The sequence below is a fragment of the Mycolicibacterium austroafricanum genome, from assembly GCF_000612725.1.
GTDB lineage: Bacteria > Actinomycetota > Actinomycetes > Mycobacteriales > Mycobacteriaceae > Mycobacterium > Mycobacterium austroafricanum.
Window position 1 is genome coordinate 612093 of sequence record NZ_HG964454.1, and the last position, 57671, is coordinate 669763.

Here is a 57671-nt window from a genome sequence, read left to right on the forward strand (position 1 = left end):
ACTGCCGCGTGGGCAGGCTCACCGCGACCGGACGGTTCACGTTTGCGCTCGAAAAGTCGGGAACCACAAGCTCGTTGGCGATCAAGGAGATCCGATCGTCGCGGATGGCCACCTTGGCTCCCACCAGAACCACCACGTCGTCGGCGATCTCGGCACCGAACATCGAGTAGGTCTGAGGGAAGAACAGCACCTCGATGCCGCCGGTGAGGTCCTCGATCTGCGCCGACGCCCAGGGCAGGCCGTTCTTGTTGACCCGGCGGTTGACCGAGGCCAGGATCCCGCCGACACGGACCTGGGTGTCGTTGGCCACGTCCCCGTCGAGGATCGCCGGGATCTGGGTATCGACCTGCGCGGCGAGCAGATGCGCGACCCCGTTGAGGGGGTGGCCCGACACGTACAGGCCGAGCATCTCCCGTTCCAGGGCGAGCTTGTGCTTGTCCTCCCACTCCTCGTCGGGCACCTTGATGGTGAACGCGGAGTCTCCGGCGTCCGCGCCGGAACCATCTGCGCCGCCGAACAGATCGAACTGGCCCATCGCCTCGGCCTTCTTGGTGCCGAGCACCGAGTCGACCGCGTCGGTGTGCACCAGGAACAGGCCCTTGCGCGGGTGGCCGAGGGAGTCGAACGCCCCTGCCTTGACCAGCGACTCCGTCACCTTCTTGTTGCAGGCGGCGATGTCGATCTTGTTGAGGTAGTCGGAGAAGTCGGCGAATTTGCCCTTCTCCTTGCGGGTCGCAACCAGCGAGGACACCACGTTGGCGCCGACGTTGCGCACCGCGCCGAGACCGAACCGGATGTCATCGCCCACCGAGGCGAAGTTCTGCACCGACTCGTTGACGTCGGGCGGCAGCACCGTGATGCCGAGGCGCCGGCAGTCAGCCAGATACACCGCGGCCTTGTCCTTGTCGTCACCGACCGAGGTGAGCAGACCAGCCATGTACTCGGCCGGGTAGTTGGCCTTCAGGTAGGCCGTCCAGTACGACACCAGGCCGTAGCCGGCGGCATGCGACTTGTTGAACGCGTACCCGGCGAACGGAAGAATGGTGTCCCACAACGCTTTCACGGCCTTCTCGGAGAAGCCGTTGGCCGTCATGCCCTCCTTGAAGCCCTGGTACTCGGCTTCGAGTACCTCGAGCTTCTTCTTGCCCATGGCCTTGCGCAGCGCATCGGCCTTGCCCATCGAGTACGAGGCGACCTTCTGGGCGATGAACATGATCTGCTCTTGGTAGACGATCAGGCCGTAGGTCTCGCTGAGGATGTCCTTGAGCGGCTCTTCGAGTTCGGGGTGGATCGGTTTGATGGCCTGGCGGCCGTTCTTGCGGTCGGCGTAGTCGTTGTGGGCGTTCATGCCCATCGGACCCGGACGGTACAGCGCCAGCACCGCGACGATGTCGTTGAACTCGGTGGGCTGCATGCGACGCAGCAGGTCGCGCATCGGCCCGCCGTCGAGCTGGAAAACACCCAGCGTGTCCCCGCGGCCGAGGAGTTCGTAGGCCTTGGGGTCGTCGAGCGTCAACGACTCCAGATCCACGTCGATGCCACGGTTGGCCTTGATGTTCTCGATGCAGTCACCGATGATCGTCAGGTTCCGCAGCCCGAGGAAGTCCATCTTCAGCAGGCCGATGGCCTCGCACGACGGGTAGTCCCAGCCGGTGATCACCGCGCCGTCCTGCGGGCGCTTCCACAGCGGGATCGCGTCGATGAGCGGTTCCGAGCTCATGATCACCGCGCAGGCGTGCACACCGGCGTTGCGGACCAGGCCCTCCAGACCGCGGGCGGTCTCGTAGATGGTGCGCACATCGGGGTCGGTGTCGATCAGGGCGCGGACCTCGGCGGCCTCTTTGTAGCGCTCGTGGGTGGGGTCGGTGATACCCGACACCGGGATGTCCTTGGCCATGATCGGCGGCGGCAGCGCCTTGGTGATTCGGTCGGCGATCGCGAAGCCGGGCTGGCCGTAGTGCACACGCGCCGAATCCTTCAGCGCCGCTTTGGTTTTGATGGTGCCGAAGGTGATGACCTGGGCCACCCGGTCGCTACCCCACTTGTTGGCGGCGTACCGCAGCATCTCGCCCCGGCGACGGTCGTCGAAGTCGATGTCGATGTCGGGAGCCGACGGACGTTCCGGGTTGAGGAACCGCTCGAACAGCAGACCGTGCGGGATCGGGTCGATGTTGGTGATGCCCATCGCGTAGGCCACCAGCGATCCGGCCGCCGAACCACGGCCGGGGCCGACGCGGATCCCGACGGAGCGGGCGTAGTTGATGAGGTCGGCGACGATCAGAAAGTAGGCCGGGAAGCCCTTGTCGCAGATGACCTTGATCTCGTACTGGGCGCGGTCGATGTACTCCTGCGGTACGGGCGCACCGTGGAAGCGCCGCTCCTGCAGACCCGCCATGACCTCATGCGTGAGCCACGAGCCCTGGTCGTGGCCCTCGGGCACCGGGAAGATCGGCATCCGGTCCTTCGGTGTCCACACGTCGGCGTAGGACTGGACCCGTTCGGCGATCAGCAGCGTCGAATCACACGCGCCCGGCACCTGACCGTCCCACAGCGCCCGCATCTCGGCGGCCGACTTCAGGAAGTAGCCGTCACCGTCGAATTTGAATCGGTTGGGGTCCGACAGCGTCTTGCCGGTCTGGATGCACAGCAACGCCTCGTGGTTCTGCGCGGCGTCGCGGGTGACGTAGTGGCAGTCGTTGGTGGCCAACGGCGGGATGCCGAGCTTCTGTCCGATGTCGAGCAGGCCCTCGCGGACACGGCGCTCGATGTCGAGGCCATGGTCCATCAGCTCGAGGAAGAAGTTCTCCGGTCCGAAGATCTCCCGCCATCTGGCGGCGGCCTCAAGCGCCTCGCGGTCATGGCCGAGCCGCAACCGGGTCTGCACCTCACCGGACGGGCACCCGGTGGTGGCGATGATGCCCTCGGCGTGCTCGGCGATGATCTCGGCGTCCATCCGCGCCCACTTGCCGAGCTGCCCCTCGAACGACGCCAGCGACGACAGTTTGAACAGGTTGCGCAGGCCGGTCGCGTTCTCGGCGACCATCGTCATGTGCGTGTACGAGCCGCTGCCGGACACGTCGTCGGACTTCTGGCTGGGGTCACCCCAGAGCACGCGCTTGGTCTCGAAGCGTGAAGCCGGCGCGATGTAGGCCTCGATGCCGATGATGGGCTTGATCCCGGCGTCGGTGGCGGCGTTGTAGAACTCGCTGGCGCCGAACATGTTTCCGTGGTCGGTCATGCCGATGGCGGGCATCTCCAGCCGCTGCGCCTCGGCCAGCATCGGCTTCACCTTGGCGGCGCCGTCGAGCATCGAGTACTCGGTGTGGTTGTGGAGATGCACGAATGACCCGCTCATAGGGGAGCCAGTCTATGACCGCCCACCGACAGCGCGCGGCGTGTCGTGCTGCGTGTCTCGTCTTCTTCGAATCAGGCGTCGACGGATGCCGGCTCCGGCGTGTCCAGCAACCCGAAACCGACCATTCGGAGCAATTGCCTGGCAATCTCCGGGGCACCGTCGGCCCCGGAGATGAAGCCAGCGTGGAACACAAGCCCCCAGAACAGCGCGCCGAGCAGGTCGGCCACCGCATGCGCGTCGGTGTCGAAGGCCAACTCGCCGCGCCGCACCGCATCCACGACCACGGCGTCGAAGAACGCGTGCACCGTGGAGACCACCGCGGCCGCGGCCTCGTGCCGGAGGACTCCCCTGTGGTCGACGCGCGCGGTGACGACCAGTCCCATCAGAGCCGGCTCGGCGCCGCCGAGTCGGTGCATCTCCGCGATGAACACTTCTAATTGCCTAAGTAAGGATCCCGCGAGCGTCGCCTCGGCCGCGCATCTGGCCACCTCCGCGCGGACGTCGGCGAGCAGCACCTCGTAGAGCTGCTCCCGAGTGGCGAAATAGTAGTGCAGGGTCGGCCTGCTCACCCCGGCCCGCAGCGCGATCTGCTGGAACGTGGCCGCGCGATATCCGTGTTCGGCGATGACGTCGCGGGCCGCACACAGGATTGTCCGCCGCGTCTGGTCGGAGTTGGCCCCGACCGGACGCCCGGGTCTGCGAACCGCGGGCACGATGAGGGCCTCGAATTCCACGAGCAAACGCTATGGCATAGCTACCGGCCGGTCAACATGTGCTCGCGCAAAGGTCAGGCCGGACAGGGCCGGGCGGCACGCCGCTGGACGCGCGCGCGACGCAGCGCGTCGCCGGTGAACACCAGCAGCGCCAACCAGATCAGGGCGAACCCCAGCCACCTCATCGGAGGCATCGGCTCGCCGCCGACGAGCACTCCCCACGACAGCTGCATTGCCGGGTTCACGTAGAACAGCAGGCCCAAGCTGACCATCGCCAGCCGTTGCGCGGCCGCGGCGAAGAGCAGCAGCGGAAGCGCGGTCAGCACGCCCGACAGGATCAGCAGCGCGATGTGCGAGGCGCCGTGTCCGGTGAGTGTGCCCCCACCGGACGCCTGTAGGGCCACCAGGTAGCCGATCGCGAACGGGGTCGCGATCGCCGCCTCGATGCCGACACTGACCCGCGGATCGGTGCGTACCACCTTCTTGACCGCGCCGTACAGGCCGAACGACAGCGCCAGGCCCAGGCCCACCACAGGCGGCTGCCCCAACTGCACCGTCAGGATCACCACCGCGGCCACGGCGATCGCCAAGGCGGTGAACTGCCACCGATTGAGCTTCTCCCGGAAGACCAGCATCCCGAGCGCGATCGACACCAGCGGGTTGATGAAGTAGCCGAGTGCGGCATCCACCACATGCCCGTTGTTCACCGCATACACGAAGATCAGCCAGTTGGCCGAGATCAGTGCGGCCGCCGCGACCAGAAGCAGCCAGGTGCGCCGGTCGATCGCCTTGATGTCGCCGAGCCTGCGCACCGCCGCGACCACGACGACCATCATCGCGAAGCTCCAGATGACGCGGTGCGCGAGTATCTCGACCGCCCCTGCCGGTTTCAGCAGCGGGAAGAAAGCCGGAAACAGCCCCCACATCACGTAGGCACCGGCCCCGTAGAGCAGACCCGACCTCACCGGTCGTGCTGACGCAGAACGTCCAGTGCGTGCTGCAGATCGGCCGGGTACGGGCTGGTGATCTCGATGCGCCGCCCGTCGGCCGGGTGGACGAACGCCAACGACCGGGCGTGCAGCCATTGCCGTTCCAGCCCAAGCTTTTTCGCCAGCGTGGGATCCGCACCGTAGGTGAGGTCGCCGCAGCACGGGTGATGAAGGGCGGCGAAATGGACCCGGATCTGGTGGGTGCGGCCGGTTTCGAGCTCGATGTCGAGCAGGCTCGCCGCCTGGTGCGCCTCGAGCGTGTCGTAGTGCGTGACGCTGTGCCGACCGCCCTCGACGACCGCGAACTTCCAGTCATGGCCGCGATGGCGGCCGATCGGGGCGTCGATGGTGCCGCTGGACGGATCCGGGTGGCCCTGGACGAGCGCGTGGTAGCGCTTCTCGACGGTGCGCTGCTTGAAGGCGCGTTTGAGCGCGGTGTACGCCCGCTCCGACAGTGCCACCACCATGACTCCGGAGGTGCCGACGTCGAGGCGGTGCACGATGCCCTGACGCTCGTGGATCCCCGACGTGCTGATCCGGAAGCCCGCCGCCGCCAGGCCACCGAGCACCGTCGGACCATGCCAGCCGACGGTGGCATGCGCCGCGACACCCGGCGGCTTGTCGACGGCGACGATGTCCTCGTCGGAGTACAGGATCCCCATTCCCTCGATGTCGACCGGGGTGTTCTCCACCGGGGCGGGCGCCTCGGGCAGGCGGACCTCCAGCCAGGCACCCGCAGTCAGCTTGTCCGACTTGGCCGCCCTGGCCCCGTCGAGTTCGACACCACCCTCCTCGGCGATGGCGGCGGCAGCGGTGCGCGAGAGCCCGAGCAGCCGAGCAAGCCCGGCGTCCACCCGCATCCCCGCCAGGCCCTCCGGCACGGGCATCGACCGTGTCGTCATCCGTTCTCGGAATCTTCGCCGCCGTCCGGCCGGCGCCTCCCGACGGAATCCTCGCCGCCGTCCGGCTGGCGCCTCCCGACGGAATCCTCGCCGCCGTCCGGCTGGCGCCTCCCGACGGAATCGAAATCGAATCCGAACAACGACAGCACAACCAACAGGATCGCCCCGCCGACCACGGACGGGTCCGCCACGTTGAACACCGGCCACCAGCCGATGGACAGGAAGTCGACGACGTGCCCGCGCAGCGGGCCCGGTGAACGGAAGAAGCGGTCCACGAGGTTGCCCATCGCACCGCCGAGGATCAACCCGAGGCCGAGCGCCCACCAGGGCGACACCAACCGGCGGCCCATCCAGATGATGCCGAGGACGACGCCGGTGGCCACCAACGTCAGCACCCACGTATAGCCGGTGGCCATCGAGAACGCCGCACCCGAGTTGCGCACCAGCGTCCAGGTCACGGTGTCGCCGATGATCGACACCGGCTGCCCCGGCGTCAGCAGCCTGACCGCGAGCACCTTGGTGACGATGTCGAGGACGAGCACCACCCCTGCGACTGTCAACAACAGGCGGAGCCGACGCGGCGGGGAGGGCTGCGCCGGCTCGTCACCGGCGGCCTTGCCCTCACCGGTCACGGGCTCGACCGGGCTCGACGATTCGTCTGTCACGCCTACATCATCGCAAAGAGCCGGTGCGCGACAATTCCACCCATGGATCGCCTCGTCGTCATCGCCACCGGCGGCACCATCGCGACGAGCACAGGCACCGACGGGGTGAAGCGACCCGCCCGCTCGGGCACGGAGCTGACCGAGGGCCTCGACGTCGAGGTCGTCGACGCACTGGCGGTGGACAGCTCGATGCTCACCCCTCCCGACTGGGACCGGATCGGGGCCGCGGTCCTGGCCGCGGCCACCTCCGGCGCGAGCGGCATCGTCGTCACCCACGGCACCGACACCATGGAAGAGACCGCGCTGTGGCTGGAGCTCACCTATGACGGTGAGGTCCCGGTGGTGTTGACAGGCGCGCAGCGCAGCGCCGACGCCGACGACGCCGACGGGCCCGCCAACCTGCGGGACGCGCTTGCCGTCGCCGCCCGCCCCGAATCCCGCGGCCTCGGCGTCGTCGTGAGCTTCGCCGGCGCGGTGTTCGAGGCGCTGGGGCTGAACAAGGTGGCCACCTCGGACCTGCAGAGCTTCACCGGACGCGTCGTGGACGGGGGCAGGCGCAGGCCCTATCTCGGTGCGCTGCGCGCCGCGGACGCCCCACGGGTCGACATCGTCGCCGCGTATCCGGGCGCCGACACCGCAGCGCTGGATGCCTGCGTCGCCGCGGGCGCAAGGGGCATCGTGCTGGAGGGCCTCGGATCGGGCAACGCCGGGGCCGCGCTGATCGCCGGGGTACGCAGGCATTGCCGCGACGGCGTCGCGGTGGCGGTGTCGACCCGGGTGGCCGGCGGCCGGGTCAGCGCCGGTTACGGTCCCGGCCGCGAACTGGTCGACGGCGGCGCGTTCGTGGTCCCCCGGCTGCGGCCACCGCAGGCGCGGGTGTTGTTGATGGCGGCGCTGGCCGCCGGCGCGGCACCGGGGCAGGTGTTCGCGCGCTGGGGCTGACCTGACGGCTACGGCGTGTTCTGGTGACGCGCCATCTCCTCGACGAAATCCGGCCAGTCCAGGCTGTCCACCGGGTTCGCCCGCGTGAGTGCGGGATCGTCGGCGCGGAAGGTGCGCGCGGGGCCCGGCCCGGTGCCGCGGGTCTCGAAGCGCACGGTCATGACGCCGTGGCCGGCACCCTGCACCCACCCGTGTCCGTGGTCGGTGTGTGCGACGTCGTCGCCCACCCGCCAGGCGGGCGCTGTCGCGGCGACGTCGGCGAGCGTGACCGGCGCGGCGTCGTCGGAGGTTTGCTCGACAGTCTCCAGATCCGGAAACAGTGGCTCCTGCTGCACCTGGGACAGCCCCGAAAAGCCCACGCCGACAAGGCGAACGGGTCCGATCTCGACCGGATCCAGCAGCAGCCTGCGTGCGGTGCCGATGAGCGTCGTCGCCTCGGTGGTGGCGTACGGCAGCGTCGCCGAGCGGGTCAGCGTGCTCATGTCGGACCGTTTGAGTTTGACGGTCACGGTGCGCGCTCCCCTGCCGTCCTTGGTGAGCCGTTTGTGGGCGTGGTCGCCGATCGGCCCGATCGCCTCGCGAAGCTGGGCGATCGTGGTCAGGTCCTGCGCGAACGTGGATTCGGCGCTGATCTGTTTGGCCGGCGCGTTCTCGGCGACCGGCCGGTCGTCGACGCCGCGGGCGAGCCGGTGCAGCGCCGGGCCGACGGTGGCGCCGAGGATGTTGGCGACCTCCGCCTCCGACAGTGCGGCCAGCGCCCCGATGGTCTCGATACCGAGCCGGTGCAGCCTGTCCTCGGCGACCGGGCCGATGCCCCAGAGCCTCCGCACCGGAAGCCCGGCCAGCAGGGTCGCCTCCTCGTCGCGGTCGATCACCCGGATACCGTCGGGCTTGGCCAACCCAGACGCGATCTTGGCGACCTGCTTCCCCGACCCGGCTCCCACCGATGCGACCAGGCCCGTCACGGCAAGCACCCTGGACCGCAACTCGGCGCAGAACGCCTCGACCTCCGGTTCGGCGGCACCCGCCAGATCCGTCGGCTCGCCGAACGCCTCGTCGAACGACAACTGCTCGAGCACCGGCACCAGCGTGCGCACCGTCTCGAACACCCGTCGACTTGCGGTGCCGTACACGACTCCGCGTGGCGGCAGCACCACCGCTGCGGCGCCGACCAGCCGTTTCGCCTGCAGCATCGGCATTGCCGACCGGGCACCGAAGACCCGCGACTCGTAGCTGGCGCCGGCCACCACACCGCGTCCGCCGACGCCGCCCACCAGAACCGGCCGCCCGCGCAGCGTCGGACGGGTCAGCTGCTCCACGGATGCGAAGAACGCATCCATGTCCAGGTGCAGGACCCATCGCGTCGCCACATCCCGAAATGCTAGGCGCTAGCGTTGCCGGTGTGTCTGATGTCCCGATCCGCGACGAGTCGATCCGCCTAGGTCAGTTCCTCAAGCTCGCGAATCTGATCGATACCGGCGCCGACGCCAAATCGGTGATCGCCGACGGTTTGGTCACCGTCAACGGGGAGGTCGAGCTTCGGAGGGGGAGGCAGCTGCACCCCGGCGATGTCGTCGTGGCCGTCGGGCGCAGCGCCCGCGTCACCGCGGGGTGAGCCGGGCCAACCCACACCGCGAGAGTGCTCCCACGGTTGTGCCTACCACGGAAGCACGACCCTCAGTGCACGCTCGGCGCCACAACACGTTCTAGACGCACCGGGTAGCCACGTCCCACTCTTCCGACAAAGACGTTCGGGTCGTCGGTCGCCTGCACTACTCCACTTTGTGCGTCGAGCCCGTCATCCGGCTCGACCTTGAGCTTGAGGTTCAGTTCAGGGTTGATCGTCAATTCAAGCGCGAGTACCTCATTGGCAATCAAGTCCTTCAGACCTTCCTGCCAACCCTCAGGAAGCTCGGATACACCCAACTCAAGGAGAATCCGGTCGCTGATGTCGAGCTCACACTGTCGACGGAACTCCTGGATCTCGCGAATCATGTCGCGGGCCCAGCCCTCGGCCTCCAGCTCGGGCGTGACGGTGCCGTCGAGCACCACCAGCCCGGCCCCGTCGGGAAGCGCCGCCGTCCATTCGGGATCGGCGGCCACCAGCCGCGAGCTGTACTCCTCGGGCTGCAACACGGCCGGGCCGGCGGTGAGTGTGCCGTCCGCATTGACGACGGCCTCCCCCGCCTTGACCGCCTTGATCGCGGCCTGCACGTCCTTGCCGATCCGCGGCCCGGCGACGCGGGCGTTGACCGTCAACTCGAACCGCCCGTGCGCGGCGATGTCGTCGGTGAGCTCGACGGACTTCACGTTGAGCTCGTCGGCGATGAGTTCCCGGTATGGTTCCAGCCTCGTTGGATCCTCAACTGCCACAGTCAATTTCAACAGAGGCAGACGCACCCGCAGCTTTTTGGCCTTACGCAGCGACGATCCCGCGGACGCAACCTCGCGCACCAGGTCCATGTCGGCGACCAGCTGCGGATCGGCCGGCACCGCACCGGCTTCCGGCCAGTCGGTCAGATGCACCGACCGCTCCCCCGTGACGCCGCGCCAGATCACCTCGGTGATCAGCGGCAGCAGCGGGGCGGCCAGCCGGCTGGTCACCTCAAGCACTGTGTGCAGTGTGTCGATCGCGTCGGCGTCCTCTTCCCAGAACCGCGAACGCGACCGCCGCACATACCAGTTCGTCAACGCTTCGGTGAACTGGCGCAGCTGGTCGCACGCCTGCGAGATGTCGCACACGTCCAGCGAAGCCGTCAGGTCGTCACGCAGCACCGCGAGCTTGGCCAGGATGTAGCGGTCCAGCACATGCTCCGAGTCGGTGCGCCAGGTGCCCTTCGACGGGGCGTACAGCGCCAGGAAGGTGTAGGCGTTCCACAGCGGGAGCAGCACCTGCCGCACGCCCTCACGGATGCCCTGCTCGGTGACGATCAGGTTGCCGCCGCGCAGGATCGGCGAGGCCATCAGGAACCACCGCATGGCGTCGGATCCGTCGCGGTCGAACACCTCGGACACGTCCGGGTAGTTGCGCAGCGACTTGCTCATCTTCTGCCCGTCGTTGCCCAGCACGATGCCGTGTGAGACACACGTGCGGAACGCCGGGCGGTCGAACAATGCGGTCGCCAGGATGTGCAGGGTGTAGAACCAGCCTCGGGTCTGGCCGATGTACTCGACGATGAAATCGCCCGGGAAGTGCGAGTCGAACCAGTCCGAGTTCTCGAACGGGTAGTGCACCTGCCCGTACGGCATCGAGCCGGAGTCGAACCACACGTCGAGGACGTCCTCGATGCGGCGCATCGTCGACCTGCCGGTGGGGTCGTCGGGGTTGGGCCGGGTCAGCTCGTCGATGAACGGCCGGTGCAGGTTGTCCGGCCGGACCCCGAAGTCACGTTCGAGTTCGTCGAGGCTGCCGTAGACATCGATGCGCGGGTATGCCGGATCGTCGGACTTCCACACCGGGATCGGCGTGCCCCAGTAGCGGTTTCGCGAGATCGACCAGTCCCGCGCGCCCTGGAGCCACTTGCCGAACTGCCCGTCCTTGACGTGTTCGGGATACCAGGTGATCTCCTGGTTGAGCTCGACCATCCGGTCCCGGAACTGGGTCACCTTGATGAACCACGATGACACGGCCCGGTAGATCAGCGGGTTCCGGCACCGCCAGCAGTGCGGGTAGGAGTGCTCGTAGGTGTCGTGGCGCAGCAGCACCGCACCGTTCGCCTGCGCGGGCCCGCTCTGATTCTTGAGGTCACGGATGATCTGCGGGTTGGCGTCGAACACGTGCTGACCGGCGTAATCGGGCACGGTCGCGTCGAAGCGCCCCTTCGCATCCACCGGCGTGACGGCCTCGATGCCGCCCGCCTGCGCGGTTGCCATGTCGTCCTCGCCGTAGGCGGGCGACATGTGGACCAGTCCGGTACCGTCCTCGGTGCTGACGAACTCACCGGGCAGCACTCGAAAAGCGTTGGGCGAGTCCGTGAAATACGGGAACGGCGGCGCGTAGTGCAGGTCGAGCAACTCGCGTCCGGTGTAGGTGGCGACGACCGTGGGCTCCTCACCGAGCTCGCGGGCATAGGCTCCCAGCCGCGCCTCGGCGAGCACATAGCGCCGGCCGTCGGCCTCCACCACGACGTAGGTGACCTCGGGGTTGACGGCAACGGCCTGGTTGGACGGCAACGTCCAGGGCGTCGTGGTCCAGATCAGCAGATAGGCGCCGACGAGCGGGCCCCCCGACTCCCCTTCTACGCGGAACCCCACCGTGAGCGCAGGGTCCTGCCGGTTCTGGTAGACGTCATCGTCCATCCGGAGTTCGTGGCTGGACAGCGGGGTCTCGTCGTTCCAGCAGTAGGGCAGCACGCGGTTGCCCTCGTAGGCCAGCCCCTTGTCCCACAGCTGCTTGAACACCCAGATCACCGACTCCATGAAACCGATGTCGAGCGTCTTGTAGTCGTTGTCGAAGTCGACCCACCTGGCCTGGCGGGTGACGTACTCGCGCCACTCGTTGGTGTACTTGAGCACCGATGCCCGGCAGGCGTCGTTGAACTTCTCGATGCCCATCTCTTCGATCTGGGCCTTGTCGGTGATGCCGAGCTGGCGCTGCACCTCGAGTTCGGCGGGCAGACCGTGGGTGTCCCACCCGAACCGGCGCTCCACCTTGTAGCCGCGCATCGTTCGGTAGCGCGGCACGATGTCCTTCACGTAGCCGGTGAGCAGGTGACCGTAGTGCGGCAAGCCGTTGGCGAACGGCGGCCCGTCGTAGAAGACGTACTCGGGCGCACCGTCGCGGCGCGCGATGCTGGCGCGGAAGGTGTCGTCGGTGTCCCAGTAGCTGAGCACATCGGCTTCCAGCGCCGGAAACTTCGGTGCGCCGGCGGTGAATTTCGGATATGCGGTCACGGACGTCGTGCTCCTCGTGCCAGGTTCAGTCAGGCACGGGGACGAACGTCGCGCCGGTGCGCGAGCGCCGCGGTACCACCCCGCTTGCGCACCACAGGGGTGCGCCGCTCTTGTCAGGACGATGACGGGCCCACCCGTTCGGTTCTACTGGGCATGGATGCCGACGCACGCCGCAACCCACGCTGTTCTTCCGAAGGCTCCCCGGTGATGGCCGGATCGACGCCGATCAGTCCAGTTTAGCGGGCGCCTTTACAGGGGTGCCGCCGCGTCCGAGGTGATCTCGATGACGGCCAGCGGGAACTGCTCGGCCATCTCTTCGACCGAATACGCATCAAGGCGGGACTCGTCGTACCACCAGTCGATCTGGAGCAGTCCGTCGACACGCTGCACCCGCAGCTCCAGGGGGCGGGTGCAGGGACGGTCGACCACCCCGTTGGCGACGTTCAACAGCACCTCGGACTGCGCCCCCGCCCGAAACGGTGCACCGGCCAGCACGCTGTGCGCGCCCTGCAGCATCTCGGTGGGCCCCATCGGCTGGCCGGCCGCGCAGATCATCGACACCGGCCGGCTCGCCCAGCGGTGACCTCCGGTGACGTCGACGTCGACGGCGCCCTCACCCCGGGTCCTGCCGAAAGTGCGGCCGAGTGCGGCGAGAAGGATCTCCTCGACCCCCACTCCCAGCCATTCCGCGGCGCCATCGAGTTCTTCGGTTAATTCGCTCGATGACCTGGTGCCGAATTTGTGCGACCGGGCGGGCAGTGCGTCGGCCGCGGGGCGGTCGAACACATCCAGGATTTCCGGCACGGAAGGGACGGGCCGCAGCTTGACCTCGTCCGAGATGTATGGGGCGACCATGCAGCTCACCGTACAGCGAATGTCCCATAATTGGGAGAGCGTTCCCAAAACTATGACGGCTATGTCAATTAAGGGCGTGTGAGTTATTTGCCGGGAGAGTCTGCCCAAAGGTGAGATCGCGGTTTAAGGTGGTCAAATGCCACGCACCGACGAGAACGGCAGACAGCTCAAGGCGCTGCTCGACTACCTCCTCGACGGGGAGATCGACGCCAAGGACATCATTGACGCGCTCGGCATTTCCAGCAGCACCTACTACCGGCGAATCAAAGAGGACGATTACCCGTCGGCGGAGGAACTCAGGCTGGTCGCCGACCGCTTCACGCTTAGCTATCCCGACCTGCAGATTCAGTTCGGACTGATGAGCAGGCAGGAGGTGTGGCACTACATCGAGACCAGCAGTCCGGCCCCGTCAGCCGTGTCGACAATGCGCGAGACCACTACAAATGCTCACACTGCCCGTCGGACCCGACTCTCTGATCTGACACCACGGATGGACGCTCCGCCCCTTTAGACCATCTGCACATACAATTTGCTGACCACGTTCTGCTCGAAAGCGATTCACCATGGCACTGGCATCAATCATCGCGATCACTCTGATGTGTATCGGGTGGAGCTTGTGGATTCGCCGCGTCACGTGGTCGTGCCGGTGGGAAGTCGCCGCGACACTGAACATCGCACTCCACGGCGCCGCCGTGTTGCTGATGTCGCCGCTGGCTTCCGAGACGCTGGGGCCTCTGCTTTATTCGCTGACCGGCAAGTGGAACCTCGAGGACTATCTCGGCCACGATTGCTACATCGTGGCCGCCTCGGCCGTGGTCTACAACACCCTGGGCCGACTCGAACAGGACCACGCGTTGCAGCAACGGTTCCGTCAGCACATCGAGCGACCCGCGACGCTGTGCATCCCACTACTGCTGGCCGCCTTCTGGCTCGGCAACGGTGCGTCGATCTACCGTCCTGATTTCTTCGACGTGCCCACCGACTTCTGGCTCAACCTGTACTGGCTGATGCTCTGCGGCATGCTGATCTACCTGCTTCTCTACTGCATCCGGGCGCTGCTGATCCTGCGCACCGACCCACGGTCGCGCCAGGTCGCCAACGTCTACCTCTTCGCGTCCGCGATGGGCATCGGCGCATGCGTGGTGCGGATCACGACCGCGCTGACCCCGCAGCTACAGACCGTCCAGGGCACCACCCTGGTGTGGGTGTTCGCCTGCGCCTGCGGGGCCGGGTTCGCGCTGACCTCGGCGCACTCGTGGCGGAACAAGACGCGGTGGTTCACCCGCGCGAACACATAGCCGTGTGGTCGGGGAGTTCCGTCAGACCGCCGTCGCGGTGAGATCGGTGAAGGGCGCCCCGTACTCGCGCACCGGGCGATAACCGTTCCTGCGGGCCGCTGCGGCGCCGCGTCGGATCAATGCCGCGGTGGCGACGAAACCGGCCTGATCGCTGAGGACGAGCGGGGTGAGCAACCGGTTGTGCACATATCCGAAGGACAGGCCGCTCCGCGGGTCCGCCCAGCCCAGAGAGCCGCCGAGGCCCACGTGACCGAAACCGGGAAGCACCCCGGGGAACGGCAGACCGTGATAGCCGAGATGGAACGACAGCGGCATGACCATGCTGTGGTCCGGCCGCAGGCTGGGCCTTCCGATCAAGGCTGCCGCCGTCTCCCCGGACAGGTACTGGGTTCCGTCGATGCGCCCACCGTTGGCGATCGCTCCGTACATGCGGGCCAGCGCCCGGGCGGTCGCCACGCCGTTTGCCGCCGGGATCTCACCGTCGAGCAGCGGGGTGTCGCCCTGTACGAGGGCCTTCACACCGGGCAGGTAGATCGCACCGAAGCCCGCCGAAAACGGGAGTGCGGCGATCCGGGGCGCCACCAGGTTGAATACCGGGTTCTGCAGCCGGGTCTGCGGGCCGATGATCTGCGCGGCCTCCGTCGGTGCCTGCACCGGCGGCCGGCCGAGATGCAGCCCATCGGTGTTCAGCGGCGCGGCCACCTCGGTGCGGATCAGTTCGCGCATACCCTTGCCGGTTATCGAGCGGGCGAGGCCGGACAGCAGCCAGCCGAAGGTCAGCGCGTGGTAGGCGGGCTTGCCGTACAACCAGCTCCTCGGCGCCGCGGCCAGCCTCTGCTCCATCACCGCATGGTCGAGCAGGTCGGCCTTGCCGGCGCCGTTGAGCTGAGACAACCCCGCCCGGTGCCGCAAGGCGTCCCGGACGGTGATCGCCGACTTGCCGTTGGCGCCGAATTCGCGCCAGTATTCCGCCACCGGGGCGTCGTAATCGACCAGCCCGCGGTCGTGCAACCGGTGGATGACCGTCGCGGTGACCCCCTTGGTCGCGGAGAACACCATGGGACCGGTGTCGGCGGTCCACCGCCGGGTACCTCTGCGGTCGGCCCAGCCGGTCCAGACATCGACGACGGGCTCACCGTCGAGGTACACCGCAAGGGCTCCACCGCCGAGTCGACGCGACGGGAACATCTGCGCGAAGGCCCGCACCGCGAGGGTGAAATTCGGATCGGCAGCGCCCTGTACGCCACGGGGCAGCGCTGCACCGTGCCCGTGTGAGAGCGCCACATCGCGCTCCGGGTTGTTGACGCCCGTCACACATTGAATTTAGCCGGTCCCGCGGCAAACTATCGCGGAGTTACCAATTCGTTAGCGGAGGCCCTCCGGCGGGTGCTCGGCCGCGTCGAGAATCTGCTGCGCAGCAAGCGCCGGCGTCAACAGTCCGTCGCGGACCCGACGCTCCACATCGGCGCGGATCGCACGAACGCCTGGGTGCGACAGCACGCGGTCGAGCACCGTGTCACGCACCATCGACCAGGTCCACTCCACCTGCTGAGTGCGCCGCCGGGCGTCGAACTCACCGGCCTCGGTGAGTACCTCACGGTGCTTGAGGACGGTCTCCCAGAGTTCGGCGAGACCATCGCCGGTCAGCGCGCTCATCGTCAAAACTGGTGGACGCCAGAGGGTTTCACGTGGGTAGATCAACCTGATGGCGCCGGCGAGCTCCCTGGCGGCGGCCTTGGCCTCGACCGCGTGCTCACCGTCGGCCTTGTTGACCACCACGATGTCGGCCAACTCGAGGACGCCCTTCTTGATGCCCTGAAGTTGATCGCCGGTGCGGGCCAGGGTCAGAAACACGAAGGTGTCGACCATGTTGGCAACCGTCACCTCGGACTGCCCGACGCCGACGGTCTCCACCAGGACCACGTCGTAGCCGGCGGCCTCCAGCAACACGATCGTCTCCCGCGTCGCCTTGGCCACGCCGCCCAGGGTGCCCGAGGTCGGCGACGGTCGGATGTAGGCGTCGGGATGCACGGCCAGTTTGGCCATGCGCGTCTTGTCGCCCAGGATCGAACCCCCGGTGCGCGTCGACGACGGATCGACCGCCAGCACCGCCACCCGATGTCCCCGCTCGATCAGGTGCATCCCGAGCGCCTCGATGGTCGTCGACTTGCCCACACCGGGTACCCCGGTGATGCCCACGTGGACGGCGCTGCCGGCTTCCGGCGTGAGTTCCAGCAGCAGTTCCTGGGCCTTCTGCCGATGGTCGGGACGAGTCGACTCGACCAGTGTGATCGCCCTCGCCAGCGCCGAGCGGTCACCACTGCGGAGAGCGGTCGCGAGTTCCTGGACCGGCTGGCTCATCTAGCTCAACGTGTAACCGAGTCGTTCGGCCAGCTTGTTCAGCAGCCCGATCGCGGCGTCGGCGATGACCGTTCCCGGCGGGAAGATCGCGGTCGCCCCTGCCGCGTACAACTCGTCGAAATCGCCGGGCGGAATCACCCCGCCGACCACGATCATGATGTCGGGCCTGCCCACCTCGGCCAGCGCGTCGCGCAGCGCGGGCACCAGCGTCAGGTGACCGGCCGCCAGCGAGGACACCCCGACGACGTGTACGTCGTTGTCGGCGGCCTGCCGCGCGACCTCCTCCGGCGTCGAGAACAGGGAGCCGACGTCGACATCGAAGCCGATGTCGGCGAACGCGGTCGCGATGACCTTCTGCCCCCGGTCGTGCCCGTCCTGACCCATTTTCGCGACCAGGATCCGTGGTCGGCGACCGTCGGCCTCGGCGAACTTCTCGACGAGTTCGGTCGCGCTGCTGACATTGCCGGCCATGCCCACCTCGTCTCGGTACACCCCTGCGATGGTGCGGATCTCGGCCTGGTGCCTGCCGTAGACCTTCTCCAGCGCATCGGAGATCTCACCGACGGTGGCCTTGGCGCGGGCCGCGTCGATCGCAAGGGCCAGCAGGTTGTTGCCCAGCCCGTCCTCCCCTGCCGCACCGGAAGCCGCTGCCGCACGGGTCAACTCGGCCAGCGCCGCCTGGGTCGCCGCGTCATCCCGCTCACTACGCAGCCGCTCCAGCTTGGCGATCTGCTCGGCGCGCACCCGGCTGTTCTCGACCTTGAGCACCTCGATCTCGTGGTCCTCGTCGACCTGGTAGCGGTTCACGCCGATCACGGTCTGCTGACCGGAGTCGATCCGCGCCTGCGTGCGTGCGGCCGCCTCCTCGATGCGCAGCTTCGGGATGCCTGCGTCGATGGCCTGCGCCATGCCGCCGTATTCGGCGATCTCGGCGATGTGCGCCCGCGCCTTCTCGGCGAGCTGATAGGTCAGCGACTCCACGTAGTACGAACCGGCCCACGGATCGATCGGCCGCGTCGTTCCCGACTCCTGCTGCAGCAGCAGCTGGGTGTTGCGGGCGATGCGCGCCGAGAAATCGGTGGGCAGCGCCAGCGCCTCGTCGAGGGCGTTGGTGTGCAGCGACTGGGTGTGCCCCTGGGTGGCGGCCATCGCCTCCACGCAGGTGCGCGCCACGTTGTTGAATGCGTCCTGGGCGGTCAGCGACCAGCCGGAGGTCTGCGAATGGGTGCGCAGCGAAAGCGATTTCGCGCTCTTCGGTTCGAACTGTGACACCAACTCGCTCCACAGCAGCCGGCCCGCGCGCAGTTTGGCGACCTCCATGAAGAAGTTCATCCCGATGCCCCAGAAGAACGACAGCCGCGGCGCGAACTTGTCGATGTCCAGGCCGGCATCCAGGCCCGCCTTGATGTACTCGACCCCGTCGGCCAGCGTGTAGCCCAACTCCAGATCGGCGGTGGCCCCGGCCTCCTGGATGTGGTAGCCGGAGATCGAGATGCTGTTGAACTTCGGCATCTTCGCGCTGGTGTAGCCGAAGATGTCGGAGATGATCCGCATCGACGGCTTCGGCGGATAGATGTAGGTGTTGCGGACCATGAACTCTTTGAGGATGTCGTTCTGAATGGTCCCGGCGAGCTTCTCCGGCGGCACGCCCTGTTCCTCGGCGGCCACCACGTACAGCGCGAGGATCGGCAGCACCGCGCCGTTCATCGTCATCGACACCGACACCGACGAAAGGTCGATGCCGTCGAAGAGCTGGCGCATGTCCAGGATGGAGTCGATCGCCACGCCGGCCATGCCGACGTCGCCGGCCACCCTCGGGTGGTCGGAGTCATAGCCTCGGTGGGTGGCCAGGTCGAACGCCACCGACAGACCCTTCTGCCCCGCGGCCAGGTTGCGCCGGTAGAACGCATTGGACTCTGCGGCCGTCGAGAAACCGGCGTACTGCCGGATGGTCCACGGCTGGTTGACGTACATCGTCGGATAGGGGCCGCGCACGAACGGCGGTTCGCCGGGCAGGCTGTCCAGCGGGTACCCCGCCGCGACGATCGCGTCGCGGTCGGCGCCGATGTAGACCGGCTTGACGTCGATGCCCTCGGGCGTGGCCCAGTCGAGCTGGTCGGTCGTGTAACCGTGAGCGGCCGCAGCCGCGGACACCTGCGCGGTGACATCGGAGGAGGTCGGCGCCGCCGCCGCTGTGTCGCCGTGCAGCGGGACGTCGGCGAAGCTGTCGATCTTCACCGGTTCAATGGCGGTCATGTCATGCCCCCAATCGGGTCAGCAGGTCCGACAGCGCGCTCACCGCGTCGATCTTCGCGGTGAGGTATCCGTCCGGTTTCGAATCAGCTTCTGCGACGGCCTTCTCCGGCCCCGCCAACAGGATGTGACGCACCCCGGCCGCCCGCGCGGCCTCGACAACACCCGAAACCTCGTCGGCGTACCGGGCGTCGGTCCCGCAGATCACGGCGATCTCAGTGGCACCGGACTCGGCGACCGCGGCGGCCACACCGGCGACGTCCAGGGGACCCGGGTTGACAGCCTCGATCCCGCCCGAGGCGAGCAGGTTCGCAGTGAAGGTGGTCCGGATGTTGTGCTCGGCGAGCGGGCCGAGCGGCAACAGCAACGTCTTGGGCCGGGCCCCTGTCTTCTCCAGATAGACGTCCGAACGGTTGCGCAACGCTTCGAAAGCCGCCGCGTACCGCCGCACCTGGGGCAGCGGATCACCCTGCGGCAGCGGCACTTCCCCGAGGTTCGGGAACTCGTTGACACCCGTGACAGACGTGCGCCGGTGCGCGACGTCGTCGGCGCGCCGGGCTGCGACCTCGGCGATCCCGGCGCTGATGTGCTCACGCGCGGCGACGAATCCGCCGTGGGCCTCGATCTCCTGGAACTTCTGCCACGCCTGCCCGGCGAGTTGACCGGTGAGGTCCTCGATGAACCAGGACCCGCCCGACGGGTCGAGCACCCGACCGAGATGGGATTCCTCGAGCAGCAGCAACTGGGTGTTGCGGGCAATGCGCCGCGCGAAACTGCGTGCGGTACCGGGGAATCCGCCGTCGATCGCGACGTCGAACGGATGCACCAGGAGGGTGTCGGCTCCTCCGACACCTGCCGCGAACGCCGCGACGGTGGTCCGAAGCATGTTCACCCAGGGGTCGCGCGCCGTCATCATCGGCAGCGAGGTCGTCGCGTGCAGCGTGGCCGCCCCGGCCGCCGGTTCACCGACCACCTCGGCCACCCGGGCCCAGAGCCGGCGCGCAGCACGAAGTTTGGCGATCGTCATGAACTGGTCATCGTCGGCAGCGAAGCGGAAGCTGATCTGTCTGAGCGTGTCGGCCGTCGACAGCCCCGCATCGGTGAGCAGTCGCAGGTAGGCGACGCCGGCGGCGACGGCGGCGCCGAGCTCCCAGGACGCGCTCGCGCCCAGATTGTGGAATGTCGGGCCGTCCACCGTGATCGTCCGCACGTGGCCGTCGTACGCGACGGCGTCTTCGGCAGTCGCGACCACGTCGGCGAACTCGGGCGCCGGACGGCCCGCCATCGCAGCGGTGAGCGGATCGGCGCCGAGGTCGATCGACAGCCGTGAGCGCTGATCGCCGTCGAGACCGGTCAGCATCGCCAGCAGCGCGTCGGCGGCCGCGCGGTGGGCCGAGCCGTCCCCGGCGGTGTCCACGACCACCGGCACGAGGTCCAGGTAGACCCCGTCGAGCAGGCGCCCGAGATCACCGGGTGCGACCGCCCCCGCCTCGTCGCCGACGCGCAGCACCAGCGCGCTGACGCCCTCGGTCAGGCCCACGAGGATCGCGCCGTTGGCCTCGGCGACAGATCCCGCCTCGGCGGGGAACGCCTCGGCGACCTTCCAGCCGGACTTCACGTCCCGCAGCGCATCACCGCCGCGCACGAACGGCCACCGGCCGGGCAGCGCCGGCTCGGCAAGCTCGTCGGCGCCGGTGTAGAGCGGCCTGATCGGGAAACCGTCGTAGGTCGCCGAATCGAGCAGTCGCTCGGGCTCGGAGGGCAGGTCGGCGGGATCGCGCTTCAAGGACTTCGCCAGAACGCCCGCCACAGCGGAGCGCCATCGGTCCAGATCGGAGTCGATTACTCCTCCGGCAGAGCCGGCGCTGGGTTTCGGCACAGCCATCAGGCTAAATGATGGCCGTCACACCATTGAGCGCTGGTGGCCGACTCAACGGCGTGACGATCCAGCCCGTTCGCCACGGCCCCGTACCCTTGGTAATCGTGAAATCCGTAGTCAGCGCGCTTCGTACCGTGGGCGCCGCGGTCGTCGCCACGCTGAAGACGGCTCCCCGGGGCAGGCTCGCCGCCACTCTGACGGCCATTGTGATTCTCGTCGCAGTTGCGCTGCTGGTGCCGTTGCCGACCGCTCTGCAACTTCGGGACTGGGCCACCTCGGTGGGTTCATGGTTCCCGTTGGCCTTCTTCGCCGCCCACGTCGTGGTGACGGTGTTCCCGTTCCCGCGCACCGCATTCACGTTGGCTGCGGGTCTGCTGTTCGGTCCGGTGCTCGGCATCCCGATCGCGGTGGCCGCGAGCACCGTCAGCGCGGTCGTCGCGCTGCTGCTGGTCCGCGTGGCGGGGTGGCAGGTGAGCCGGCTGGTCGTCCATCCCCGCGTCGACGCCGTCGACAAGCGCCTGCGTGAGCGCGGCTGGCCGGTGGTGCTCGCCACTCGGATGATCCCGGCGGTGCCGTTCTCGGTGCTGAACTATGCGGCGGGCGCTTCGTCGGTGCGCCTGATGCCGTACACGCTGGCCACCGTGGTCGGCGTGCTCCCGGGCACGTCCGCCATCGTGATCCTCGGGGATGCGCTGACCGGTCGGGTCAGCCCGCTGCTTGTGCTGGTGTCCCTGTGCACTGCGGCGGTCGGGGTGGCGGGACTGATCTACGAGATCAGAACGCACCGACGCAGTCAGACGCCCGTCACGACGGTGTGACGTCGGGTCCGCGCACCGTCATCGCACCGAACAGCGCGAGGAACGACGACGCCGCGACCAGGCTGGGACTCCAGTCCCTGGCCCTGACGTGGGAGCCCACCGCGAGCACGAAGTAGACCGTCAGCATGAACGTGGTGAACCGGGCCAGTGCGGGCCGGCGAAACACCGAGAGCAGTCCGACGGCGCTGGCCGCCTTGACGACAGGGATGAGCGGCCGTAGCTCCTCGGCCAGCCCGACGTCATCGAACGTCTTCTTGATCGGCGGGATCGGTCCGACACAGGCCGCGGCGTCGGCGGCCTGGACCGCCGCCAGCACGGCGTAGGTCCGTTTCGATGTCAGCACGCTCATTGGTCGGGGGCCCCGTGCCGCGGTACCGGGGGCTGCTGGGCGTAGTCGGTCGCCGGGGGTTGAGCCTGCTGCGACAGCGGCGGATATTGCCGCGGCGCATCGAGGGTTCCGGCGACGGGGGCACGCGCCTCGGCTTCGGCCTTGGCCACCGCCTGGGCGATCGCGGGATCGGTCTCGGTGGAGAACCAGTCGGCGACCTCATCGGAGTCGTCATCGGGCCGGGCCGACGTCTCGTCGACCGGCGACGGCGTGTACCGGAACACGCCGTCCTCCCCCGGCGCGCCGAGCAGCTTGGTGAATCCCTGTAGCGCGGAACCGAAATCGCTGGGCACCAGCCACACCTTGTTGGCCTCGCCCTTGGCCATCTGAGGCAGCGTCTGCAGGTATTGGTAGGCCAGCATCTCCGGGGTGGGCCTGCCGGCCTTGATCGCCGCGAAAGTCTTCTCGATGGCCTTGGCCTGGCCTTGCGCCTGCAGGTAGGCCGCTGCGCGTTCACCCTGGGCGCGCAGCATCCGCGACTGCCGGTCGGCCTCGGCGGCCAGGATCGCGGCCTGCTTGGCGCCCTCGGCGGCCAGGATCTGCGCCTGCTTCTGCCCCTCGGCCTGTTTGATCGCAGCCTCACGGCTGCCCTCGGCGGTCAGGATCATGGCGCGCTTCTCGCGGTCGGCGCGCATCTGCTTTTCCATCGAGTCCTGGATCGACGGCGGCGGGTCGATGCTGCGCAATTCGACACGGGCCACCCGCAGGCCCCACCTGCCGGTGGCCTCATCGAGCACGCCGCGCAGCTGGCCGTTGATCTGGTCGCGCGAGGTGAGCGTCTGCTCCAACGTCATGCCACCCACCACGTTGCGCAGTGTCGTGGTGGTGAGCTGCTCGACGCCGACGATGTAGTTGCTGATCTGGTAGACCGCGGCCTGCGGATTGGTGACCTGGAAATACACCACGGTGTCGATGTTCACCGTCAGGTTGTCCTCGGTGATCACCGGCTGAGGCGGGAAGGACACCACCCGCTCACGCAGGTCCACGCGGGCGCGGATCCGGTCGATGAACGGCAAGAGCAAGGTCAGCTGGCCGGACACCGTCTTGCTGTAGCGGCCGAGCCGCTCGATGACCGCGGCCTCAGCCTGCGGGATCAGCGCGACGGACTTCGCCACCACGATCACGGCGAACACCACCAGCACGGCCAGCAGGATCAACCCTGCGACGGCACCTTCCACGATCGACTCCTTCCGGGGCCTAACCTCATCCGATCTTGGCGACGACCGCGGTGGCTCCGTCGATGTGGACGACGGTCACGTGATCGCCAGGTTCGAAGACATCGTTCTCGTTGTACGGCCTCGCCGTCCAGACCTCGCCGTCGAGCTTCACCTGGCCTTCATGGATCGCGACGCGATCGAGGACCAACGCGCTCTTGCCCTCCAGCGCCTTCGCCGGCTCGGGAAGTCCCCGTCCCGACATGAGCCGGCGGCGCAGCGCCGGGCGCACGCCGACCAGCAGCAGAACCGATACCAGCAGGAACACGATGCCGTCAGCCCAGATCGGCCAATCGAGCAGAAAGCTGGAACCGGCCGCGGCCAACGCGCCCCCGCTGAGCATGAGCAGGAACAGATCGCCGGTGAGCGCCTCGGCGCCGGCCAGCGCCAGCGCTGCGATCAGCCAGATCAGCGAGACGGGCATGACGCCAGCCTATCGCGCAGCCGACTGGATGAGTCGGTAACAACTACACTGCAGCCATCATGTGGTGCCCGAGTGTTTCGCTATCGATGTGGGCCAACGCCTGGCTGGCAGGCGCCGCCGCGCCCGACGACGTGCTTGACGCGTTATCTCAATGGACGCCAAGGCATTCCGTGACCGCCTACGATTCGGTTGCCGCGGAGCGCACCGGGCTGTCGTGGCCGGACCTGGATGACGCGGCCTCGGTCTCGCTGCTGCAGACGGTACGGACCGCTGCCGGGCCGGGCACGCCGCACCCGTCGATCACGCTCGCGCTGCCGGTTCCCGGTGACGTCCGGGGGCTGCCGCCGGGCACGCAGTTCGGCCGCGACGCGATCGCCGCCGGGGAGGCGGTGATCGTCAACGGCCCGGCCGGCTCGATCGGGCTGGTGCCCGACTTCGAATACCGGGACAGCTTCCCGGATTCGGTGGACGCCGAGGACGAGTTCGAGTTCGAGGCCGAGCTGATGGGATTGTCGTGGACGGTGTACTCGTTCTCGTCGGCGCCGCCGGCCGGGCACTTCGACCTGGGCGAGGCGGAGTACGAGTTGCGCGACGCGGTGCGCTCGGCTGCGGACGCTCTCGGCGCACTGCGTGCGGGCGCGTCCGCCGGTGAGATCGACGACCCCCGCAGTCTCGTCGAGCAGGTGCTCGACTCCACCCGGTTGCACCGCATCCCCGACCACGCGCCGGCGCGGGCGGTCCGGGTGCTGGAGAACGCCGCCCACGTGGACGCCATCATCACCGTGAGTTCGGGATTGATCCCGATCGGGCTGCAGAGTTCCTCGGAGGTTCAGTTGGCCAGTGACGTGTTGCGGCCGTTGAGCACCGTGGTGCGTTCGGCGCGGCTGGCCGCGGTGGACGCGATACTGCACTCGGCCTGGCGGTCCTGACCTACTGCTCATTCGCGGGTGCCCGGGGCGCAGCCTCCAGACCCTCGGCCAATCCTGCAGAGCTGCATCACCATTCGCATATCGATGAGTGCGGCGATCCGCCGACGGGGCCGGGCCTCACAGCGGTGTGCGCCCCGCGGTGATGGTTTTGTGACGCGATCCTGCCATCGAGTTCACACCGGGGTCACGGCGGTGGATGACGCTCGTGCGGATGGAAAAGCGCCTCCGGTGTCACCGCCGAGGCGGGCATCAGTGTCCAGGTCACGGCCTTCCAGGCCGGCCGCCATACCGACCTTCGAGGAGAGCGACGTCATGTCCTACGTGGACCCGCCGCAGTTCGTCACCAAGATGATCGACGCCGGCGAGAACAAGGTTTTCATGTCCGCCCGGGACACGGTGATCCGCGCCTATATGGCCGGCGCCATTCTCGCGCTTGCCGCCGCGTTCGCCGTCACGATCACCGTGCAGACCGGAAATGCGCTGCTCGGCGCGGTGCTCTTCCCGGTCGGTTTCTGCCTGCTGTACCTGATGGGATTCGACCTTCTCACCGGCGTCTTCACGCTGGTGCCACTGGCGTTGCTCGACAAGCGGCGCGGCGTCACAGTCGGCTCGATGCTGCGCAACTGGGGTCTGGTCTTCGTCGGCAATTTTCTCGGGGCGCTGACCGTCGCGGTGATGATCGCCGTCACGCTGACCTACGGGTTCACCGTCGACCCCAACGAGGTCGGGCAGCGACTCGGGGAGATCGGATCCAGCCGCACGGTCGGCTACGCCGAGCACGGCGCGGCGGGCATGCTGACACTGTTCGTCCGCGGTGTGCTGTGCAATTGGATGGTGTCGACCGGTGTTGTCGCGGCGATGATGTCGACTTCGGTGTCCGGCAAGGTCATCACGATGTGGATGCCGATCATGCTGTTCTTCTACATGGGCTTCGAGCACTCGGTGGTGAACATGTTCCTGTTCCCGTCGGGACTGATGCTCGGTGGCGACTTCTCCATCGCGGACTACCTGATCTGGAACGAGATTCCCACCGTGGTCGGCAATCTCGTCGGAGGGCTCGCGTTCGTCGGGCTCACGCTGTACGCCACTCACGCCCGCACCGGCGGGGAATGGAACCGTCCCGCGGGCTCGGAGGACTTCGCCATCCCGGTCAAGGCGAACGCATGACCCGGGAGGACGCCACCGCCGAGATCCTCGCGGCCCGGCTGGCCAGGGGTCTGAGCTGGCAGCAGCTCGCCGAGGCGATCGACAGGCCGCTGGTGTGGACGATCTCGGCGCTATTAGGGCAACACCCGGTGCCGGTGGAGTCCGCAGAGATACTCGTCGAGCTCCTGGGGCTGGACCAGTCGGCGGTACCGGTGCTGGCTGCGGTACCGATGCGGGGCGGCCTGCCGACCGCGGTGCCCACCGACCCGACCATCTACCGGTTCTATGAGGTGCTGCAGGTCTACGGCGGCGCGATCAAAGAGCTCATCCACGAGGAGTTCGGTGACGGCATCATGAGCGCCATCAACTTCAGTGTGGACGTCGAGCGGAAGCCCCATCCCGACGGGGACCGGGTGGTGGTCACGTTCGACGGCAAGTTCCTGCCCTACGCGTGGACAGCCGCCGACGGACGGCGATGACCTCCCGGCCCGCCGGAGTCGCCTAGCCGGAGCAGTCGGGCGTACACAGCGCGCCGTTGACGCTGCTGCCGTAGCCGGGCACCAGGCCACCCCCGACCCTCTGCGGCGGGAGGCCGAGGCGCAGTTCGTCGATGAGGTCGACGACCAGCTTCGCGAAGCGGGGCTGCGCGTTGGGGGTCGACGCCCGCGCCAGGGCGATGCCGGCCTCGGCGGCCTGCTCGGCGAGCTCGTTGTCGAGGTCCCAGACCACCTCGATGTGGTCGGCGACGAAGCCGACCGGGCAGACGATCACCGCGTTGACGCCCCGGGCCGCGAGCACCTCGAGGTGATCCCCGACGTCGGGTTCCAGCCACGGCACCTGGGGCGGGCCGGACCGCGACTGCCAAACCTGGTCGTATTCGGGGTAACCGGCGGCGGCTGCCACCAACGCCGAGGTGTGAGCCACCTGCCGTTCGTAAAGGTCCGGTCCGCACCGGTTCGCGGCCCTCACCGGGATGGAGTGCGCGGTGAACACCAACCGGGCCTGGGCCCGCAGATCCTCGGGAAGGGTGGCTGCCGCATCCCTGATCGCGTCGGCGAACATCTCGATCAGCAGCGGATGGTCGAAGTACTGTCGCAGTTTGACCAACTCCGGCGCCTCGGGACCGGCGGCTGCCCGACCGCGCGCGATGTCCTCCTGGTACTGGGCGCAACCTGAGTAGCCGCCCCACGCCGAGGTGGAGAACACCGCGGCCCGGCGAATCCCGTTGTCCCGCATCGCGGCAACCGTGTCCTCCACGTACGGTTCCCAGTTGCGGTTGCCGAAGTAGACGGGCATCTGCATGCCACGGCGCGCCAACTCGGCTTCGATCGCCACGATCAGGTCACGGTTGATGCCGTTGATCGGCGACACCCCGCCGAAGTGCAGATAGTGCTCGGCGACGGATTCCAATCGCTCCCTGGGTATTCCGCGCCCTCTGGTGACGTTCTCCAGGAACGGCATGACCTGCTCGGGCCCTTCGGGTCCCCCGAACGACAGCAGCAGCAGGGCTTCGACGGACACGGCGCTACTTCACAGCAGCTGGGTGCTGGCGCCGCCGTCGGCGAAGATCACCGTGCCCGTGGTGGCCGGCAGCCAGTCGGACAGCAAAGCGCACACGGTCTTGGCGACCGGGGTGGGATCCTTCATGTTCCAGCCCAGCGGCGCCCGCTGATCCCAGCCCTCCTCGAGGAGCTGCATCTGGGCACCGGCTTCCTCGCCGAGGGCGCCACCCACGATGGCGCTCATCGCCAAGGTTCTGATCGGGCCTGCGGCAACAAGATTGGAGCGCACACCGACCTTGCCCGCCTCGCGTGCCACGAACCGGTTGACCGACTCCAGCGCGCTCTTGGCGACGGTCATCCAGTTGTAGGCCGGCATGGCGCGGGTGGGGTCGAAGTCCATCCCGACGATCCCGCCGCCGGGATTCATGATCGGCAGCACCGCTTTGGCCAGCGAGGCGTAGGAGTACGCGGAGATGTGGATGCCCTTGGCGACGTCCTCGTAGGGCGCGTCGAAGAACGGGTTGATGCCCATCCCGGTCTGGGGCATGAAGCCGATCGAGTGCACCACGCCGTCGAGCTTGTTGCCGTCGCCGATCACCTCGGTGATCCGGTCGGCCAGCGTGTCGAGGTGCTTCTCGTCCTGTACGTCAAGCTCCAGCAGCGGCGGTTTCGAAGGAAGCCGCTCGAGGATGCGCTCGATGAGCCGCAGCCGGTTGAATCCCGTGCAGATCACCTCGGCACCTGCCTCCTGGGCGACCTTGGCGATGTAGAACGCGATCGAGCTGTCCGTGATGATCCCCGTGACGAGGATCCGCTTGCCTTCGAGAATGCCAGTCATGTGAAAGTCCTTGTCTCTGTTAGTGGCGCTGTGCTGCCAGACCTAATGGCCCATCCCCATGCCGCCGTCGACCGGGATCACCGCACCGGCGATGTAGCTCGCGTCCTCGGACGCCAGGAAGCTGACGGCGCCGGCCACCTCGTCGGCGGTGCCGACGCGCTTGGCCGGGATGAACTCCAGTGCTCCCGCCTGGATCCGCTCGTCGAGGGCCCGGGTCATCTCGGTGTCGATATAGCCGGGGGCCACCACGTTCGCTGTGACGTTGGCCTTCGACAGCTCCCGTGAGATCGAACGGGCCATGCCGATCAACCCGGCCTTGGCGGCCGCGTAGTTGGCCTGGTTGCCGATGCCCCACATGCCCGAGACCGATCCGATGAAGATGATCCGGCCGAACCGCTTGCGCTGCATGCTGCGCGAGGCCCGCTGCGCCACCCGGAACGCACCGGTGAGGTTCGCGTTGATGACCTCCTCGAACCGCTCTTCGGTCATCCGCATCAGGAAGGCGTCCTTGGAGATGCCCGCGTTGGACACCAGCACCTCGACCGGACCCTGGTGCTCCTCGACCTCTGCGAAGGCACGATCCACGGCTTCGTTGTCGGTGACGTCGCACTCCACGCCGAACAGGCCCTCGGGGGCGCCGGAGCCGCGGTGGGTGACGGCGACCTTGTGGCCGTCGGCGGCGAGGCGCTGCGCGATCGCCAGGCCGATACCGCGGTTACCACCGGTCACCAGCACCGAACGGGAGACGAAGGCGGGCCGGCCGCCTCCGGTTTCGCCTGCGGTGCCGGCGCTGTTCTCCGTGAGAGTCATGCCCGCCAACTTAGTGGGTGCCACGCATTCTTAAGAAATCGCCTTAACGGAGGGCAGGAGCGCAGCGACCCGGGAACCGACACAGTCAGTTGGGCAGTCGGCGGTTGATCAGCAGTGCACCCAGCGCGGCCAGCGCCAGCACCAGCGAACCGATGCGCAGCCAGCCCACGCTGGCGTCACCCTTGATGGTCTCGTAGCCGATCTGTTCCTGCAGATTGGTGAACACCTGCTTGAGTTGCTCCAGGCTGGACGCGGTGAACGCGTCTCCACCGGAGAGGTCGGCGATCTTCTTGAGCATCTCGTCGTCGACCGGGACGGGCTGACGCTGATCGTTGATCTCGACGTAGCCGTACGGGGTACCGAACGACACCGTGGAGATCGGAACACCCTGATCCTTGGCGGTACGCGCCGCCGTGTAGGCGCCCTTCGGATTGTCGGGGTTGGACGGCACCGTCTCCTTACCGTCGGACATCAGCACGATGCGCGCCGGCGGCGGCTCGTCACCACCGCCGATCACCGCGCCCACCGTGGCCACCGCCTGTAGCGCGGTGAAGATGCCCTCACCGGTGGCGGTGCGGTCGGCCAGCTGCAGCTTGTCGATCGCGGCCTTGGTCGCCTCCCGGTTCGTGGTCGGCGACACCAGCACCGTGGCGGTGCCCGCGTAGGCGATGAGCCCGAGGTTGATGCCCGGGGTCAACTGGTCGGCGAACTGTTTGGCCGCCTCCTGGGCGGCGACCAGCCGGTTGGGGGCGACGTCGGTGGCACGCATCGACTGCGAGACGTCGATGACGAGCATCACCACGGCGCGGTTGCGCGGAATGCGGACGTCGTGGGTCGGGCCGGCCATCGCCACGGTGAACGACATCAGCGACAGGATCAGCAGTACGGCGGGGAGGTGACGCCAGCGGCTGGGCCGCTTCGGCGCCACGCTCTCCAACAGCTCCATGTTCGCGAACCGCAGCATCCGCCGGTGCCGGCCCATCTGCACGATGACGTAGAGCGCGACGAGCCCGAGGACGACGAGGAAGAAGAGGAAGAACCACGGGTGTTCGAAACCCGACAGCGACATCGGTCCGAGCAACGGTAAAGTCATGCGCTACTTATCATTTCGTCGTTACCAGCCATCGTCGGTCATCGTCTGCTTGTCACCGCGCCGCGAGCGCACCGCGGCGCCTGCTCGCGACGAACCGCACCACGTCGGCGATCCAGTCCCGGTCGGTGCGCAGTGTCAACAGCGGGGCATCGCAGCGGCGCAGCGTGCGGGCCACCTCGGCGCGGTGTGCCGCGGCGGCCTTCGCGAAGTCGGTGCGCAGCTGTTCGTCGATGGTGAACTCACGGGTGCGCCCGGTCTCGGTGTCCTGCAGGACGACGTCGCCGACGGCGGGGAGCTCCACATCGCGGGGGTCGATGATCTCGATGCCGAGAACCTCGTGCCTGCCCGCGATTGCGCGCAGCGGACGCATCCAGTTGATGGGCCCCAGGAAGTCGCTGATGATCACCACCATGCCGCGGCGGCGTTCGGGCCTGCGCAGCGCGTCGATCGCGGCGGCGAGGTCGCCGCGCACCCCCACCGGGGCGCGCGGGGTGGTTGCGATGGCCCGCAGCAGCTCCTGCTCGTGCATGCGGCCCGACAGCGCGGGCACCCGGCGCATGGTCTCGCCGTTGGAGATGACCGCGCCGATCCGGTTGCCGCCGCCGCTGTTGAGAAACGCGATCGACGCGGCCGCCGCCACCGCCAGGTCGCGCTTCTCGCAGTTGGCGGTGCCGAAGTCCAGGCTGGCCGAGACGTCGACCACCAGCCACGTCTCCAGCTCCCGGTCGGCGATCATCTGGCGCACGTGCGGATGTGTGGTGCGCGCGGTCACCGACCAGTCCATCCGCCGCACGTCGTCGCCGGGCTGGTAGGCCCGGGACTCCCCCGGTTCGGATCCCGGGCCCGGAAGCAACCCGAGGTGGTCACCGTGGAGCACACCGTCGAGCTTGCGGCGGACCGTCAGCTCCAGCTTGCGCAGCGCCGCCGCCAACGCCGGATCCCGGATCTCCCCGCGCTGCATCGACGGCAGGTCGACGGAGCGACTTGAGCGTGCCACCAGGTCAGCGACCGCTCGCCGCGGCCGCCGCGGCCGGGACTACGGGCGGTACCGAATGACCCTGCTGCGGAATGGCATTCACCTGCGGCAGCGCCACCGTCTGGAGGATACGGTTGACCACCGTCTCGGAGGAGATCTCGTCGGCCAACGCGTCGTAGGTCAGCACCAGGCGGTGCCGCAGCACGTCGGGGATGATCTCGACGACGTCCTGCGGGATGACGTAGTCGCGGCCGCGCACCAGCGCCAGTGCCCGCGATGCGGCGATGATCCCCAGTGAGGCACGAGGAGACGCACCGTACGCGATCCACGCCTTGGCGTCGGGCATGCCGAACTTCTCCGGCTCGCGGGTGGCCGTCACGATCCGCACGACGTAGTCGACCAGCGCGTGGTGGACGAAGTTGTTCGCCGCGACGTCCTGCAACCGCAGCAGGTCGCCGGTGTTGAGGATCGCCTTGGGCTCCGGCGGCTTGACGCCCATCCGGTAGATGATCTCGCGCTCTTCCTCCGGCGTCGGGTAGTCCACGTTGAGCTTGAACAGGAAGCGGTCGCGCTGGGCTTCCGGCAGCTGGTAGACGCCCTCCTGCTCGATCGGGTTCTGCGTCGCCATCACCAGGAACGGGCTGGGCAGCGGGAACGTCTTGCCACCGATCGAGATCTTGCGTTCGGCCATCACCTCCAGCAGTGCGGACTGCACCTTGGCGGGCGCGCGGTTGATCTCGTCGGCGAGCAGGAAGTTGACCACCACCGGGCCGAGCTCGATGTCGAACTCCTCCTTGCCCTGCCGGTAGATCCGGGTGCCGATGATGTCGGTGGGCACCAGGTCGGGGGTGAACTGGATGCGGGCGAACGTCCCGCCGACCACCTTGGCGAACGTCTCGACGGCCAGCGTCTTGGCGACACCGGGGACGCCTTCGAGCAGCACGTGCCCCTTGGCGAGCAGACCGACGAGCATCCGTTCGACGAGCTGGTCCTGGCCGACGATGATGCGCTTGACCTCGAAGATCGCCCGCTCCAGCGTGTGCACCTCGTTCTGCAGGCCACCATTGGACTGCGGGGGGCCCGGCTGCGAGGGCGCGGCATGCGCACCGGAGGAGTAGCCCTGAGCCGGGACCTGCCCGGGATATCCTCCAGCGCCCTGCGGCGGTCCACTCGGTGAGGTCATCAACATTCCTTCCACATGCGCCGTACATGCTGGTCTTCGCGGCGCGGGCCCATCGCGGCCGCGCGCTCGCAGTCAACTATTCCAGGCGCTTGGAGATCCGTCGACGCCGCCCGGTCTGCTCAGCTTTAACTCAGGCCACACTCAGGATTCGATGATGCGGGCCACGAAGGGCTGCAGTCCGGACATTCGCACCGGACTGACGGTCACCTTGCCCGCACTGCCCGAGGACTCCAGCATCTTGCCGCCGCCGAGGTAGATCGCGACGTGCTGGCTGCCACCGGGTCCCCAGAACAGAAGATCGCCACGTTTGGCCTGCTGGACCGGGACCTTGCGGCCGGTGTTGTACTGATCGCCCGAGTACTTCGGGATCAACACGCCCACACCGGCATACGAGAACTGGGTGAATCCCGAGCAGTCGTAGCCGACGGTGTTGGCCCCGGAGTCGATGCCGCGGCTGGGACCGTTGGGTTTGCCGCCGCCCCAGGAATACGGGGTACCGATCTGGGTGCCGCCGCGGCGGATCGCGTACTCGATCGCCGCCGGGCCGCGCACCACACCGGGAGCGACCCCGGCGGGCGCATCCTTGGGGGCGAGCCCGATGGTCTGCAGAAACTTGCGGCCCAGATCCATCGTGACCTGGGTGGCCTGTGCGGTCGCGGCCAGCGACGCGTTGGCGATCGCCAACGGGTCACCGGGTGCGCCCGCACTGATCAGTTTGGGCAGGGTCGGATCCCACTGCCCGCTTTCCGGTTGGGCCGAGGCCGGTGCGACGGCCCCTGCCAGCAGGGCGGCAGCGGTGACGAGCGCGATGACGAAGCGACGCAGGGCGATCACCACTCGATCATTCGGGTCACGAACGGGGTCATCCCGCTGGTGCGCACCGGCGAGATCTTGACGACCGAACCCGTGTACGGGGCCTCCAGCATCTGCCCGTCACCGAGATACATCGCGACGTGCTGGCTGGCGTTGGGCCCGTAGAAGATCATGTCGCCGCGTCGCATCTGTGACGACGGCACCTTGCGGCCGGCGTTGTACTGCGAGCCCGAATAGTGGTCGAGCTTGATGCCGACACCGGCGAACATGTAGAGCATCAGCCCCGAGCAGTCGAATCCGACTGTGCCCGCGCCCTGGTCGATTCCGCGGCTCGGACCCGAGGCGTTGCCGCCGCCCCAGGAGTAGGGCACACCCATCTGGGACATGCCACGCTTGATCACGTACTCGGTGGCCTGCCTGCCGTACAGCGTCGGGATCGCACCGTTGGTGATTCCGGTCGGCGTCGGCAGCAGCCCGATGCTCTGCAGGAACTTGCGCCCCATGTTCTGGGTGATCTCGATCGACGTGGTGATGATCTTCAGAACCGCGTTGATGATCTGGACGGGATCGCCGCTGACGAACGCGCTCGGAATCTGCGGCAGCGTCATGTCCCATGCGGTTTCGCGGTTGCCGGTTGCGGGGTCGACGTCCCAGTTCGGGCTCGCGCCTCCCGGCGCGGGCGCCGCAGACGATCCCGGCGCGGGCGTGGTCGCCCCCGTCGGTGCGGCGGCGGGAGCGCCGCCCGTGGGCGCCGCCGGCGTCCGCGCCTCCTGCAGTTTGGCCTGGGCCCGGGCGCGCTCTGCGGTCAGCCGGTCCAGTTCGACCTGCTGGGCCTTGAATGTCTGCTGCGCGTTCGTCAGCGCGGACACCGCGTCCTGCTGGCTGGTTTCGGCGGCCTTGACCGCATCGTCGGCCTGCTTCTTGGCCAGCCGCGCAGCCGACTCCCGGTTGACCTGCTCGGTGCGCGCACGCTGCAGATCAGCCATCACCTTCTGCGAGCTGATCGCCAGCGCCTGCCCGGTGGCGGCGGTGTTCAGGATGTCCGTCGGATCCGTGGCGGTCAGGTATGAACTCGACGGTCCGCTGACGTACATGGAGGCGGCAAAGGTGTCGAACCGGTCCTGCGCGGCGGCGATGGCCGCGTTGGCGTCCTTGACGCGCTGCGCGCTGGCGTCGACTTCGAGCTGAGCGGCAGCGGCGTCGTCGCGCGCGGTCTGCACGTCCAGGATCGCCTTGTTGACGCTCTCCTGCTGCATCTGGATCTGCGCGCCGAGGTCCTGGAGTTGCTGGTTGATGTCGGCGACATCGGTCACCAGCCGGGCCATGCCGTCTGCCTGTGCAGGCTGCGCCAGTGCCAGATTCGGCGCCAGGTTGGGCACCGTCATCACCATGCCAATGGCCAGCGATGCCGCGCACAGCCGCGAAGCGGAGGCGCTGCCAACGGGGCGTCTCATTCGACTCAAGTCTCCTCAGGCTCCACGCGTACGTGACGGCACAGGGTCCGGCACCCAAGCTCAGAAGTCACATGGAGAACAACTGCAACATCAGGCACCGATTGCACCGTACGTCACATCTGACGCCAAAGAAACTTTAGTCACAAATTACAACAATGTAATTGCGATTGGCGTTATCAAACAGTGATCTTTGAATTCGCCACGAATATTGCCAGCGGTCAATTACCGCTGGTGGCAGCATCTTCGGATGCAGCCGACCGTTTGCCCCATTTCTGCAGCAATCGGGTGGCAACGACTGCCAATACGACCGCCGAAACGACAACAATGGAGAATGGCGTCCACGGAAAGTGCGTGGTCGTCAACTCGCCGACGAAATTCTTCGAGGACAGCACGGGATCCCCCGTCTTGGCCAGATCCTCACCGGCCTCCAGGGTCACCCGGTCGAACTCGGGGCTGAAGGTGCCGGCAAACGACGGGCTCAAGGCCAGCACCGTGGCTCCCGGGTTGGCCTCCCCGACCTCGGTGGCGATGTCCCGAAGCGGCGTGTCGATCGGCGGGTTCGCGTCGATGACGACGATCTTGAGATCGATGCCCTGAACGCCTGCGTCCTCGACGACCTGCGTCAGTTGCGACACCGCCGCGGGATCGAGCCCTCTGGCGCTGACACCGGACTCGGCCACATCACTGCGCACGATGTCCATGCACAGGTCGGGCGCGCCGGGGAGTTGAGGGTCCACACCGACGGTGTGACACAACTCCGGCGGGATGTAGGTCGGCAGGAACGGCACGAAAAGCGGTCCGGTCACAGGCAGCACGGTAGCCGACGACACTCGCGCCACCCGCACGACACGGGCGCCGACGGAAGTGGGTACCCCTCACGGGTGGCGGCACGCCGACCCACCGACAAGACTGACACCCAGCCTGGTTTTCTTACAGGACAAGCGTACCGTTAAGGTTACAACCGCCGCTGACACAGCCCGTCGCGGCGATGATCAGAATCCGGGAGTTGATGTGAGCAGCAAGAATTCATCCCTGAACTCGTACGGGGCGAAGGACACGCTGAAGGTCGGAGACAACAGCTACGAGATCTACCGCCTCGACGCCGTCCCCGGTACCGAGAAGCTTCCCTACAGCCTCAAGGTTCTCGCCGAGAACCTCCTGCGCACCGAAGACGGCGCCAACATCACCAAAGACCACATCGAGGCGATCGCGAACTGGGATCCCGAGGCCGAACCGAGCATCGAAATCCAGTTCACCCCTGCCCGCGTGCTGATGCAGGACTTCACCGGCGTGCCGTGCATCGTCGACCTGGCCACCATGCGTGAGGCCGTCGCGGCCCTGGGTGGCGATCCGGCGAAGGTCAACCCGCTGTCGCCGGCCGAGATGGTGATCGACCACTCGGTGATCCTGGACGTGTTCGGCAGGGCCGACGCGTTCGAACGCAACGTCGAACTCGAATACGAACGCAACGGCGAGCGTTACCAGTTCCTGCGCTGGGGCCAGGGCGCGTTCGACGACTTCAAGGTCGTCCCCCCCGGCACCGGCATCGTGCACCAGGTGAACATCGAGTACCTGGCGCGGGTCGTGATGGTGCGCGATCGGGCGGGCGAAGCTGGGGAGGGTGACAGCATCAGCGTGGCTTACCCCGACACCTGCGTGGGCACCGACAGCCACACCACGATGGAGAACGGCCTGGGCGTGCTGGGTTGGGGCGTCGGCGGCATCGAGGCCGAGGCGGCCATGTTGGGTCAGCCGGTGTCGATGCTGATCCCGCGCGTCGTCGGCTTCAAGCTGACGGGCGAGATCAAGCCGGGCGTGACCGCCACCGACGTGGTGCTGACCGTCACCGACATGCTCCGCAAGCACGGCGTGGTCGGCAAGTTCGTCGAGTTCTACGGCAACGGTGTGGCCGAGGTGCCGCTGGCCAACCGCGCCACGCTGGGCAACATGAGCCCCGAATTCGGTTCCACCGCAGCGATGTTCCCGATCGACGAGGAGACCATCAACTACCTGCGGTTGACCGGTCGCACCGACGAGCAGCTCGCGCTGGTCGAGGCCTACGCCAAGGAACAGGGCATGTGGCACGACCCGGCCAAGGAGCCGGTCTTCTCCGAGTACCTCGAACTCGACCTGTCCACGGTGGTGCCGTCGATCGCGGGACCGAAGCGCCCGCAGGACCGCATCGAGCTCACCGACGCCAAGAACGCGTTCCGCAAGGACATCCACAACTATGTGGAGGAGAACCACCCGACGCCGGAGACGAAGCTGGACGAGGCCGTCGAGGAATCGTTCCCGGCCAGCGACTCGGTGTCGCTGTCCTTCGCCGACGACGGCGCCGTCGACGCCCGACCGTCGGCCGCCAACGGTGCAACGGGCCGGCCGAGCAAGCCGGTGACGGTGAAATCCGCCGAGCGCGGCGAGTTCGTGCTCGACCACGGCGCCGTCGTGGTCGCCGGCATCACCTCCTGCACCAACACCTCCAACCCGTCGGTGATGCTGGGCGCCGCGCTGCTGGCCAAGAAGGCCGTCGAGAAGGGGTTGAGCACCAAGCCGTGGGTCAAGACCAACATGGCGCCCGGGTCCCAGGTCGTCACCGACTACTACAACAAGGCCGGGCTGTGGCCGTACCTGGAGAAGCTGGGCTACTACCTCGGCGGCTACGGATGCACGACGTGCATCGGCAACACCGGCCCGCTGCCCGACGAGATCTCGGCGGCCATCAACGACAACGACCTGTCGGTGACCGCGGTGCTGTCCGGTAACCGCAACTTCGAGGGCCGTATCTCCCCCGACGTCAAGATGAACTACCTGGCGTCGCCGCCGCTGGTGATCGCCTACGGTCTGGCCGGCACCATGGACTTCGACTTCGAGGCCGACCCGCTGGGGCAGGACGGCGACGGCAACGACGTGTTCCTCAAGGACATCTGGCCGTCGGCTGCCGAGATCCAGGAGACCATTACGTCCTCGATCAACCGGGAGATGTTCGCCGACTCCTACGCCGACGTGTTCAAGGGTGACGAGCGGTGGCGCTCGCTGCCCACCCCGGAGGGCAACACCTTCGAGTGGGACGAGGACTCCACCTACGTCCGCAAGGCGCCGTACTTCGACGGCATGCCGGCCGAGCCGGAGCCGGTCAAGGACATCAAGGGAGCCAGAGTGCTTGCCCTGCTCGGTGATTCGGTCACCACCGACCACATCTCGCCGGCGGGCAGCATCAAGAAGGGCACCCCCGCGGCGCAGTACCTCGAAGAGCACGGCGTGGAGCCGAAGGACTTCAACTCGCTGGGGTCGCGGCGCGGCAATCACGAGGTCATGATCCGCGGCACGTTCGCCAACATCCGGCTGCGCAACCAGCTGCTCGACGACGTCTCGGGCGGCTACACCCGTGACTTCACCCAGGATGGCGGGCCGCAGGCGTTCATCTACGACGCGGCGCAGAACTACGCCAAGGAGGGCATCCCGCTGGTGGTGCTCGGCGGCAAGGAGTACGGGTCGGGGTCCTCGCGTGACTGGGCGGCCAAGGGCACCACGCTGCTCGGCGTGCGCGCGGTGATCACCGAGTCGTTCGAGCGCATCCACCGCTCCAACCTGATCGGCATGGGCGTCATTCCGCTGCAGTTCCCGAAGGGTGAATCCGCGGCGTCGCTGAAGCTCGACGGCACCGAGACCTTCGACATCGAAGGCATCGAGGCGCTCAACGAGGGCAAGACGCCGAAGACGGTCAAGGTGACTGCCAAGAAGATTGCCGAAGACGGCACAGTGTCTTCAGCGGTCGAGTTCGACGCGGTGGTGCGCATCGACACCCCCGGCGAGGCGGACTACTACCGCAACGGCGGCATCCTGCAGTACGTGTTGCGCAACATGCTGAAGTCCTGATGACATGCCTCGGGTGACCGACGATCATCTGGCGGCGCGTCGCCGCCAGATCCTCGACGGTGCCCGGCGATGCTTCGCCGAGTACGGCTACGACCGGGCCACGGTCCGCCGTCTGGAGCAGACGATCGGGCTCTCGCGCGGCGCGATATTCCACCACTTCCGCGACAAGGACACGCTGTTCTTCGAACTGGCGCGTGAGGACGCGGAGCGGATGGCCGATGTCGCGGCGCGCGAGGGCTTGATCCAGGTGATGCGCGACATGCTGGCCGCACCGGATCAGTTCGACTGGCTGGCCACCCGGCTGGAGATCGCACGCAAACTGCGCAACGATCCGGCCTTCAGCCGCGGCTGGGCGGAGCGGTCGGCGGAGCTGTCGGCGGCCACCACGGAGCGGCTGCGCCGCCAGAAGCGGGCCGGGCGTCTACGTGACGATGTCCCCGGAGATGTCCTGCGCACCTACCTCGAGTTGGTCCTCGACGGCTTGGTGGCACGGCTGGCCTCCGGAGACGATCCGGAAAAGCTGGGCGCCGTACTGGATCTGGTGGAAGCCTCGGTACGCCAGCAGTGAGCTAGCTGGCTCGGCGGCCGCGGTGGTTGGGCCCGCCGCGGCTGCGCATCGGGGTGCCTGATTCGCGCAGCATGCTGTGGATGGAGCCATAGGAATGGCCGGTGGTCGCCACCAACGACCGGATGCTGGCGCCACGCTCGTAGGCGCTGCGCAACTCGGTCATCAGCTGGTCCTTTGACTTGCCGTTCTTCTTCACCTTCGAGGCCCTCCCGCTGCCGTCCACGGATGTGCCGCATCGCATACCCAGCCGGGTGGCGATTGACACCGCGGGGCGGCGAATTCTCAGGCCAGTTCGATCAGATCTCGATACTCGTCGGACCAGAAGTCCTCGGTGCCGTCGGGCAGCAGGAGCACCCGCTGCGGGTCGAGCGCCTCGGCGGCACCGGGATCGTGGGTCACCAACACCACCGAACCGACGTAGCTGCGCAGCGCGTCCAGAACCTGCTCGCGGGATGCCGGGTCGAGGTTGTTGGTGGGCTCGTCGAGCAGCAGCACGTTCGCCGTGGACGCCACCAACCCGGCCAGCGCGAGCCGGGTCTTCTCGCCGCCGGACAAGGTACCCGCAGGCTGATCGAGCTGCGGACCGGTGAACATGAAGGCCCCGAGCAGACCCCGCAGGTCCTGCTCCCCGGTGTCGGGAGCGGCATGGCGGATGTTCTCCCACACCGACGCCATGTTGTCGAGGGTGTCGTGCTCCTGGGCGAAGTAGCCGATCTTGAGTCCATGGCCGGGTTCGATTTCGCCGGCGTCCGCCTTCTCGACGCCGGCCAGCAGGCGCAGCAGCGTGGTCTTGCCCGCACCGTTGAGGCCGAGCACCACGACGCGTGAACCGCGGTCGATGGCCAGGTCCAGTCCGGAGAAGATCTCCAACGACCCGTAGGTCTTGGTCAATCCCTTCGCGGTCAGCGGGGTCTTGCCGCAGGGCGCAGGGGTCGGGAACTTGATCCTCGCCACCTTGTCGGCGACCCGCTCGTCGTCCAGCGCCGCCATCATCCGCTCGGCGCGCTTCAACATGTTCTGAGCTGCAACAGCTTTGGTGGCCTTGGCGCCCATCTTGGCGGCCTGCGCCCGCAGCGCGCTCGCCTTCTTCTCGGCGTTGGCGCGCTCGCGGCGGCGGCGCTGCTCGTCGGTGGCGCGGGCGTCGAGGTATTTCTGCCAGCCCATGTTGTAGACGTCGGCTTCTCCTCGGACCGCGTCGAGGAACCAGACCCGGTTGACGACGTCGGCGAGCAGGTCGACGTCGTGGCTGATGACCACGAGACCGCCGGTGTGGTTCTGCAGGAAGGTGCGCAGCCACCCGATCGAGTCGGCGTCGAGGTGGTTGGTGGGCTCGTCGAGTAAGAGAGTGGTGGCGGATCCCGATCCTGCCTCCGAGGCCGCGAACAGAATGCGCGCGAGCTCCACCCGGCGGCGCTGACCACCGGAAAGGGTGCGCAACGGTTGGGTCAGGACGCGATCGGGCAGGCCGAGGCTGGCGCATATGCGGCCCGCCTCGCTTTCAGCGGCGTATCCGCCGAGGGCGGCGAACCGCTCCTCCAGCTGACCGTAGCGACGGACCGCCTTGTCACGGGCCGCGTCGTCGGCGACCTCGGCCATCAGCGCCTGCTGTTTCTCCAGATCCGAGAGCAGGGTGTCCAGCCCGCGCGCCGACAGCACGCGGTCGCGAGCCAGCATGTCGAGGTCACCCTCTTTGGGATCCTGTGGCAGATAGCCGATTTCGCCGGTGCGGGTGACCGAGCCGGCATACGGTTCCCCCTCCCCCGCGAGAATGCGCATCGTCGTGGTCTTGCCCGCGCCGTTGCGGCCGACCAGTCCGATCCGATCGCCGGGCTGCACGCGCAGGGCCGAACCCTCGATCGAGAGCAGCGTGCGCGCTCCTGCGCGGACCTCGAGGTCCGTTGCGGTGATCACGCTGATGCTCCTGGTGAGATAGGCATGGCAGGGCTGTACCGGTACCCATGCCGGGGTTGGCATCCCAAGGCTAGTGGTAGCCACTGGCCTGATGCCAATCGATTAGCCGGCCGACGGCTACTTGTCGTCGGTGAAACTCGGAGGACGCTTCTCCTTGCGGGCCGCCACGGCCTCCTCGAAATTGCTTGTCAACAGCCGGATGTAGAGCTGGCCGAGGCCCTCGGCCTGCATGTGGGCCTCGAGTGATCCGGCATCCAGACCGGTCCACAGTGTGCGCTTGGTCAACTCGGTACCCGGCCGGGAGAACCCCGCGATGCGTTCGGCGATGTCGTAGCAGGTCGGCAGCAGGTCCTCGGCGGGCACCCGGCGCGACACCAGCCCGATGCGTTCGGCCTCGTCGGCGTCGACGTCGCGGCCGGTCAGCATGATCTCGAAGGCGCGTGAGGCACCGATGGCGCGCGGAAGCAGATAGCTCAGGCCCAGCTCACTTGCCGTCAGCCCGTTGTTGATACCCGCGGCGCGGAAGTACGCATCGCTGCCGGCAACGCGGATGTCGGCGGCCAGCGCCAGACACAGGCCTCCGCCGATCGCGGCCCCGTTGACCGCCGCGATGACCGGTTGGTGCAGCTTGCGCAACGCCAGGATCACGTCGTCGAGCACTTCCATCGACCGCAGGCCGAAGGTCGGCCGGGTCAGGCCGGCCACGTGCGGCACGGACCCCGCCGACTTGTGGTCGGCGCCGGACGAAAAACCGGCACCGGCGCCGGTGAGCACCACGACGCGGACGTCGTTGTCATAGGTGATCTCGTCGAGTGCGGTCTTGAGCGGCACCATGACGTCGAACGCCATCGAGTTCATCCGCTCGGGGCGGTTCAACGTCACCAGCGCGACGTGGGGCCGCGGATGTTCCACCAGGACGAAGCCGTCACCATCGGTCACGGCATGCACACTAGCGCGAGGCGATCAGCCCTGGCCGTTGTCCTGCGCGGCGATGGCCGCGTCGATGTCGAAGTCCTTGACCTGCTGGATGAGGTCCTCCAGGGCGGCGGGCGGCAGGGCGCCGGCCTGATTGAACACCAGCTTGCCCTTCTTGAACGCCATCAGCGTCGGGATGGAGCGGATGTCGGCCGCCGCGGCGAGCTGCTGCTCCGCTTCGGTGTCGACCTTCGCGTAGACGACGTCGGGGTGCTTCTCCGACGAGGCCGCGAAGGTGGGGGCGAACGCCTTGCACGGCCCGCACCACGACGCCCAGAAGTCCACCAGGACGATGTCGTTGTCATTGATGGTGTCGTTGAACTCTTGTGCGGTGATGTCTCGGGTTGCCACGTGATCCTCAACGTTTCTGTCGGCTGGTGTGTTCCCTCTACAGAGCGTATGCCTTCACCCAGTCGACCTTCATCTGCGCCTGGAACGGCGCGTTCGGGTCCGGGTCGCCTGTCCACGGGTTGCCGACGGCGACGTTGAGGATCAGGTAGTGGTCCCAGGCGCCCGAAAACGCTGTCCAGTTCCCGCCGAGCGCCTCGTATTGAGCCTGGGTGATCCGGCCCACCTCGACGCCGTCGACGTGCCAGACGATGCGGTCGGAGTACCAGTCCATGCCGTAGTCGTGAAAGCCCTGCGACAGGTCGACGCCGAGGTCGGCCTCTACTCCGTGCAGCTTCACGTCGACCGAGTTGTCGGTCTCCGCAGGGCCGTGGATGTTGCCGGTCCAGAGCCGGCGCGCCGCCGGGGTGCCCAGACCGGGGATCTCCACGATGTCGATCTCACCTTGACGTGGCCAGTCGTATTCGTGGCCGGGTTCGAGCCCAACCGACCAGAACGCCGGTAGCACCCCCTTGTCCACAGGCATCTGGATGCGGGCCACCACCCGGGTTCCCACGCCGATCGACTGCTTGCCCATCGTCACCACCCGTGCCGACGTGTAGTTGTACGGAGCACCGAGCCCGTCCGGGGCGGCCTCCCTACGCGCCTCGATGACGAGGTTGCCGTCTGCATCGATGTAGACGTTGTCTCCATCGGTGTAGTACTGGTTCTCCCCGGCAGACTGCCCCCACCGTCCGGTCTGCAGACCCCAGTAGCGCAGCGCTTCCTCCATGCTGGAGAAATTGCTCTCCCACAACAACTTCGGACTTGCAGGGTTGTCGGGCTGCGGGATCACCACGTTGCGGTAGATGCGCGCGCGTTTCACCAACCATCGCTGCTCGGTGGCCTTGGAGACGGGGACGTCGAGCCAATCGGTGCCCATCCTGCGGCTGCGAATCCCGATGGAGTACAGCCAGTCGACGATCATCGACCCCCACGTCACCTTGGTGCTCGTCGCCGCAGCGACGAGCACTGGATCCACCTCGACGGCGGTGGTGGTGGTGTCCGCGGCGGCAGCGTCCGCGGTGGCGATGGACCGCAGTGCCACGGCGTCGGTGGGCCCTTCGTCGACGGATTCCGGTTCGACCTCTGCCGGGGCGGCCCCGTGCCTGGTTCCTCGGTTCTGTCCGGCGTCCTCGGCGACCGGCTCGTCCTCGGCGACCGGCTCGTCGTCGGTGACCGGCTCGTCCTCGGTGACCGGCTCGTCGTCGGTGACCGGCTCGTCCTCGGCGACCTCGTCTGTTGTCTCGACATCCATCTCGTCTGTGGCCTCGGTGGCCTCGGTGGCCGTCGATGCCGTGTCGACGTCCGCAGCCGCCGAACTCGTCGGCGACGTGTCCCCGTCGGTGCCCGCTGACGCCGTCCCTGCTCCGGTCATCACCGCGGCACCGAGACCCGCGGCGAGTACCCCGCCGGCCAACCAATGTTTGCGCATCCCTACACGGCTGCGTTTGCGCCGATCGTTAGTCATCGCGACGTCCATTCCCGCACCAGGCAACAAGAAAAGAAATTGACCACGAATTCACCCGCGAGATTCATCGGTCGACGGGCGAATTAAAAGATGATTGGCGACACATCGCGCAGATGCGCCTGATCAAGCACTACGAGCTAGTCAGATGCGCTGTCCGTGCCGACTCCTCCCAGTGGAAGCGGTGTCCGGAGCAAACGTTATCGAACGCTTGGCACGTGCGCTTGTTTTCCCATGAAAACGGCTGAAGAGCGAAAAGGCAGGAAGCTGTTGCGCTCGATTCAGATCTGATCACGGGGGGACTCCGGGCAATTTCAGCGTAGGAGATTCTGTTTGCCCGAGCTTGGGAAGCAGGAATGGTGCGGGGCAGAACGCCGGCACTGGAAGGTGATTCGGGTGCGACCGAGCCGTGGCCGCAACGCAGCACAGATTTGCCCGAACTGTCGGGAGCAAGAGCCGCGTCGGTGTTGGCCGGCGGTACATCCCGACGACCGGGCCGCCGACGAGTTTCAGCTGACCGCGTTCCAGACCACGCGACGCCGCGCGCGGCCGTCTACGGCAACCAGATCAGCGCTTCACGACGCTAGACCGTGAAGCCGAGTGCCCTCAGCTGCTCGCGGCCGTCGTCGGTGATCTTGTCCGGACCCCACGGCGGATTCCACACCCAGTTGATCCGGATCTCGTTGACGAGGCCGGCGCCCACGAGCGCGGTCCGCGACTGGTCCTCGATGACGTCGGTCAACGGGCACGCCGCGGAGGTCAGCGTCATGTCGATCAGCGCGACCGGGCCTGCGTCGCCCTTTTCCAGATTGATCCCGTACACCAGACCCAGGTCGACGACGTTGATCCCGAGCTCCGGATCGACGACGTCGCGCATCGCCTCCTCGACCTCGGCGAGCAGCTCGTCACTGGGCAGGTTCGTGTCGCTCATCAGTTCTCCTCAGAAATCTCGGGCCCGTGGGCCTGCGCCAGCGCCGCTTTGAAGGCCGTCCAGCCGAGCAACGCACATTTCACCCGCGCCGGGTACTTCGAGACCCCTGCGAACGCGATGCCGTCACCCAGAACGTCCTCGTCACCATCGACCTTGCCACGTGAGGACACCATCTCGGAGAACGCCGCCACCGTCTTGAGCGCGTCCCCGACGCTTTGACCGATCACCTGATCGGTCAGCACCGACGTCGCGGCCTGGCTGATCGAGCAGCCCTGCCCGTCATAGGAGATGTCGGTGACGGTTTCGCCGTCCTCGGACAGCGTCACGCGCAGCGTCACCTCGTCACCGCAGGTGGGGTTCACGTGGTGCACCTCGGCAGCGAACGGCTCCCGCAGCCCGCGATGGTGCGGATGTTTGTAGTGATCCAGGATCACTTCCTGGTAGATCTGCTCGAGCCGCACCGGTCAGTCCCTGCCGAAGAACTCGATCGCCCGCTGCACACCGGCGATGAGCCGGTCCACCTCGTCGAGGGTGTTGTACACCGCGAAGGACGCCCGGACTGTGGCGGCGATACCGAAGCGGCGGTGCAGCGGTGCGGCACAGTGATGTCCCACCCGCACCGCCACTCCGTCGTCGTCGAGCACCTGCCCGACGTCGTGGGCGTGCACTCCGTCAACCACGAAAGCCACCGGGGACCTGCGCTCGGCGGTGGCGGGGCCGATAATCCGCACCCCGGGAATCGCGGCGAGGCCTTCCAGGGTGGCGGTGACGAGACGATGCTCGTGCTCCTCGACGGCATTCATCCCGATGCCGCCGAGATACCTCGTCGCAGCGCCTAAACCGACAACCTGCGAGATCATCTGGGTGCCGGCCTCGAAACGTTGTGGCGGCGGGGCGTAGGTGGCGCCCTCCATCGTCACGGTCTCGATCATGGAGCCGCCGGTCAAAAACGGTGGCAACTGCTCCAGCAGTCGGGCGCGACCGTACAGCGCTCCGATTCCGGTGGGGCCGAGCATCTTGTGCCCGGAGAATGCCGCGAAATCGACGTCGAGGGCGTGGAAGTCGACCGGCTGATGCGGCACGGCCTGGCACGAATCCAGCACCGTCAACGCGCCGACCGCCTTGGCGCGTGCGACCATGTCCGCGACCGGAACACCGACACCGGTGACGTTCGAATGATGGCTGAACGAAACGACTTTGACTCGCTCGTCCAGCTTCAGCGAGTCGAGGTCGACCTCGCCGTCATCGGTCAAGCCAAACCAGCGCAGGGTCGCGCCGGTACGCCGGGCCAACTCCTGCCACGGGATGAGGTTCGCGTGGTGCTCCATCTCGGTGACCACGATGACGTCACCGGGCCCGACCGCGAACCCGGAGCGGTCGTCGCCGAGCACGTACGACACCAGGTTCAACGCCTCGGTCGCATTCTTGGTGAACACCAGCTCGCCGGGCGCTGCACCGACGAACGCGGCGATATCGGCACGACCCTGCTCATAGGCGTCGGTGGACTCCTCCATCAGCTGATGAGCGCCGCGGTGGACCGCGCCGTAGGAGGTCGTCAGGAACTGACGCTCGGCATCGAGCACCTGCAGCGGCTTCTGCGAGGTGGCCCCGGAATCCAGGTAGGCCAACGTATTGCCACCGCGCATCACCCGCTTGAGGATCGGAAAGTCCGCGCGGATGGCGGCGACGTCAAGATCGACCGAGGCCGTCACGTCAGGCACCCGCGGCGGCAGCCTGGGTGAAGCGCTCGTATCCGTTCTCCTCGAGCTCGTCGGCCAGTTCCGGTCCGCCGGACTCGATGATCCGGCCGTCGAAGAACACGTGCACGAACTGCGGCTGGATGTAGCGCAGGATCCGGGTGTAGTGGGTGATCAGCAGCACGCCACCGTTCTCGGCCTCTTTGTAGCGGTTCACGCCCTCGCTGACCACGCGCAGGGCGTCGACGTCCAGACCGGAATCGGTCTCGTCGAGGATCGCGATCTTGGGCTTGAGCAGACCGAGCTGCAGGATCTCGTGGCGCTTCTTCTCGCCGCCGGAGAAGCCCTCGTTGACACTGCGTTCGCCGAACGACGGGTCGATGTCGAGGTCGCTCATCGCGGCCTTGACCTCTTTGACCCAGTGGCGCAGTTTCGGCGCCTCGCCACGGACCGCGGTCGCCGCGGTGCGCAGGAAGTTCGACATCGACACACCGGGCACCTCGACGGGGTACTGCATCGCCAAAAAGAGCCCCGCTCGCGCTCTTTCATCAATGCTCATCTCCAGTACGTCCTTGCCGTCGAGGGTGATCGACCCCGAGGTCACGGTGTATTTGGGATGACCGGCGATCGCGTAGGACAGCGTCGACTTGCCGGATCCGTTGGGGCCCATCACGGCGTGGGTCTCACCGGACTTCACGGTCAGGTTGACGCCTTTGAGGATCTCCTTGGACTCGCCTTCGGGCGTGTTCACCGAGACGTGCAGGTCTTTGATTTCCAGTGTGGTCATTACTGATTGTTTCCTTCGGTGAGGGCGAGCTCGCGTTCGATGGCTTCGGTCAGGCGCTCGCGTACGGCGGGAACGGCGATCTTCGCGATGATCTCGTTGAAGAAGCCGCGCACCACCAGCCGGCGGGCCTGGTTCTCGGGGATGCCGCGTGCGCGCAGGTAGAACAATTGCTCGTCGTCGAAACGCCCGGTGGCGCTGGCGTGGCCGGCGCCGACGATCTCGCCGGTCTCGATCTCCAGGTTGGGCACCGAGTCCGCGCGGGCGCCGTCGGTGAGCACCAGATTGCGGTTCACCTCGAACGTGTCGGTGCCGGTGGCCTCGGCGCGGATCAGCACGTCGCCCACCCATACGGTGTGCGCGTCAGGCTTGCGCGAGTCCGGATCGCCTTGCAGCGCGCCCTTGTACATCACGTCGGACTTGCAGTTGGGCTGCGAATGGTCCACCAGCAGACGCGATTCGAAGTGCTGTCCGGCGTCGGCGTAGTACAAACCCAACAGCTCGGCGTCCCCGCCGGGCGCGGTATACCGGACGCGGCCGGTCATCCGTACCACGGAACCGCCGAGGGTGACCGCAGCGTGCCGCAGCACGGCGTCGCGGCCCAGCAACGCGTGGTGCATGGTCACGTGCACGACGTCGTCGGCCCAGTCGGCGATCGACACCACCCGCAGCGTCGCGCCGTCGCCGACCACGAACTCGATGTTGTCGGCGTAGGTTCCGCTGCCGCGGTGATCGATCACGACGACCGCCTCGGCCAGCTCGCCGACCCGGATCTGAAGGTGCCCGTAGGCGGTGGCGCCCTCGCCGGGGCCGGTGATCCTGACCTCGATGGGGTCGCGAATGACGGCCTGGTTGGGGATCTCGATCAGGGTCGCGGACTCGAACGACGAATATGCCTGCGCGGCAACCCTATCCGCCGGCGCACCGGCCTGCCCGAGCCGACCGTCGTCGCGCGTCGTCTTATCGACCCAGACGTCATCGGGCGTGGTCACCTCGATGGTCGCGGTGCCCGTCGCCGGCGCCGAGCCGTCGTGCAGCCCGCGCAGCCTCTTGAGGGGCGTGAAGCGCCAGATCTCGTCGCGGCCGCCAGGCACCTCGAAGGCGCTGACGTCGAACGATGAGAACAGCTCACCCTTGTTCAGGTTCAGGACCGAGCCGGACTTGGCGGTGCCCTCGGACGCCTGAGTGAGTTGCGAAGCCACTAACCCACAGCCCCTTCCATCTGCAGCTCGATCAGGCGGTTGAGCTCGAGTGCGTACTCCATCGGAAGCTCCTTGGCGATCGGCTCGACGAAGCCGCGCACCACCATCGCCATGGCCTCGTCCTCGGTCAGGCCGCGGCTCATCAGATAGAACATCTGATCCTCGCTGACCTTGGACACCGTGGCTTCGTGCCCCATGGTTACGTCGTCCTCGCGGATGTCGACGTACGGGTAAGTGTCGGAGCGGCTGATCGTATCGACAAGCAGCGCATCGCATTTCACACTCGAGCGGGAGCCGTGCGCGCCCTTGTTGACCTGAACCAGGCCACGGTAGGACGCTCGTCCGCCGCCGCGCGCCACCGACTTGGACACGATGTTGCTCGACGTGTTGGGCGCCAGGTGCAGCATCTTGGCGCCGGTGTCCTGGTGCTGTCCCTCACCGGCGAACGCCACCGAGAGCACCTCACCCTTGGCGTGCTCACCGGTCATCCACACGGCCGGGTACTTCATGGTGACCTTCGAGCCGATGTTCCCGTCGACCCACTCCATGGTGGCGCCGGCTTCGGCCCGGGCCCGCTTGGTGACCAGGTTGAACACGTTGTTCGACCAGTTCTGGATGGTCGTGTAGCGGCAGCGTCCACCCGGCTTGACGATGATCTCCACGACGGCGCTGTGCAGCGAGTCGCTCTTGTAGATCGGCGCGGTGCAGCCCTCGACGTAATGCACGTAGGCGTCCTCGTCGACGATGATCAGCGTCCGCTCGAACTGGCCCATGTTCTCGGTGTTGATCCGGAAGTAGGCCTGCAGCGGGATGTCGACGTGCACACCCTTCGGGACGTAGATGAACGAGCCACCCGACCACACGGCGGTGTTGAGAGCGGAGAACTTGTTGTCCCCGGCCGGGATCACGGTGCCGAAGTACTGCTTGAACAGTTCCGGGTGCTCTTTGAGCGCGGTGTCGGTATCGAGGAAGATCACGCCCTGGGCCTCCAGATCCTCCCGGATCGAGTGGTAGACCACCTCGGACTCGTACTGCGCGGCGACACCCGACACCAGGCGCTGCTTCTCCGCTTCCGGGATGCCCAGCTTGTCGTAGGTGTTCTTGATGTCGGCGGGCAGGTCATCCCACGTGGCGGCCTGCTTCTCACTGGAGCGCACGAAGTACTTGATGTTGTCGAAGTCGATACCGTCGAGGTTGGAACCCCAGTTCGGCATGGGCTTCTTGTCGAAGGTGCGCAATGCCTTCAGTCGGATGTCGAGCATCCACTCGGGTTCACTCTTCTTGGCCGAGATGTCGCGGACCACGGCTTCGGACAGCCCCCGTTGCGCACTCGCGCCTGCGACATCGGAGTCGGCCCAGCCGTAGCCGTACTTCCCCAGGGAGGCGATGGTCTCCTCCTGGGTCAGCGCCTCGGGCTTAACCTCCGGTGTGAGTGTCATTGCGACACACTCCTTTTGTTCTGGTCGTTACTCCGGCGCGGGCTGTGCGCCGGAGGATCATGCTCGTCGGTGTTTCTCGTCAGCGTCCGGCCGGGCTCAACGGGACGTGAGTGGTGCAGGCGAAGTCGCCGTTGGCGATGGTGGCCAATCGCTGCACATGGGTGCCCAGTACCTCGGCCATCGCCTGCTGTTCGGCCTCACAAAGCTCCGGGAACTCCTCGGCCACGTGCGACACCGGACAATGATGTTGGCAGATCTGGACGCCGCCGACCGGCCCGCCCACCCGGGCGGTGGTGGTCGCGTACCCGGCCGCACTGAGCGCTTCGGCGATCTGGCCGGCCGCCGCCTCGACGCCTTCACCGCCGTCGACGTGTTCGACGCCGGACAGGATGGTGTCGATGCGCCGGCGGGCGAAGGTCCGGACGGCCTCTTCGCCGCCGATCTCCCGTAGCTGGCGCATGGCCGCAGAGGCCAGGTCGTCGTAGGTGTGTTCGAGCTTCGCCCGACCCGCCGAGGTGAGTTGATAGCGCTTGGCCGGCCTGCCCCTGCCCTCCTGTTGCCAGGCGGCGGCGGCGTTGGCCTGGGCCTCGCCCGCCTCGATCAGCGCGTCGAGATGCCTGCGCACCCCGGCCGCCGAAAGGCCGAGACGCTCACCGATCCGGCTCGCGGTGACGGGCCCCGATTCGAGGAGCAACCTGACGATCGCTCCCCTGGTGTGGCCGTCAGCAGCCTGCGGGGACACCGGTGTCGGCGCCTCCGAGCTCTGCGAACGGATTTTCACAACACCAGTGTGACGCAATTACCCAACACGGTCTAGCAAGGGCACCCTTAGCGGGGCAGTCGGAATTGTCACACCGATCGCCGGGGCCGAGTGGGAATAAGCGCCCGCTACGCTGCCCTGGTGGCAGCCCGCCAGCATTCCCTCAGCTCGTCGATCGCCGGCTGGCACGGCGATGAACGGACTGTCGGCAGCCCACTGACGGCCGCCGAAGTGGTGGCGATGCGCCGTACCCGCCTGTTCGGGGCCACCGGCACGGTGTTGATGGCGATCGGCGCGCTGGGCGCCGGGGCGCGGCCGGTGATGCAGGATCCGACATTCGGCGTCCGGCTGCTGAACCTGCCGTCACGCATCCAGACGGTCTCGCTGACGATGACCACCACGGGCGCGGTGATGATGACGCTGGCCTGGCTGATGCTGGGTCGTTTCACGCTGGGCAGCCGCAAGATGACCCGCAGTCAGCTCGACCGGACACTGTTGCTGTGGGCGCTGCCACTGCTGATCGCGCCGCCGATGTACAGCAAGGACGTCTACTCGTATCTGGCACAGAGCGAGATCTCGCTGCAGGGCAGCGACCCCTACAAGGTGGGCCCCGCCACCGGCCTCGGGCTCGACCACGTCTTCACGTTGTCGGTGCCCAGCATGTGGCGCGAGACCCCGGCGCCGTACGGCCCGCTGTTCCTGTGGATCGGACGCGGGATCTCACGGTTGACCGGCGAGAACATCGTCGAGGCCGTGCTCTTCCACCGTCTGGTCGTGCTGCTGGGTGTGGGTCTGATCGTCTGGGCGACGCCCCGGCTGGCCCGCAGGTGCGGGGTGGCCGAGGTCAGTGCGCTGTGGCTGGGCCCGGCCAATCCCCTGCTGTTCATGCATCTGGTGGCCGGCATCCACAACGAGGCGCTGATGCTCGGGCTGATGCTGGCGGGCACCGAATTCGCGCTGCGGGGTGTCGACGCCGCCGCCCCACTGCTACCGCGCCCACTGGCCTGGCCGCGGGGCCGGCAGCAGTGGCAGCGCTGGTACCCGCTGACGATGCTGATCACGGGCGCGGTGCTGATCACGTTGTCCTCCCAGGTCAAGCTGCCCTCGTTGTTGGCGCTGGGCTTCGTGGCGATGGCGCTTGCCTGCCGATGGGGCGGCACCGTGAAGGCGTTTGTGGTCGCGAGCGGGTCGCTCGGCGCGGTGGCGCTGGCGGTGATGGCACTGATCGGCTGGGCCAGCGGACTCGGCTTCGGCTGGCTGTTCACGCTCGGCACCGCCAACGTGGTGCGCAGCTGGATGTCCCCTCCTACCCTGCTGGCGTTGGGCACCGGCCAGGTCGGCATCCTCCTCGGGCTTGGCGACCACACCACCGCGGTACTCGCACTGACCCGCGCGATGGGTGTGACGTTGATCGCGGTGATCGTGCTCTGGCTGCTGTTCGCGGTGTTGCGCGGCCGGCTGCATCCCGTCGGCGGTCTCGGCGTCGCGCTCGGCGCCACGCTGTTGCTGTTCCCGGTGGTCCAGCCCTGGTACGTGCTGTGGGCCATCATCCCGCTGGCCGCCTGGGCCACCCGCCCCCGGTTCCGGGCGGCGGCGATCGTCGTCACGCTGGTGGTCGGCATCTTCGGCCCCACGGCCAACGGGGACCGGTTCGCGCTGTTCCAGATCGCGCTGGCCACCGTCGCGAGCACGGCGATTCTGCTGATCCTGTTGGCGTTGACCTACCGCAGGCTGCCCTGGCGGGTGCGGCCCGGCGAACCACCGGACGAGGCCGCACCGCCACCGGCGCCACCGCATGCCAAACCCGACGCCTACGCTGAGTCTCCGTGAGTTCCCAGTCGGCGCCCGTTCAGGTGCGCGGGGTCAGCAAGCGGTACGGGGCGACGACGGCGGTGGCCTCGCTCGACCTCGAGGTGCAGACCGCCGAGGTCTTCGCCCTTCTCGGCCCCAACGGTGCGGGCAAGACGACGACCGTCGAGATGTGCGAGGGCTTCATGAAGCCCGACTCCGGGTCGATCAGAATCCTTGGCCTCGATCCGATCGCCGACAACGCCGAGGTCCGGGCCCGTACCGGTGTGATGTTGCAGGGCGGGGGCGCCTACCCGGCGGCCCGCGCGGGAGAGATGCTCGAGCTCGTCGCGGCCTACGCGGCCGATCCGCTCGACCCGCAGTGGCTTCTGGACACGCTCGGGCTCACGGACGCAGCCCGCACCACCTATCGGCGGCTGTCCGGCGGTCAGCAGCAGCGACTCGCGCTGGCCTGCGCCGTCATCGGACGTCCCGAGCTCGTCTTCCTCGACGAGCCGACGGCCGGTATGGACGCGCACGCCCGGATCGTGGTCTGGGAGCTGATCGACGCACTGCGCCGCGACGGGGTGACGGTGGTGCTGACCACCCACCAACTCGCCGAGGCCGAGGAACTCGCCGACCGGATCCTGATCATCGACCACGGGGCGGCCGTCGCGACCGGCACCCCCGCCGAGCTGATGCGCAGCGGCGCCGAGAACCAGCTCCGGTTCCGCGCGCCGCGCATGCTCGACCTGTCACTGCTGGTCGCTGCGCTGCCGGAGGCCTACCGGGCCACCGAGACCGCGCCCGGCGAATACCTCGTCGAAGGTCACATCGACCCGCAGGTGCTCGCCACCGTCACCGCGTGGTGCGCACGCCTGAACGTGCTCGCCACCGACATGCGGGTGGAGCAGCGCAGCCTCGAGGACGTCTTCCTCGACCTCACGGGGCGGGAGCTACGCAAATGAACACCGAGAATCGTTTTACGCCAGGGACTTTCACACCGGATCCGCGGCCGGCCCCGGTGCCGAGGATGTTGGCCGCGCAGTTCCGCCTGGAGTTGCGGCTACTACTGCGCAACGGTGAGCAACTGCTGCTGACCATGTTCATCCCGATCACACTGCTGGTCGGTCTGACCCTGCTTCCCCTCGGCTCGTTCGGCGACAACCGGGCTGCGACGTTCGTCCCGGCCATCATGGCGCTGGCGGTGATCTCCACCGCGTTCACCGGGCAGGCGATCGCGGTCGCGTTCGACCGCCGCTACGGCGCCCTCAAACGGCTGGGGGCGACCGCGTTGCCGGTCTGGGGCATCATCGCCGGGAAGTCGCTGGCCGTGGGGGCCGTGGTGATCCTGCAGTCGATCCTGTTCGGCGCCATCGGTTTTGCGCTCGGCTGGCGTCCGCCGCTGGCGGGCCTTGCCCTTGGCGCGGTCATCATCGCCCTTGGCACGGCGGTGTTCGCCGCGCTGGGCCTGCTGCTCGGCGGCACCCTGCGCGCCGAGATCGTCCTTGCCCTCGCCAACCTGCTGTGGTTCGTGTTCGCCGGCCTCGGCGCGCTCACACTGGAGGCCGGTGTGGTCCCGTCGACGGTGCAGTGGGTGGCCCGCCTGACGCCGTCGGGCGCCCTGACCGAGGCGCTGACCCAGGCGATGACATCGTCAATGGACTGGTTCGGCCTGGCCGTGCTGGCGGTGTGGGGTGCCGTCGCGGGACTCTGCGCGCTGCGTTGGTTCCGCTTCACCTGAGTGGTTCAGGCGCGGCAGCAGATATTCGAGCTGGCCGACCTCTTCGATGTTGTGTTTCACCCACGCCCGGGCCTTGTCGTCGGGGAAGCGCCGACGTAGCACCCGGTTGACCGGTGCGAGCAGCGGTGCCCGCACACCGAGGTCCATGACGGTCACGTAGTGGGCGCCGTCGGTGCCCGCCGACCAGGTGTGTTCGAGCTGGAACACCGGCACGCCCGCGAGGCGCAGCACGAGACGGATGCCGGTCTCGTCCAGCTTCTCCACCCGGGCCACCTCGTCCACCGTGTATTCGGGTCTGGCGCCGAACGCCTCGACCATGTGGAACCGGGCGCCTTCGGCAGCGCCGCCCGCCGGGGCCGGACGTTCCAGTTCCCAACGGATGTGGTCGATCGGATGCCAGGCGTGGTAGCGGTCGACGACCCGGCCGCCGTACTCGATCGTGCCGCCCAGATGAGAGAACCAGTCCAGGAGCATGGCCGGTGTCACCCCGGCCAGCGGGCGGTGGTCGATGGTGATGCGGCGACGGCCCCGCGGCCACTTGCTGAACTGCACCGACGCGGAGTCGACCGGTCGCAGGGGATACAGGACGGGAAGAGCCATGTCGACCTCCAAGATACGGTAGAGTTTCTTATATATCGACAATAGAACGCCAACTTAAGATACGCAAGCGTTTCCAAAGGGTCGTGCGTTCGGCATCTCAGACGGGAGTGGGACATGGGCAGGCGACGTGGCGCGGAGCTCGATGCCGCGATCCGGGCCGCAGTGCTGGAGCTGCTCGCCGAGCACGGCCCGGACGGCGTGACGATGGACGCCGTCGCCGTCACCGCGCAGACCAGCAAGCCGGTGTTGTACCGACGCTGGCCCGACCGTCGCGCGCTGCTGCGCGACACCCTGCTCGGCATCGCCACGTCCGCGTTTCCGACCGTGGACACCGGCGGCTTCCGCGGTGACATGCTCGCCGTGCTGCGCGCATGGGCCGCGCTGTTCACCGGTGACAGCGCAGCGCTGATGCGGTCGGCGATCGGGGCGGTGACAGCCGACCCCGAGCTGGCGGCGACCTTCCGCACCGATGTGATCGGCGCGCGCAAGCAGGAGATGGACGCGATCATCACCCGCGGCGTCCAACGCGGCGAGGTGCGCGCCGACGTACCCGTCGACTTGGTCCGCGAACTCGGCCAGAGCGTGCTGTGGCACCGCCTGCTGATCAGCGGCGACCCGATCGACGACGAGGTGGTCACCCGACTCGTCGATGAGGTTCTGATCCCGGTGACCCGCCCCTACTACGAGGTGTAGTGAACGACGCTCTACCATCGGAGCGTGCCCGTCGGACGACTCTTCCTGCGACTGGTCGACCTGCTTCCCGAGCCGAGCCGTCGGGTCCAGCGCATGATCGCGTTCGCGGTGATCCTGACCCAGGGCGGCATCTCCGTCACCGGGGCCATCGTGCGCGTGACCGCGTCCGGCCTCGGCTGCCCGACCTGGCCGCAGTGCTTCCCGGGTAGTTTCACCCCGGTCCCCCACCCCGAGGTCGCCGGAATCCACCAGGCCGTCGAGTTCGGCAACAGGCTGCTGACTTTCCTCGTGGTGCTCACCGCCGCCGCAGCCGTGCTCGCCGTCACGCGCGCGCGACGGCGTCGCGAAGTCCTGGTCTACGCCTGGTTGATGCCTGCCTCGACGGTGGCACAGGCGATCATCGGCGGCATCACGGTGCTGACCGGCCTGTTGTGGTGGACCGTGGCGATCCACCTGGTGGTGTCGATGGCCATGGTCTGGCTGGCGGTGTTGCTCTACGTCAAGATCGGCGAGCCCGACAACGGGGTGGTTGCGGTCCGGGCGCCCAAGCCGCTGCGGCAGTTGACCGTGCTGTCCGCCCTGACATTGGCCGCGGTGCTGGTCACCGGCACCATGGTCACCGGCGCCGGCCCGCACGCCGGTGACAAGAGCCTGGACAGGCCGGTACCCCGGCTCGAGGTGGAGATCACCACGCTTGTGCACCTGCACTCGTCGCTGCTGGTCGCCTACCTGGCGCTGCTGGTCGGTCTGGGATTTGGTCTGCTCGCCGTGCGGACGTCCGGCGACGTCATGAAACGGCTCGCCGTCGTGGTCGTCCTGGTCGCCGCGCAGGGCGCGCTGGGCGCCACGCAGTTCGTCCTCGGGGTGCCCGCGGCGTTGGTGGCGCTGCACGTCGCAGGCGCCGCCGCCTGCACCGCCGCCACCGCGGCGCTATGGGCGTCGATGCGCGAACGGGCCGAGCCCGAACCGCTCCAGCGCTGACTCGACTTCGAGGGCGAACCTGCGCTCCTGTCGCCGACGGACGTCCGCGCCGAGCTGACGCCAACCCAGCGACGGCTCGACGAGCTCCAGCTCCAGCAGCCGGGGGTCGTCGGCGTCGCCGAGAAGGTCCACCCGCGCATACAACAGATCCGAACTCGCCAACCCGAGATGGCCGGCGGCTGCGGCCAACGCGGCGTGGCCGACGTCCCAGAGCTCGAAGTCCGGATCGGCCGGGCGGAGCTGTTCCTCGGCGTAGGTGCCCGATTCGTCGAACACGGGCCGCTCTCCCGGTGACGGCAGCATCGGCCCCTTGGTGAACGCGTGGGACTGCTGCCCACCCAGGAACACCAGCGCGGTCTCGCCGGCGCCGACCCGTGCGTCGTAGGGCTGCACCAGCGCGGTGCGTCCGGCGTCCTGAAGCGCCTCGGCGTGGGCGCGCGCCTGCAGGGAATCGGAGAACCGCAGTGCGCCAACCGATCCCGCGCCCACCGACGGCTTGACCACCACCTCGCCGGCGGGAATGCGCACCGGCTGCCCCGGCGCGAAGAACGCACTGGGCACCGTCGGAACCCCGGCCGCGGCCAGATCGGCCAGGTAGCGCTTGTCGGTGTTCCAGGCGACGGCCTCGGGCGAGTTGAGCAGGTGCGCCACCCGCCGCGTCCAGTCCAGGAACTCGTCGAGCCGGTCGATGTAGTCCCAGGCCGCCCGCAGGATCACCAGGTCGGCGTCCAGCGTCGCAGGGTCGTCCCAGGACAGCCATCTGGCGTGCAGGCCCCGGGCCCGAAGCGCCCCGACCAGCCCGGAGTCGTCACCGTCACCCTCGGGCAGGGCCGGACATCCGGCGAACACGATCCGCGGATGGAAGAGGTCGGGACGAGCGGGCGTCATCACGAGGGGATGATAGTCAGCATGTACGCCATCGAAGTCGCCGAGACCGGCGGGCCCGAAGTCCTGTCCTTCGTCGAGAGACCGCAGCCCACGCCGGGCCCCGGTCAGGTGCTGATCAAGGCCGAGGCGATCGGCGTGAACTTCATCGACACCTATTTCCGGTCCGGCCTGTACCCGCGCGAGGTCCCGTTCGTCGTCGGCACCGAGGTGTGCGGCGTCATCGAGGCCGTCGGCGAGGGTGTTGCGGCGCTCAAGGTCGGCGACCGCGTCGTCACCGACAAGTCGC

At 67.7% G+C, this 57671-nt stretch carries 54 protein-coding genes (2 of these 54 cut by a window edge); 16 read left to right on the forward strand and 38 right to left on the reverse strand.

From position 1 onward, the window contains the following. The 5 genes from dnaE to lspA all read right to left on the reverse strand — a co-directional run. A protein-coding gene (dnaE, locus tag BN976_RS19865; RefSeq protein ID WP_036373059.1) for a DNA polymerase III subunit alpha crosses the window boundary here: on the reverse strand, positions 1-3355 show its 5' portion. It extends 194 nt beyond the left edge of the window; 3355 of the gene's 3549 nt are visible here — the first part of the coding sequence; it begins with the start codon at positions 3353-3355; the stop codon falls past the left edge of the window. Between the two features lie 71 nt (positions 3356-3426). After that, entirely contained in the window at positions 3427-4089 is a 663-nt protein-coding gene (locus BN976_RS19870; RefSeq protein ID WP_036373061.1) for a TetR/AcrR family transcriptional regulator, read from the reverse strand. A gap of 53 nt (positions 4090-4142) precedes the next feature. Further along, positions 4143-5033, reverse strand: a complete 891-nt coding sequence (gene rarD, locus BN976_RS19875) for an EamA family transporter RarD (protein ID WP_036373063.1) — start codon at positions 5031-5033, stop codon at positions 4143-4145. Next, entirely contained in the window at positions 5030-5959 is a 930-nt protein-coding gene (locus BN976_RS19880; RefSeq protein ID WP_011779989.1) for an RluA family pseudouridine synthase, read from the reverse strand. Before BN976_RS19880 ends, rarD begins: the two co-directional genes overlap by 4 nt. Then, positions 5956-6624, reverse strand: coding sequence for a signal peptidase II (gene lspA / locus BN976_RS19885; protein ID WP_036373064.1), 669 nt, complete (start codon positions 6622-6624; stop codon positions 5956-5958). The genes BN976_RS19880 and lspA overlap by 4 nt, the downstream gene beginning before the upstream one ends. A gap of 42 nt (positions 6625-6666) precedes the next feature. On the opposite strand from lspA, the gene BN976_RS19890 reads away from it, so the two are divergent. Next, positions 6667-7566 carry an asparaginase gene (locus BN976_RS19890; RefSeq protein ID WP_036373066.1) on the forward strand — a complete coding sequence of 300 codons (900 nt, stop codon included), beginning with the start codon at positions 6667-6669 and terminating at the stop codon, positions 7564-7566. Positions 7567-7574: 8 nt separating this feature from the next. Here BN976_RS19890 and BN976_RS19895 read toward each other — a convergent pair whose 3' ends face one another. Next, positions 7575-8936, reverse strand: coding sequence for a DNA polymerase IV (locus tag BN976_RS19895; RefSeq protein WP_011779986.1), 1362 nt, complete (start codon positions 8934-8936; stop codon positions 7575-7577). Positions 8937-8944: 8 nt separating this feature from the next. Here BN976_RS19895 and BN976_RS19900 point away from each other — a divergent pair, with 8 nt between their 5' ends. After that, the gene (locus tag BN976_RS19900) at positions 8945-9181 is read left to right on the forward strand and encodes an RNA-binding S4 domain-containing protein (RefSeq protein ID WP_011779985.1); all 237 of its coding nucleotides are present in this window, start codon (positions 8945-8947) and stop codon (positions 9179-9181) included. Between the two features lie 62 nt (positions 9182-9243). Here BN976_RS19900 and ileS read toward each other — a convergent pair whose 3' ends face one another. Further along, a complete protein-coding gene (gene ileS / locus BN976_RS19905; protein ID WP_036373068.1) occupies positions 9244-12459 on the reverse strand; it encodes an isoleucine--tRNA ligase in 3216 nt (1071 codons plus the stop codon). Positions 12460-12708: 249 nt separating this feature from the next. After that, complete coding sequence (locus BN976_RS19910) at positions 12709-13314, reverse strand: hypothetical protein (RefSeq protein WP_036373070.1); 606 nt, start codon at positions 13312-13314, stop codon at positions 12709-12711. A gap of 136 nt (positions 13315-13450) precedes the next feature. Here BN976_RS19910 and BN976_RS19915 point away from each other — a divergent pair, with 136 nt between their 5' ends. Together BN976_RS19915 and BN976_RS19920 are read left to right on the forward strand one after the other, a co-directional pair. Continuing rightward, positions 13451-13825: a helix-turn-helix domain-containing protein gene (locus BN976_RS19915; protein WP_036373072.1), complete on the forward strand. Its 375-nt coding sequence runs from the start codon at positions 13451-13453 to the stop codon at positions 13823-13825. Between the two features lie 52 nt (positions 13826-13877). After that, positions 13878-14612: a hypothetical protein gene (locus BN976_RS19920; protein WP_036373073.1), complete on the forward strand. Its 735-nt coding sequence runs from the start codon at positions 13878-13880 to the stop codon at positions 14610-14612. A gap of 21 nt (positions 14613-14633) precedes the next feature. Here BN976_RS19920 and lipL read toward each other — a convergent pair whose 3' ends face one another. The 4 genes from lipL to mutA are packed head-to-tail and all read right to left on the reverse strand — an operon-like array spanning position 14634 to position 21111. Further along, positions 14634-15926: an esterase/beta-lactamase LipL gene (gene lipL, locus BN976_RS19925; RefSeq protein WP_036373075.1), complete on the reverse strand. Its 1293-nt coding sequence runs from the start codon at positions 15924-15926 to the stop codon at positions 14634-14636. Positions 15927-15977: 51 nt separating this feature from the next. Beyond that, complete coding sequence (gene meaB, locus BN976_RS19930) at positions 15978-16973, reverse strand: methylmalonyl Co-A mutase-associated GTPase MeaB (protein ID WP_011779979.1); 996 nt, start codon at positions 16971-16973, stop codon at positions 15978-15980. Then, positions 16974-19229 carry a methylmalonyl-CoA mutase gene (gene scpA / locus BN976_RS19935; protein ID WP_036373077.1) on the reverse strand — a complete coding sequence of 752 codons (2256 nt, stop codon included), beginning with the start codon at positions 19227-19229 and terminating at the stop codon, positions 16974-16976. Between the two features lies 1 nt (position 19230). Then, on the reverse strand, positions 19231-21111 hold the full coding sequence (gene mutA, locus BN976_RS19940; protein WP_036373078.1) for a methylmalonyl-CoA mutase small subunit: 1881 nt from the start codon (positions 21109-21111) through the stop codon (positions 19231-19233). Between the two features lie 98 nt (positions 21112-21209). On the opposite strand from mutA, the gene BN976_RS19945 reads away from it, so the two are divergent. After that, on the forward strand, positions 21210-21923 hold the full coding sequence (locus tag BN976_RS19945; protein WP_036373080.1) for a TVP38/TMEM64 family protein: 714 nt from the start codon (positions 21210-21212) through the stop codon (positions 21921-21923). Here BN976_RS19945 and BN976_RS19950 read toward each other — a convergent pair. The 3 genes from BN976_RS19950 to BN976_RS19960 are packed head-to-tail and all read right to left on the reverse strand — an operon-like array spanning position 21910 to position 23949. Continuing rightward, complete coding sequence (locus BN976_RS19950) at positions 21910-22272, reverse strand: DoxX family protein (RefSeq protein WP_011779975.1); 363 nt, start codon at positions 22270-22272, stop codon at positions 21910-21912. The genes BN976_RS19945 and BN976_RS19950 overlap by 14 nt on opposite strands. Then, positions 22269-23489, reverse strand: coding sequence for an SPFH domain-containing protein (locus BN976_RS19955; protein ID WP_011779974.1), 1221 nt, complete (start codon positions 23487-23489; stop codon positions 22269-22271). Before BN976_RS19955 ends, BN976_RS19950 begins: the two co-directional genes overlap by 4 nt. A gap of 25 nt (positions 23490-23514) precedes the next feature. Continuing rightward, entirely contained in the window at positions 23515-23949 is a 435-nt protein-coding gene (locus tag BN976_RS19960; protein WP_036373082.1) for an NfeD family protein, read from the reverse strand. A 59-nt stretch (positions 23950-24008) separates the two neighbouring features. On the opposite strand from BN976_RS19960, the gene BN976_RS19965 reads away from it, so the two are divergent. The 3 genes from BN976_RS19965 (at position 24009) to cynS (ending at position 26503) form a co-directional block, all read left to right on the forward strand. Continuing rightward, entirely contained in the window at positions 24009-24878 is an 870-nt protein-coding gene (locus BN976_RS19965) for an Rv1486c family protein (RefSeq protein WP_036373083.1), read from the forward strand. 312 nt (positions 24879-25190) lie between these two features. After that, positions 25191-26045, forward strand: coding sequence for a formate/nitrite transporter family protein (locus BN976_RS19970; protein WP_036373085.1), 855 nt, complete (start codon positions 25191-25193; stop codon positions 26043-26045). Beyond that, a complete protein-coding gene (cynS, locus tag BN976_RS19975) occupies positions 26042-26503 on the forward strand; it encodes a cyanase (RefSeq protein ID WP_011779970.1) in 462 nt (153 codons plus the stop codon). The genes BN976_RS19970 and cynS overlap by 4 nt, the downstream gene beginning before the upstream one ends. Positions 26504-26525: 22 nt before the next feature. On the opposite strand, the gene BN976_RS19980 is transcribed toward cynS, so the two are convergent. The 9 genes from BN976_RS19980 to BN976_RS20020 all read right to left on the reverse strand — a co-directional run bounded on the left by BN976_RS19980 (position 26526) and on the right by BN976_RS20020 (position 35499). Next, the gene (locus tag BN976_RS19980) at positions 26526-27545 is read right to left on the reverse strand and encodes a ferrochelatase (RefSeq protein ID WP_011779969.1); all 1020 of its coding nucleotides are present in this window, start codon (positions 27543-27545) and stop codon (positions 26526-26528) included. Positions 27546-27554: 9 nt separating this feature from the next. After that, positions 27555-28364: an NADH-dependent enoyl-ACP reductase InhA gene (gene inhA / locus BN976_RS19985; RefSeq protein WP_036373086.1), complete on the reverse strand. Its 810-nt coding sequence runs from the start codon at positions 28362-28364 to the stop codon at positions 27555-27557. Between the two features lie 42 nt (positions 28365-28406). After that, on the reverse strand, positions 28407-29174 hold the full coding sequence (gene fabG1 / locus BN976_RS19990; protein WP_011779967.1) for a 3-oxoacyl-ACP reductase FabG1: 768 nt from the start codon (positions 29172-29174) through the stop codon (positions 28407-28409). An 85-nt stretch (positions 29175-29259) separates the two neighbouring features. Then, positions 29260-30267, reverse strand: a complete 1008-nt coding sequence (locus BN976_RS19995) for a VWA domain-containing protein (protein WP_011779966.1) — start codon at positions 30265-30267, stop codon at positions 29260-29262. A 52-nt stretch (positions 30268-30319) separates the two neighbouring features. Continuing rightward, the gene (locus BN976_RS20000; protein ID WP_036373087.1) at positions 30320-31228 is read right to left on the reverse strand and encodes a DUF58 domain-containing protein; all 909 of its coding nucleotides are present in this window, start codon (positions 31226-31228) and stop codon (positions 30320-30322) included. 40 nt (positions 31229-31268) lie between these two features. Further along, on the reverse strand, positions 31269-32426 hold the full coding sequence (moxR1, locus tag BN976_RS20005) for a chaperone MoxR1 (protein WP_011779964.1): 1158 nt from the start codon (positions 32424-32426) through the stop codon (positions 31269-31271). Positions 32427-32567: 141 nt separating this feature from the next. Continuing rightward, the gene (gene ripB, locus BN976_RS20010) at positions 32568-33257 is read right to left on the reverse strand and encodes an NlpC/P60 family peptidoglycan endopeptidase RipB (protein WP_036373314.1); all 690 of its coding nucleotides are present in this window, start codon (positions 33255-33257) and stop codon (positions 32568-32570) included. Next, positions 33257-34693 (reverse strand): NlpC/P60 family peptidoglycan endopeptidase RipA, encoded by a 1437-nt coding sequence (ripA, locus tag BN976_RS20015; RefSeq protein ID WP_011779962.1) that lies wholly within the window; start codon positions 34691-34693, stop codon positions 33257-33259. Before ripA ends, ripB begins: the two co-directional genes overlap by 1 nt. Before the next feature lie 218 nt (positions 34694-34911). Continuing rightward, entirely contained in the window at positions 34912-35499 is a 588-nt protein-coding gene (locus BN976_RS20020) for an Rv1476 family membrane protein (protein WP_036373315.1), read from the reverse strand. 205 nt (positions 35500-35704) lie between these two features. Between BN976_RS20020 and BN976_RS20025 the strand changes: the two genes are divergently transcribed. Continuing rightward, the gene (locus BN976_RS20025; RefSeq protein ID WP_011779960.1) at positions 35705-38569 is read left to right on the forward strand and encodes an aconitate hydratase; all 2865 of its coding nucleotides are present in this window, start codon (positions 35705-35707) and stop codon (positions 38567-38569) included. A gap of 4 nt (positions 38570-38573) precedes the next feature. Beyond that, a complete protein-coding gene (locus tag BN976_RS20030; protein ID WP_036373089.1) occupies positions 38574-39137 on the forward strand; it encodes a TetR/AcrR family transcriptional regulator in 564 nt (187 codons plus the stop codon). A gap of 1 nt (position 39138) precedes the next feature. On the opposite strand, the gene BN976_RS20035 is transcribed toward BN976_RS20030, so the two are convergent. The 12 genes from BN976_RS20035 to BN976_RS20090 form a co-directional block, all read right to left on the reverse strand. After that, the gene (locus BN976_RS20035) at positions 39139-39333 is read right to left on the reverse strand and encodes a helix-turn-helix domain-containing protein (RefSeq protein ID WP_036373318.1); all 195 of its coding nucleotides are present in this window, start codon (positions 39331-39333) and stop codon (positions 39139-39141) included. Between the two features lie 86 nt (positions 39334-39419). Further along, entirely contained in the window at positions 39420-41048 is a 1629-nt protein-coding gene (locus BN976_RS20040) for an ABC-F family ATP-binding cassette domain-containing protein (RefSeq protein ID WP_036373319.1), read from the reverse strand. A 117-nt stretch (positions 41049-41165) separates the two neighbouring features. Continuing rightward, a complete protein-coding gene (locus tag BN976_RS20045) occupies positions 41166-41987 on the reverse strand; it encodes an enoyl-CoA hydratase (protein WP_375167657.1) in 822 nt (273 codons plus the stop codon). Positions 41988-42011: 24 nt separating this feature from the next. Next, positions 42012-42374, reverse strand: coding sequence for a thioredoxin (trxA, locus tag BN976_RS20050; protein WP_011779955.1), 363 nt, complete (start codon positions 42372-42374; stop codon positions 42012-42014). Between the two features lie 37 nt (positions 42375-42411). Then, complete coding sequence (locus BN976_RS34450) at positions 42412-43881, reverse strand: glycoside hydrolase family 16 protein (protein WP_235622085.1); 1470 nt, start codon at positions 43879-43881, stop codon at positions 42412-42414. 580 nt (positions 43882-44461) lie between these two features. Next, positions 44462-44809, reverse strand: a complete 348-nt coding sequence (locus BN976_RS20060; protein WP_011779953.1) for a metal-sulfur cluster assembly factor — start codon at positions 44807-44809, stop codon at positions 44462-44464. After that, positions 44809-45270 (reverse strand): Fe-S cluster assembly sulfur transfer protein SufU, encoded by a 462-nt coding sequence (gene sufU / locus BN976_RS20065; RefSeq protein WP_011779952.1) that lies wholly within the window; start codon positions 45268-45270, stop codon positions 44809-44811. The genes BN976_RS20060 and sufU overlap by 1 nt, the downstream gene beginning before the upstream one ends. Before the next feature lie 3 nt (positions 45271-45273). Beyond that, a complete protein-coding gene (locus BN976_RS20070) occupies positions 45274-46521 on the reverse strand; it encodes a cysteine desulfurase (RefSeq protein ID WP_036373091.1) in 1248 nt (415 codons plus the stop codon). A gap of 1 nt (position 46522) precedes the next feature. Beyond that, complete coding sequence (gene sufC, locus BN976_RS20075; protein ID WP_011779950.1) at positions 46523-47293, reverse strand: Fe-S cluster assembly ATPase SufC; 771 nt, start codon at positions 47291-47293, stop codon at positions 46523-46525. Next, entirely contained in the window at positions 47293-48492 is a 1200-nt protein-coding gene (gene sufD / locus BN976_RS20080; RefSeq protein ID WP_036373093.1) for a Fe-S cluster assembly protein SufD, read from the reverse strand. The genes sufC and sufD overlap by 1 nt, the downstream gene beginning before the upstream one ends. After that, complete coding sequence (sufB, locus tag BN976_RS20085) at positions 48492-49931, reverse strand: Fe-S cluster assembly protein SufB (protein WP_011779948.1); 1440 nt, start codon at positions 49929-49931, stop codon at positions 48492-48494. Before sufB ends, sufD begins: the two co-directional genes overlap by 1 nt. 79 nt (positions 49932-50010) lie before the next feature. Continuing rightward, positions 50011-50730 (reverse strand): helix-turn-helix transcriptional regulator, encoded by a 720-nt coding sequence (locus BN976_RS20090; RefSeq protein ID WP_036373095.1) that lies wholly within the window; start codon positions 50728-50730, stop codon positions 50011-50013. A 102-nt stretch (positions 50731-50832) separates the two neighbouring features. Here BN976_RS20090 and mptB point away from each other — a divergent pair, with 102 nt between their 5' ends. Genes mptB through BN976_RS20105 form a run of 3 tightly spaced genes read left to right on the forward strand, consistent with a single transcriptional unit; the run spans position 50833 to position 54223 of the window. Further along, positions 50833-52521: a polyprenol phosphomannose-dependent alpha 1,6 mannosyltransferase MptB gene (mptB, locus tag BN976_RS20095; RefSeq protein WP_036373323.1), complete on the forward strand. Its 1689-nt coding sequence runs from the start codon at positions 50833-50835 to the stop codon at positions 52519-52521. Further along, positions 52518-53447 carry an ABC transporter ATP-binding protein gene (locus BN976_RS20100; protein ID WP_011779945.1) on the forward strand — a complete coding sequence of 310 codons (930 nt, stop codon included), beginning with the start codon at positions 52518-52520 and terminating at the stop codon, positions 53445-53447. Before mptB ends, BN976_RS20100 begins: the two co-directional genes overlap by 4 nt. Next, positions 53444-54223, forward strand: a complete 780-nt coding sequence (locus BN976_RS20105) for an ABC transporter permease (protein ID WP_036373097.1) — start codon at positions 53444-53446, stop codon at positions 54221-54223. Before BN976_RS20100 ends, BN976_RS20105 begins: the two co-directional genes overlap by 4 nt. Here the strand turns inward: BN976_RS20105 and BN976_RS20110 are convergent. Beyond that, entirely contained in the window at positions 54137-54823 is a 687-nt protein-coding gene (locus tag BN976_RS20110; RefSeq protein WP_011779943.1) for a hypothetical protein, read from the reverse strand. The genes BN976_RS20105 and BN976_RS20110 overlap by 87 nt on opposite strands. Before the next feature lie 114 nt (positions 54824-54937). Between BN976_RS20110 and BN976_RS20115 the strand changes: the two genes are divergently transcribed. Both BN976_RS20115 and BN976_RS20120 read left to right on the forward strand, forming a co-directional pair. Beyond that, entirely contained in the window at positions 54938-55516 is a 579-nt protein-coding gene (locus BN976_RS20115) for a TetR/AcrR family transcriptional regulator (protein ID WP_011779942.1), read from the forward strand. Between the two features lie 24 nt (positions 55517-55540). Further along, positions 55541-56497 carry a COX15/CtaA family protein gene (locus BN976_RS20120; RefSeq protein WP_036373098.1) on the forward strand — a complete coding sequence of 319 codons (957 nt, stop codon included), beginning with the start codon at positions 55541-55543 and terminating at the stop codon, positions 56495-56497. Here the strand turns inward: BN976_RS20120 and BN976_RS20125 are convergent. Further along, a complete protein-coding gene (locus tag BN976_RS20125) occupies positions 56447-57385 on the reverse strand; it encodes an ATP-grasp domain-containing protein (RefSeq protein WP_036373100.1) in 939 nt (312 codons plus the stop codon). The two genes, BN976_RS20120 and BN976_RS20125, sit on opposite strands and share 51 nt — an antisense overlap. 21 nt (positions 57386-57406) lie before the next feature. Between BN976_RS20125 and BN976_RS20130 the strand changes: the two genes are divergently transcribed. Beyond that, a protein-coding gene (locus BN976_RS20130; RefSeq protein WP_011779939.1) for a quinone oxidoreductase family protein crosses the window boundary here: on the forward strand, positions 57407-57671 show its start. 710 nt of this gene lie beyond the right edge of the window; only the first 265 of its 975 coding nucleotides appear in the window; it begins with the start codon at positions 57407-57409; its stop codon lies off the right edge, out of view.

What these genes read in the sequence shown, in the direction of transcription:
- sufC (WP_011779950.1), bottom strand. Translation starts at nt 47,293, where the DNA reads ATGACCACACTGGAAATCAAAGACCTGCACGTCTCGGTGAACACGCCC.
- BN976_RS19915 (WP_036373072.1), top strand. Translation starts at nt 13,451, where the DNA reads ATGCCACGCACCGACGAGAACGGCAGACAGCTCAAGGCGCTGCTCGAC.
- BN976_RS19970 (WP_036373085.1), top strand. Translation starts at nt 25,191, where the DNA reads ATGTCCTACGTGGACCCGCCGCAGTTCGTCACCAAGATGATCGACGCC.
- mutA (WP_036373078.1), bottom strand. Translation starts at nt 21,111, where the DNA reads ATGGCTGTGCCGAAACCCAGCGCCGGCTCTGCCGGAGGAGTAATCGAC.
- BN976_RS19920 (WP_036373073.1), top strand. Translation starts at nt 13,878, where the DNA reads ATGGCACTGGCATCAATCATCGCGATCACTCTGATGTGTATCGGGTGG.
- BN976_RS19880 (WP_011779989.1), bottom strand. Translation starts at nt 5,959, where the DNA reads ATGACGACACGGTCGATGCCCGTGCCGGAGGGCCTGGCGGGGATGCGG.
- ripA (WP_011779962.1), bottom strand. Translation starts at nt 34,693, where the DNA reads ATGAGACGCCCCGTTGGCAGCGCCTCCGCTTCGCGGCTGTGCGCGGCA.
- BN976_RS19890 (WP_036373066.1), top strand. Translation starts at nt 6,667, where the DNA reads ATGGATCGCCTCGTCGTCATCGCCACCGGCGGCACCATCGCGACGAGC.
- BN976_RS34450 (WP_235622085.1), bottom strand. Translation starts at nt 43,881, where the DNA reads ATGACTAACGATCGGCGCAAACGCAGCCGTGTAGGGATGCGCAAACAT.
- BN976_RS20060 (WP_011779953.1), bottom strand. Translation starts at nt 44,809, where the DNA reads ATGAGCGACACGAACCTGCCCAGTGACGAGCTGCTCGCCGAGGTCGAG.
- BN976_RS20110 (WP_011779943.1), bottom strand. Translation starts at nt 54,823, where the DNA reads ATGGCTCTTCCCGTCCTGTATCCCCTGCGACCGGTCGACTCCGCGTCG.
- meaB (WP_011779979.1), bottom strand. Translation starts at nt 16,973, where the DNA reads ATGAGCCAGCCGGTCCAGGAACTCGCGACCGCTCTCCGCAGTGGTGAC.
- BN976_RS19900 (WP_011779985.1), top strand. Translation starts at nt 8,945, where the DNA reads ATGCTAGGCGCTAGCGTTGCCGGTGTGTCTGATGTCCCGATCCGCGAC.
- BN976_RS20030 (WP_036373089.1), top strand. Translation starts at nt 38,574, where the DNA reads ATGCCTCGGGTGACCGACGATCATCTGGCGGCGCGTCGCCGCCAGATC.
- scpA (WP_036373077.1), bottom strand. Translation starts at nt 19,229, where the DNA reads ATGACCGCCATTGAACCGGTGAAGATCGACAGCTTCGCCGACGTCCCG.
- inhA (WP_036373086.1), bottom strand. Translation starts at nt 28,364, where the DNA reads ATGACTGGCATTCTCGAAGGCAAGCGGATCCTCGTCACGGGGATCATC.
- BN976_RS19950 (WP_011779975.1), bottom strand. Translation starts at nt 22,272, where the DNA reads ATGAGCGTGCTGACATCGAAACGGACCTACGCCGTGCTGGCGGCGGTC.
- BN976_RS20105 (WP_036373097.1), top strand. Translation starts at nt 53,444, where the DNA reads ATGAACACCGAGAATCGTTTTACGCCAGGGACTTTCACACCGGATCCG.
- BN976_RS20000 (WP_036373087.1), bottom strand. Translation starts at nt 31,228, where the DNA reads ATGCAGCGCGGGGAGATCCGGGATCCGGCGTTGGCGGCGGCGCTGCGC.
- BN976_RS20115 (WP_011779942.1), top strand. Translation starts at nt 54,938, where the DNA reads ATGGGCAGGCGACGTGGCGCGGAGCTCGATGCCGCGATCCGGGCCGCA.
- sufB (WP_011779948.1), bottom strand. Translation starts at nt 49,931, where the DNA reads ATGACACTCACACCGGAGGTTAAGCCCGAGGCGCTGACCCAGGAGGAG.
- BN976_RS19960 (WP_036373082.1), bottom strand. Translation starts at nt 23,949, where the DNA reads ATGCCCGTCTCGCTGATCTGGCTGATCGCAGCGCTGGCGCTGGCCGGC.
- BN976_RS19910 (WP_036373070.1), bottom strand. Translation starts at nt 13,314, where the DNA reads ATGGTCGCCCCATACATCTCGGACGAGGTCAAGCTGCGGCCCGTCCCT.
- BN976_RS19965 (WP_036373083.1), top strand. Translation starts at nt 24,009, where the DNA reads ATGTGGTGCCCGAGTGTTTCGCTATCGATGTGGGCCAACGCCTGGCTG.
- cynS (WP_011779970.1), top strand. Translation starts at nt 26,042, where the DNA reads ATGACCCGGGAGGACGCCACCGCCGAGATCCTCGCGGCCCGGCTGGCC.
- moxR1 (WP_011779964.1), bottom strand. Translation starts at nt 32,426, where the DNA reads ATGACCTCACCGAGTGGACCGCCGCAGGGCGCTGGAGGATATCCCGGG.
- fabG1 (WP_011779967.1), bottom strand. Translation starts at nt 29,174, where the DNA reads ATGACTCTCACGGAGAACAGCGCCGGCACCGCAGGCGAAACCGGAGGC.
- BN976_RS19995 (WP_011779966.1), bottom strand. Translation starts at nt 30,267, where the DNA reads ATGACTTTACCGTTGCTCGGACCGATGTCGCTGTCGGGTTTCGAACAC.
- BN976_RS20125 (WP_036373100.1), bottom strand. Translation starts at nt 57,385, where the DNA reads ATGACGCCCGCTCGTCCCGACCTCTTCCATCCGCGGATCGTGTTCGCC.